The sequence below is a fragment of the Bartonella sp. CL435QHHD genome (genome assembly GCF_042195095.1).
Taxonomy (GTDB): Bacteria; Pseudomonadota; Alphaproteobacteria; order Rhizobiales; family Rhizobiaceae; genus Bartonella.
This window is the reverse complement of record NZ_JBHINS010000054.1, coordinates 56,284-113,954: the sequence shown is the minus strand read 5'-3', so window position 1 is coordinate 113,954 and position 57,671 is coordinate 56,284. Positions and strand designations below refer to the sequence as shown.

General features: G+C 38.6%; 38 protein-coding genes and 8 pseudogenes (1 of these 46 running past the window's edge). 26 read left to right on the top strand and 20 right to left on the bottom strand.

All coding sequences use genetic code 11. The features are described from left to right. The 3 genes in view from atpC to ACFILH_RS03165 are tightly spaced (at most 31 nt apart) and all read left to right on the top strand, a layout consistent with a single transcriptional unit that may run on beyond the window. Positions 1-118 carry the final stretch of an ATP synthase F1 subunit epsilon gene (gene atpC / locus ACFILH_RS03175; RefSeq protein ID WP_375667344.1) on the top strand. Its footprint begins 299 nt before the window's first position, so only the last 118 of its 417 coding nucleotides appear in the window; its start codon lies beyond the left edge, outside the window; its stop codon occupies positions 116-118. 23 nt (positions 119-141) lie between these two features. Next, a complete protein-coding gene (locus tag ACFILH_RS03170; protein WP_375630912.1) occupies positions 142-1,770 on the top strand; it encodes an MFS transporter in 1,629 nt (542 codons plus the stop codon). A 31-nt stretch (positions 1,771-1,801) separates the two neighbouring features. Next, the gene (locus tag ACFILH_RS03165; RefSeq protein WP_273790508.1) at positions 1,802-2,809 is read left to right on the top strand and encodes an HlyD family secretion protein; all 1,008 of its coding nucleotides are present in this window, start codon (positions 1,802-1,804) and stop codon (positions 2,807-2,809) included. A gap of 2,028 nt (positions 2,810-4,837) precedes the next feature. On the opposite strand, the gene ACFILH_RS03160 is transcribed toward ACFILH_RS03165, so the two are convergent. Next, on the bottom strand, positions 4,838-5,122 hold the full coding sequence (locus ACFILH_RS03160) for a hypothetical protein (protein WP_273790507.1): 285 nt from the start codon (positions 5,120-5,122) through the stop codon (positions 4,838-4,840). An 848-nt stretch (positions 5,123-5,970) separates the two neighbouring features. Between ACFILH_RS03160 and ispG the strand changes: the two genes are divergently transcribed. From ispG to ACFILH_RS03145, 3 genes are all read left to right on the top strand, one after another. After that, positions 5,971-7,212, top strand: coding sequence for a flavodoxin-dependent (E)-4-hydroxy-3-methylbut-2-enyl-diphosphate synthase (ispG, locus tag ACFILH_RS03155; RefSeq protein ID WP_273790506.1), 1,242 nt, complete (start codon positions 5,971-5,973; stop codon positions 7,210-7,212). A gap of 499 nt (positions 7,213-7,711) precedes the next feature. Beyond that, complete coding sequence (locus tag ACFILH_RS03150; protein WP_375630914.1) at positions 7,712-8,863, top strand: MFS transporter; 1,152 nt, start codon at positions 7,712-7,714, stop codon at positions 8,861-8,863. A gap of 868 nt (positions 8,864-9,731) precedes the next feature. Then, positions 9,732-10,274, top strand: coding sequence for a hypothetical protein (locus ACFILH_RS03145; protein ID WP_375667342.1), 543 nt, complete (start codon positions 9,732-9,734; stop codon positions 10,272-10,274). A gap of 1,680 nt (positions 10,275-11,954) precedes the next feature. Here the strand turns inward: ACFILH_RS03145 and ACFILH_RS03140 are convergent. Further along, complete coding sequence (locus ACFILH_RS03140) at positions 11,955-12,857, bottom strand: polyprenyl synthetase family protein (protein WP_273790503.1); 903 nt, start codon at positions 12,855-12,857, stop codon at positions 11,955-11,957. Between the two features lie 425 nt (positions 12,858-13,282). On the opposite strand from ACFILH_RS03140, the pseudogene rpmF reads away from it, so the two are divergent. Both rpmF and ACFILH_RS03130 read left to right on the top strand, forming a co-directional pair. Beyond that, a pseudogene (gene rpmF / locus ACFILH_RS03135) lies at positions 13,283-13,459 on the top strand (50S ribosomal protein L32); the annotation flags it as partial. 1,458 nt (positions 13,460-14,917) lie between these two features. Beyond that, positions 14,918-15,640, top strand: a pseudogene (locus ACFILH_RS03130) (tyrosine-type recombinase/integrase); the annotation flags it as partial. 907 nt (positions 15,641-16,547) lie between these two features. On the opposite strand, the gene ACFILH_RS03125 reads toward ACFILH_RS03130, so the two are convergent. From ACFILH_RS03125 to ACFILH_RS03115, 3 genes are all read right to left on the bottom strand, one after another. Then, the gene (locus ACFILH_RS03125; protein WP_273790499.1) at positions 16,548-17,132 is read right to left on the bottom strand and encodes a CarD family transcriptional regulator; all 585 of its coding nucleotides are present in this window, start codon (positions 17,130-17,132) and stop codon (positions 16,548-16,550) included. A 304-nt stretch (positions 17,133-17,436) separates the two neighbouring features. After that, positions 17,437-17,778: a ferredoxin FdxA gene (gene fdxA, locus ACFILH_RS03120; RefSeq protein WP_273790498.1), complete on the bottom strand. Its 342-nt coding sequence runs from the start codon at positions 17,776-17,778 to the stop codon at positions 17,437-17,439. Between the two features lie 21 nt (positions 17,779-17,799). Continuing rightward, complete coding sequence (locus ACFILH_RS03115) at positions 17,800-19,380, bottom strand: hypothetical protein (RefSeq protein ID WP_273790497.1); 1,581 nt, start codon at positions 19,378-19,380, stop codon at positions 17,800-17,802. A gap of 577 nt (positions 19,381-19,957) precedes the next feature. Here ACFILH_RS03115 and ACFILH_RS03110 point away from each other — a divergent pair. Then, complete coding sequence (locus ACFILH_RS03110; RefSeq protein WP_015856975.1) at positions 19,958-20,869, top strand: RNA polymerase factor sigma-32; 912 nt, start codon at positions 19,958-19,960, stop codon at positions 20,867-20,869. A gap of 309 nt (positions 20,870-21,178) precedes the next feature. Here ACFILH_RS03110 and ACFILH_RS03105 read toward each other — a convergent pair whose 3' ends face one another. Then, positions 21,179-22,756, bottom strand: a complete 1,578-nt coding sequence (locus tag ACFILH_RS03105) for a M48 family metalloprotease (protein WP_375630917.1) — start codon at positions 22,754-22,756, stop codon at positions 21,179-21,181. A 147-nt stretch (positions 22,757-22,903) separates the two neighbouring features. Between ACFILH_RS03105 and ACFILH_RS03100 the strand changes: the two genes are divergently transcribed. The 4 genes from ACFILH_RS03100 (at position 22,904) to rimJ (ending at position 27,024) form a co-directional block, all read left to right on the top strand. Further along, the gene (locus tag ACFILH_RS03100; RefSeq protein ID WP_273790494.1) at positions 22,904-23,539 is read left to right on the top strand and encodes a thiamine diphosphokinase; all 636 of its coding nucleotides are present in this window, start codon (positions 22,904-22,906) and stop codon (positions 23,537-23,539) included. A 100-nt stretch (positions 23,540-23,639) separates the two neighbouring features. Then, positions 23,640-24,026 carry a hypothetical protein gene (locus ACFILH_RS03095; protein ID WP_273790493.1) on the top strand — a complete coding sequence of 129 codons (387 nt, stop codon included), beginning with the start codon at positions 23,640-23,642 and terminating at the stop codon, positions 24,024-24,026. Beyond that, positions 24,026-25,888, top strand: coding sequence for an ABC-F family ATP-binding cassette domain-containing protein (locus ACFILH_RS03090; RefSeq protein WP_273790552.1), 1,863 nt, complete (start codon positions 24,026-24,028; stop codon positions 25,886-25,888). Before ACFILH_RS03095 ends, ACFILH_RS03090 begins: the two co-directional genes overlap by 1 nt. Positions 25,889-26,460: 572 nt before the next feature. Beyond that, positions 26,461-27,024 carry a ribosomal protein S5-alanine N-acetyltransferase gene (rimJ, locus tag ACFILH_RS03085; protein ID WP_375667360.1) on the top strand — a complete coding sequence of 188 codons (564 nt, stop codon included), beginning with the start codon at positions 26,461-26,463 and terminating at the stop codon, positions 27,022-27,024. A 538-nt stretch (positions 27,025-27,562) separates the two neighbouring features. Here rimJ and ACFILH_RS03080 read toward each other — a convergent pair. Then, positions 27,563-27,823 carry a DUF2312 domain-containing protein gene (locus tag ACFILH_RS03080; RefSeq protein ID WP_005774567.1) on the bottom strand — a complete coding sequence of 87 codons (261 nt, stop codon included), beginning with the start codon at positions 27,821-27,823 and terminating at the stop codon, positions 27,563-27,565. Positions 27,824-28,085: 262 nt separating this feature from the next. Here ACFILH_RS03080 and ACFILH_RS03075 point away from each other — a divergent pair, with 262 nt between their 5' ends. From ACFILH_RS03075 to ACFILH_RS03065, 3 genes and pseudogenes are all read left to right on the top strand, one after another. Next, positions 28,086-28,574, top strand: coding sequence for a DUF1036 domain-containing protein (locus tag ACFILH_RS03075; protein WP_273790491.1), 489 nt, complete (start codon positions 28,086-28,088; stop codon positions 28,572-28,574). Beyond that, positions 28,571-30,008, top strand: a pseudogene (gene pyk, locus ACFILH_RS03070) (pyruvate kinase). The gene ACFILH_RS03075 and the pseudogene pyk overlap by 4 nt, the downstream one beginning before the upstream one ends. 56 nt (positions 30,009-30,064) lie before the next feature. Further along, positions 30,065-30,353: pseudogene (locus ACFILH_RS03065) on the top strand (pyruvate kinase alpha/beta domain-containing protein); the annotation flags it as partial. Between the two features lie 1,473 nt (positions 30,354-31,826). On the opposite strand, the gene ACFILH_RS03060 reads toward ACFILH_RS03065, so the two are convergent. Further along, positions 31,827-32,210, bottom strand: coding sequence for a cell division protein ZapA (locus ACFILH_RS03060; RefSeq protein WP_273790489.1), 384 nt, complete (start codon positions 32,208-32,210; stop codon positions 31,827-31,829). A gap of 12 nt (positions 32,211-32,222) precedes the next feature. Continuing rightward, the gene (locus ACFILH_RS03055; protein WP_005774573.1) at positions 32,223-32,498 is read right to left on the bottom strand and encodes a DUF4164 domain-containing protein; all 276 of its coding nucleotides are present in this window, start codon (positions 32,496-32,498) and stop codon (positions 32,223-32,225) included. A gap of 334 nt (positions 32,499-32,832) precedes the next feature. Between ACFILH_RS03055 and tkt the strand changes: the two genes are divergently transcribed. From tkt to ACFILH_RS03030, 5 genes are all read left to right on the top strand, one after another. After that, positions 32,833-34,839, top strand: coding sequence for a transketolase (tkt, locus tag ACFILH_RS03050; RefSeq protein WP_375667340.1), 2,007 nt, complete (start codon positions 32,833-32,835; stop codon positions 34,837-34,839). 203 nt (positions 34,840-35,042) lie between these two features. After that, positions 35,043-36,050 (top strand): type I glyceraldehyde-3-phosphate dehydrogenase, encoded by a 1,008-nt coding sequence (gene gap / locus ACFILH_RS03045; RefSeq protein ID WP_375611739.1) that lies wholly within the window; start codon positions 35,043-35,045, stop codon positions 36,048-36,050. A gap of 515 nt (positions 36,051-36,565) precedes the next feature. Then, positions 36,566-37,759 carry a phosphoglycerate kinase gene (locus ACFILH_RS03040; RefSeq protein ID WP_375630978.1) on the top strand — a complete coding sequence of 398 codons (1,194 nt, stop codon included), beginning with the start codon at positions 36,566-36,568 and terminating at the stop codon, positions 37,757-37,759. Positions 37,760-37,868: 109 nt separating this feature from the next. After that, positions 37,869-38,900: a class I fructose-bisphosphate aldolase gene (locus ACFILH_RS03035; RefSeq protein WP_375667339.1), complete on the top strand. Its 1,032-nt coding sequence runs from the start codon at positions 37,869-37,871 to the stop codon at positions 38,898-38,900. A gap of 756 nt (positions 38,901-39,656) precedes the next feature. Then, positions 39,657-39,998: a hypothetical protein gene (locus tag ACFILH_RS03030; RefSeq protein ID WP_375630921.1), complete on the top strand. Its 342-nt coding sequence runs from the start codon at positions 39,657-39,659 to the stop codon at positions 39,996-39,998. A gap of 1,987 nt (positions 39,999-41,985) precedes the next feature. Here the strand turns inward: ACFILH_RS03030 and ACFILH_RS03025 are convergent. Continuing rightward, positions 41,986-43,776 (bottom strand): ABC transporter transmembrane domain-containing protein, encoded by a 1,791-nt coding sequence (locus ACFILH_RS03025; protein WP_375660663.1) that lies wholly within the window; start codon positions 43,774-43,776, stop codon positions 41,986-41,988. 186 nt (positions 43,777-43,962) lie between these two features. Between ACFILH_RS03025 and rpmE the strand changes: the two genes are divergently transcribed. From rpmE to ACFILH_RS03010, 3 genes and pseudogenes are all read left to right on the top strand, one after another. After that, the gene (gene rpmE / locus ACFILH_RS03020; protein ID WP_005774581.1) at positions 43,963-44,184 is read left to right on the top strand and encodes a 50S ribosomal protein L31; all 222 of its coding nucleotides are present in this window, start codon (positions 43,963-43,965) and stop codon (positions 44,182-44,184) included. Between the two features lie 691 nt (positions 44,185-44,875). Beyond that, positions 44,876-45,122 (top strand): annotated as a pseudogene (locus ACFILH_RS03015) (ABC transporter); the annotation flags it as partial. An 854-nt stretch (positions 45,123-45,976) separates the two neighbouring features. Continuing rightward, a complete protein-coding gene (locus tag ACFILH_RS03010; protein WP_375667338.1) occupies positions 45,977-47,362 on the top strand; it encodes a hypothetical protein in 1,386 nt (461 codons plus the stop codon). 479 nt (positions 47,363-47,841) lie between these two features. Here the strand turns inward: ACFILH_RS03010 and ACFILH_RS03005 are convergent. From ACFILH_RS03005 to ACFILH_RS02965, 9 genes and pseudogenes are all read right to left on the bottom strand, one after another. Beyond that, positions 47,842-48,546: pseudogene (locus tag ACFILH_RS03005) on the bottom strand (inositol monophosphatase family protein); the annotation flags it as partial. Positions 48,547-48,554: 8 nt separating this feature from the next. Next, positions 48,555-49,346, bottom strand: coding sequence for an inositol monophosphatase family protein (locus tag ACFILH_RS03000; protein ID WP_273790481.1), 792 nt, complete (start codon positions 49,344-49,346; stop codon positions 48,555-48,557). Between the two features lie 11 nt (positions 49,347-49,357). Continuing rightward, positions 49,358-49,933, bottom strand: coding sequence for an elongation factor P (gene efp, locus ACFILH_RS02995; RefSeq protein WP_015856958.1), 576 nt, complete (start codon positions 49,931-49,933; stop codon positions 49,358-49,360). Positions 49,934-50,381: 448 nt separating this feature from the next. Further along, entirely contained in the window at positions 50,382-50,765 is a 384-nt protein-coding gene (locus ACFILH_RS02990) for a helix-turn-helix domain-containing protein (protein ID WP_375667359.1), read from the bottom strand. A gap of 352 nt (positions 50,766-51,117) precedes the next feature. Continuing rightward, entirely contained in the window at positions 51,118-51,516 is a 399-nt protein-coding gene (locus ACFILH_RS02985) for a hypothetical protein (protein ID WP_375643256.1), read from the bottom strand. A 614-nt stretch (positions 51,517-52,130) separates the two neighbouring features. Then, positions 52,131-52,499: pseudogene (locus ACFILH_RS02980) on the bottom strand (helix-turn-helix domain-containing protein). A gap of 606 nt (positions 52,500-53,105) precedes the next feature. Next, the gene (locus ACFILH_RS02975; RefSeq protein ID WP_375630927.1) at positions 53,106-54,149 is read right to left on the bottom strand and encodes a tetratricopeptide repeat protein; all 1,044 of its coding nucleotides are present in this window, start codon (positions 54,147-54,149) and stop codon (positions 53,106-53,108) included. A gap of 364 nt (positions 54,150-54,513) precedes the next feature. Beyond that, positions 54,514-54,904 (bottom strand): annotated as a pseudogene (locus tag ACFILH_RS02970) (helix-turn-helix domain-containing protein). 371 nt (positions 54,905-55,275) lie between these two features. Then, entirely contained in the window at positions 55,276-55,641 is a 366-nt protein-coding gene (locus ACFILH_RS02965; protein WP_375641837.1) for a helix-turn-helix domain-containing protein, read from the bottom strand. 500 nt (positions 55,642-56,141) lie between these two features. On the opposite strand from ACFILH_RS02965, the gene ACFILH_RS02960 reads away from it, so the two are divergent. Both ACFILH_RS02960 and ACFILH_RS02955 read left to right on the top strand, forming a co-directional pair. Continuing rightward, positions 56,142-56,330 carry an antitoxin gene (locus ACFILH_RS02960; protein ID WP_375667337.1) on the top strand — a complete coding sequence of 63 codons (189 nt, stop codon included), beginning with the start codon at positions 56,142-56,144 and terminating at the stop codon, positions 56,328-56,330. Next, positions 56,330-56,620 carry a type II toxin-antitoxin system RelE/ParE family toxin gene (locus tag ACFILH_RS02955; protein WP_375667336.1) on the top strand — a complete coding sequence of 97 codons (291 nt, stop codon included), beginning with the start codon at positions 56,330-56,332 and terminating at the stop codon, positions 56,618-56,620. Before ACFILH_RS02960 ends, ACFILH_RS02955 begins: the two co-directional genes overlap by 1 nt. 272 nt (positions 56,621-56,892) lie before the next feature. Here ACFILH_RS02955 and ACFILH_RS02950 read toward each other — a convergent pair whose 3' ends face one another. Then, the gene (locus tag ACFILH_RS02950) at positions 56,893-57,630 is read right to left on the bottom strand and encodes a TIR domain-containing protein (RefSeq protein WP_375664413.1); all 738 of its coding nucleotides are present in this window, start codon (positions 57,628-57,630) and stop codon (positions 56,893-56,895) included. Between the last annotated feature and the right edge of the window lie 41 nt (positions 57,631-57,671).

The window sequence follows — 57,671 nt, the reverse complement described above, 5'->3', positions numbered from 1 at the left end:
GCAGATTTTGCAGATTCAAGCGACGTTAGAAGGAGGGACAAGTGATGAGGACAATCATAAAATAGAGTCTTTTTTCCAGCAGTTGTCAGCTGATGGTGCTGTATTGATAGAAGCGTAGCAGAGTATACAGGAAAAGGTGACATGAGCGGAAAAAAGAGTACGGTTGTGTCTGCTAAAAGGAGCGCAAAGCCCTTTCCTCGTCCTGGTCGTGTCTTTGCGGGACCTTTGCCAAAGTGCTTTGTTTATATTTTGGCTTCTCTTATTTTGCAATGGGCTTATGGTTTAGGGGCTAATATTGTTCAGTCTAATATTGTCCATCTTACGGGTGATTTTCATGCAACTTTGGCCGAGACGACATGGCTGGTAGCGGCCTATATGGCGCCAAATGTGAGTGTAGCGATTATGTTGATCAAAATCCGCTATCAATTTGGGCTACGCGCTTTTGCTGAATTATCAATTCTTGGCTTTGTTTTGGTTTGCGTGTTGCAGCTCTTTGTTACGGATTTGCGTTCTGCATTGATTATTCGCTTTTTTGCTGGGATTGCTGCTGCTCCTTTGGCTTCGCTTGCGCTGCTTTATATGATGGAGGCTTTTGCTCCAGCAAAGAAGTTTACTATTGGTCTTAGTTTGAATTATATGAATGCGGCTTTAGCGGCACCTTTATCACGTTTGATTTCTCCTGATTTGCTGGAAAATGGTGGTTTTTCCAGTCTTTCCGCTCTGGAAATGGGGTTGGTTCTTATCAGCTTGGTCTGTATCTATACTTTGCCTCTTACTCCTGTTGTGCGTAGTAAGGTTATTCAAAAATTAGATTGGATAAGCTATGGTTTGATTGCTCTTGGTCTTGGATTAAATGCTGTGATCATGTCTGTTGGCATATTGTATTGGTGGTATGAAGCACCATGGATTGGTTGGGGGCTCGCACTTGCTATTTTCTCGTTGGCTATTGCTATTATTATTGAGCTTAATAGAGAAAAACCGTTGATTGATTTACGTTGGATTTTCAGTAAAGAAATGATCCAATCTGTTTTTATTTTATTGATCTTTCATGTTTTTTTATTGGAGCGGTCAAATTTGCCCGTAGGGTTTTTTAATCTTTTTGGTTTGCTCAATCGTGAGATGGCGCCCATGTATCTTGCGGTGACATTAGGGATTCTGTTAGGGGGGGCTGTTTGTGTCTTTTTTTTACGGGCGGGGCGTGAGGATTATTTTTATTTGTTATCTTTAGGTTGTTTGGCGTTGGGAGCTTATTTAGACAGTCATGTAAACTATTTAACGCGTCCGAAAGATATGATGTTGAGCCAAGGGTTGGTGAGTTTTAGTTATGCACTTTTTTTGCCTCCTGCTCTTTTCAAAGGGTTTGTGATCGCTGGTGAGCGAGGACCGCGTTACGTTTTAAGTTTTATTGCTGTTTTTTTGTTAACGCAAGTGACAGGGGGATTGATGGGGTCGGCTTTTTTTGGCAGCCTACAGTTTTATTTTGCCCATAAAAACTTTGAGTCCTTAACACAAAATATTATTATTACTGATCCGCTTATTTCTGGTGAGATGAATACTTTATTTTCGCCTTCTTATGGTGTTTCTGTTCCCAATGGCTTGAGAAGTGAGCAAGGTACTTCTATGTTGATAGAGAAATTTAAGTTAACAGCAAATATTTTTGCTTATGATGACGTTTTTCGGCTTTATTTTTATATTTCAATGGTTGTATTCGTTATTTTTCTTGTCACAATGATTGTTAAGTCATGCTCTTTGCGCGCATTAGAAAAGTAGAGTAATGTCATAGAAAGAGGGGTGCAAAAAAATGATAAAAACATTACGGTCAAAAGCTACGATTGTTGCATTCCTATCGGGTATTACGGGTGTTTTGCTGATTTTGTGGGCTTGGAGACTTCCTCCTTTTGTGAGTAACATTCAAATAACCGATAATGCTTCCATTAAGGGCAATGTTACTCTGGTTAGTTCACAGATCTCTGGGGTGATTGCACGGATTTATGTGCAAGATTATCAACGCGTTGAAAAGGGAATGCTGCTCTTTGAGCTCGATGATTCTCTTTTTCGCCAGCAGCTTGCACGGGCACAGGCTGTTCTCGATTCAAAAAATGCAAAACTGGCAAGTATTGAATTACAAGCACAGCTTTTGCAGGGCGAGATTAATACAGCAGAGGTGGAGTTGGCGCGTTCACGAGCATTTTCAAATGTTGTTCCAGATAGTAAAAAGTTAGGTTTTGGTGATGCGGCAAGTTCTGTTTCTCGTCCTCTTTCACAACTCTTGACAGCTCTCGAAACAAAACGCCAATTGCAAAAACAATTGGATCTTGAACGGCAAAGTTTACAGTCAGAAATTTCTGGAGCGAAGGTGAGTGTTGAGTTGGCAAAACTTAATCTCGATCATACAAAGATTTTATCTCCTCGAACAGGCTATATTGGATTAGTTGGAGCGCGGGTAGGGCAATATGTTATGCCGGGGACACAATTGGTCTCTGTTATTTCTGATGATATTTGGATTATTGCTAATTATAAGGAAACGCAACTTTCTCAGATGCGTGTGGGACAACCGGTTGTTTTTTCTGTTGATGCATTGAACAACAAAAAGTTAACAGGGCGTGTGGTTCGTTTTGCACCTGCTACAGGCTCAGAGTTTTCATTGTTAAAAACGGATACGACAATTGGTAATTTTATCAAAATTGCGCAACGTATTTCAGTACGGATTGCTTTAGATCCTGGACAGGAAGGGATTGAAAAGCTCATTCCTGGCATGTCCGTGGTTACCTATGTAGATACTTCGCAGCGAGTCGATTCTGGAGGATAAAATTTTGGGTTTTTTCAGTTTAATTTTTGCGTCATTTACTTATAGCAAATGGATATTCACGTTAGAAGATTTCGTTTGGTTTGCTATACTACATCTTTTAAAGCTCTTAAGCTTCTTATTATTCTATTTCATGATGTAAAATAATGTGCCTTAGAATATTAAAGCGCATGCATCTTTACTCACTTCCATTTCTTTTGAAATAACTCAGTAGGGGGGGATGGAGTATTGGAAGCTTTGCCTGTCGTTTCTAGCAACATCATCTTTTGAGGTGTGGAAAGGAGGCTCTTCTTTTTATCTGAGTGTACTCTTTATGTGATATTTGCATGATGTGAGGCAGATCATTGAAAAATCTATCTCTGATAGATGTGTTGTTATTATCAATCTGTATTGTGTGTATAACAATGATGCTAAGTTTGAAAACTGTCGCAATAATCTAGCTAAAAAACGCTTATACATAATATTGTACTTTATGGGGACACACTATAGAGCGTATAAAATGTAGTTACCGGAGCAGATATAGCCGATGAAAGATGTGTAATGGTGTTGTCTATTTGTCTTTGTAAGGGACTAAATCGTTATCTATCTAGGTCAATATGCCTTCGTTTTCTTTTTGTTTTTCAGTTCCAAACATTTTACGAATATTCTCTTGTTATGTTCACTGTAATTCTTAAAGTTTAGCTCGTCCTCTAACTTCACTTTCAGCTCTCCGTTTTTCAGCTTCAGCTTCCCATTTTCATATTCGGCTTTTCGTTTAGCTTCCTCTTCAGCTTTTTTCTGACGTTCTATGGCAAGTTCATGATCAGCTACTCGTACGTTTTCACAATTTTTTTTAGTTTAATGACTATAGAGTGGTTGGGTATAATCTTTGTGTCGTTTTCTAATTTTCTTTGTTGGGTTATTGCCGAGGCTTTCATTTGTAGAACTCGTATTCGTGAATCTGTAGGGCTGCGTAGAGTGTTTGAATGGGCTGAATTTGATCAGTATCTTTAGGACTTTTAAGTTGATCAATAAGCTGTTTTATGGTTTTTTTGTTTTTCACGCGCTTTTTCGTAAATAGCTTGTTCTATGTTGTGTTTTGGCTTTTTGTTCATCAAAAATATCAACTGCGGCTGTTGATTTTGCGTTTTTTAATGGCTCTTTAGTATAAGAATTTTTCTTTCCTCTTTTCAGTATTTTTGCTGCTGCTGATACCTGTCAATTTTTGAAAGTGACTAAAATTAGAGCGATGGAGGCCATGACTCTTTTGCTTTTTGAATGTTCTTTGTAGAGCTGCGGATGTTTTATTTAAGAAACCATGTCGTTTTTTTATTTCATCGAGTGGATTTTTAAAATGTGCAAGCTGTTGTTTTTCTTGTTTAATCTGTTCTATATTTTGGCAAAATGAGTTGGAAAAAAATAGAAGAATTATTGCAAATACGCTCGTGTGAAATTCAAAGGAAAATGCAATGATTGTTGTTGAGAAACATTTCTTTTGTCTAAAGGTATTTTTTATAAAAAATACCTGGTAGTGAGAGGAGTGTGGGTTTTCAATATCAAAATATCCTCCCCTTTCCCCAATTAAAATGACAATCGGGGGCGTATAGAGTAAAAGTGTAAGCTTTTCCAGTATTAATTCTTTATTTTTAGTCTATATACATAATGAAGTTTTGGGAAGGCTGGGAAATTGGGGGAAGTTTTGGATTGAATATTTGAGTTGTTATCTTATTGTCCCGTGAATATCCTCATTTTAGGTGTGGTATCAGGCATCTTTTTGATGCGTTAAGTGTTTGTGTGGGGAGCACATTCGTTGTAGGGCTTGTTTGTTGCCTTTAGAAATGTTTTCCTTTGAGGGGTGGTGATGTGAATCGCATGCGTTGATAGGTTTCCGATAGACAAAAGCTGGATTATAGACTGGCTGGATGGCTGGAAAACTTATCCTTTTGGGAGAGGGCGTAAAGTTAGGAGAAAGACGTAAAGTTTATATTTTGTAAACCATAAAAATGCCCGCTTTGAATCGGGCATTAAAAGGGAAGGTTATTGATTGTGTTATTAATGTTTACGGATTAGCAAGAAGCTTACTAAAACAATTCCTGCTGCTAATGCGAGGGTTTTTTTAGGATTTTCTTTCGCTTTTTTCTTTAATTCTGTAGCATGTTCGTTGAGGTGATAAAGTGCGTGACGGCCTTTTTGTTTCCATGTGTTAAACAGCTCAGAAATGTTTTCAAAGCTATCATTTTGAAAACTCCAATGATTTACGGGGACCAGCTCTCTTTTTAATTGTGCTATACGTTTTTTAATTTTAGCATTTTTTCTATGGGGTGAAAATAGACACATTTATTGACTCCTTCATGTGTTAAATTGTTGCGTGACAGTTGGAATTGTGTTTGGGGTTTTGCTATAACGGCTTGAAAATTGAAAAGTTGCATTGATAATGCCGCGCGTGGGTGAGATGAAAATTAAGAGTTTGAGTTTAATGAGGCATTTTTTAATGTGTCCGAGTTCATTTCATGATGGTTTTTGTTAAGGATGTAAGGTAAAAATTTTTACAAAATGGTGTAAGATTCATCATAAAGATGGTGGGCGATGTCTTCATTTTTTTGTTTGTTTAAAGTGTTGGGATATCTTTTGGCACTTGAAATAGTTTATAAGGAGTTTTTATCTACATATTCTCTTGTGGCTGTAGGGAGTGGTATTGATTGATTCAATTAAGAAGATTTAAAATGAGGAAATCTTACGATATTTGGGTTTAGCATTCAAATTTGTAAAAAATAGATTATTATAAATCAATATGTTGGATTAATTTGGCGATGTCTTTCATGCATTTTAAAAATGGTGTTTTGTTAGGCGTTATCTGTTGTGTTGTAAAACACTGTTTTGTGATGACGTTGATGTAAGGTATCGGCATGCAACTAAAAATACAGTATTGTCTCTGTTTGGTTTCAGTTTCTTTTTGAATCAACCAAGTGTAGAAGTATAAACTTGAACAGAAGTAGTAGAACTTATCCGGTGCGTCTATAGAATGAATCCACCTATGAGTTGAATTGCATCAGTGTTAGTAGGTAGAACCTTTTGAGAGCAATCTGTTAAGATTGGTGGGCGGTGTAATTTTCGTCCTTTGAAGCGCGGAGGAAGTCAATGTAAGTAATGATTGATAGCGCAGGTTTTAAAAATTTGAGGACTTGATGAATACGACCTATTTTTTATCTAAACCACTTGAGCGTCGTCGATCTGTTGGTGTTGCTGTTGGTGATGTGATCATTGGGGGGCAGAGCCCGATAGTTGTACAGTCAATGACCAATACAGATACCGCTGATGTTGATGCAACTGTTGCTCAAGTGGCTGCTCTTTGGCAAGCTGGTTCACAATTGGTTCGAATTACTGTTGATCGCGATGAAGCGGCGGCTGCTGTACCAAAAATACGGGAGCGATTGGAGAGGTTAGGATTTTTTGTACCATTGGTTGGGGATTTTCATTATATTGGTCATAAGCTTTTATCTGAGCATCCTGCGTGTGCTGAGGCGCTTGCAAAATATCGCATCAATCCTGGAAATGTTGGTTTTGGCGCAAAAAAAGATCGTCAATTTGCAGAAATTATTGAGATTGCTTGTCGGTATCATAAACCTATTCGCATTGGCGTGAATTGGGGCTCTCTTGATAATGCATTGTTAACACGGCTTATGGATGAAAATGCACAGCAAGAAAATCCTTTATCGGTTGCTGAAGTGATGCGGGAAACTGTTGTGCAGTCGGCTTTGCAATCGGCTCTTTGCGCTGAAGAGATGGGGTTGGGACGTGATAAAATTATTCTTTCTGCTAAAGTGAGTGACGTCCAAGATCTTATTGCTGTTTATACCACCTTAGCGGCGCGTTGTGATTATGCTCTTCATTTGGGATTAACGGAAGCTGGGATGGGAACAAAGGGCGTTGTTGCTTCTTCGGTGGCTTTGGGCATTTTATTACAGCAAGGGATTGGCGATACGATACGAATTTCCTTAACGCCAAAACCTGGTGGTGATCGGACACGAGAAGTAAAGGTGGGGCAAGAACTTTTGCAAGTGATGGGTTTTCGGCAATTTTTGCCTGTTGTTGCGGCTTGTCCTGGTTGTGGGCGCACAACCTCAACGGTCTTTCAACAATTGGCGCAAAAAATTGAAGCAGATTTATACAAAAATATGCCTATTTGGCGTGAAAAATACCCTGGCGTTGAAAGCTTGAAGGTTGCTGTGATGGGATGTATCGTCAATGGACCGGGGGAGTCAAAGCATGCGGATATTGGAATCTCTTTGCCTGGAGTGGGGGAAAGTCCTGCGGCACCTGTTTTCATTGAGGGACAAAAGGTAAAAACTTTGCGGGGTGATCACATTGCTGAAGAATTTGAAGCACTTTTGAGTGATTATATTCATACACGCTTTGGGCAAGGTTGAGGTAAAAATCGCATAAGGCTGAAGTAAAAATGGTGTGTCGTTTTTTAAAACAAGCTGTCTTCAATGTGAAGAGGGTGCTGTTGTATGCTGCTTTAGCTATGGTCAATACTGTTGTTGGTTGCTTATTATTTTAGGTAAAACCAGATGATATGCCTGTTTTAGAATCAGAAGCTTATGAAGGATATTAATGAGTTTGAGTGTGTTAAGACTATTAAGCAAAACGATATGAATACTTTAATAGATCCGTAAATGTTGTTGCTGGTTTTTGGGCTGCTCTTGAGACAGTAAAATATTTAACGGATTCTTCAAATATCAAATTATAGAAAGAACATTGTTTATTGATTTTTCAGGCATTTTCCCAGCATTTTTTGGGGTATCAAATTGATAGGATTGGAAATCCTTATAGCGATTATAGTCCTATTTGTCGTAAAATGTAAGCTTTTATATTGATATAAAATGATGTATACGGGTGCCTTTTTGGGCGTTATTGGGGGAATGCATGACAAGTATATTAGCGTTTGGCTTTTTATTTAATGGTATAAGGATTTTAACTGGCGCCTTTATTGTCTTTTATATGCTTGAAAAAGGCTTAACGCTTATTGATATAGGTGTCATTAAGTCGTTTCAGGCTTTTATTATGATGGTTACCGATATTCCTCTGGGATATTTTGCTGATCGAAAAAGTTATAAAATATCGATCGTTTTGGCAGCTGCTTTTGCTGCTACATGGCTCTTTCTCATGGGATTTTCTACAAGCTTTTATGGTTTTCTTTTGGCAGAAACTTTTAATGCCTTATCGCTAACATTAATTGCTGGGGCTTATAATGCTTTACTTGTTCAATATGCAAAAGCAAAAGTGACATCCACTAAAAAAGTGCTTGGTTCCAGCTCTCAATATAATTACATCGGCATGTTTATATTCAGTTTAATCGGGGCATATTTTGCTGATTATTCTAGCCAATATATATGGTATATCGCGGCGTTTTTAATGTTGATGACAACACTATTTGGTTTGTTTTTTCTTGATGACTTGAAGGGGGAGAAAAAACCAAATAAAGCGAATTCTCTCATTTGTGAAGCTAAGGAGATGTTATCTATTTTTATTAAAGTTCCTTATATCTCTTTATGCTTTTATTTTTCATTGATTTTTTTCAATATATTCTCGCAGTATTGGCAGTGGATATTTAAAGATTATGATATTAATGTCACTTATTTTGATCTTGGTGTGACATTTTCATTGATATTGCTCTCTCAGCTCTTGGCTAGTTTTCTCTTTACAAAACTAAGTGAAAGAGTGAATTTTATTTTACTGTTGTTTCTTTCGGCTTCACTGATTTTTACCATTGCTTTCTTTGAACCAAGAAAAGAAATTGCTGTCATTTTAGTCTGTATGATTTTTTATCTCATTAAGTATACGTATCTTCGTGTAGAAGTTGTTTTGCATGATAGTATTAGTGATCATTTCAGGGCTACATATGAATCTTTCTTGTCAACCGTTGGGAGATTTAGCTTATTGGTATTTTTTTACATGAGTGCGTATATGGTCAATATATTTGGCTTTTTCTCACTCGTTTATATTTTTGCTATTTATTTATTGATTTACTTGTTGGCGGTATTTTTTTTAGAAGGAACTCTCAAAAAAGTTCAGTGAAAATATTAATTTATTACGATACGTGTTTTATAGGGTTTCATAGTGGGGCAAGGCTTTGATTTATTAAGGCGCATCGTTGTTTTTGTATGTTGAATGAGAAAGCTGAATAGTGTCAGTTACTCTTATTTAAAATCTATGTATGTTGAAGCAATCAAAGTCATCCGCTTGTCGTTATAAGTGGGCTTGGCATAATAATCGTTAAAAGGGAAATAAAAATGCTGCTCATGAATATTGCGCCAAGAGTTTCTGATAAGATTGGACGCTGATAAAGAAAATGATTGTGCTGGATTATATGCTTATTAAGGAATAGTGATGGAGCAGTTTTCCCATTTTCATTGGTTCCTTGCTGGTAACACTTTATCTCATTAGAGCTAATTTAAACAGTCGGACAATTTATAGCCTGTCCTCATCAGAATTCCCTTATGATCGATTTTGATATTTTGATGATCTATTTTATTGTTGGTATATTTAGCGGATTTTACCATTGCCTCCTTTAAAATATCAATCATCTTGTTGAGATATTTTCTTACATTTTTCATTCTCATTATAGCTCATTTTTGAGTATTTTCTCTTTGGTTGTGGCGTTAGCTTTGTATTTTCTGATGTTAGAAAATACTCTTAATCTAGATAATAAACTTATCTATGGAAACTTTGAATGACAGCCCCCTCTTTGAGAGGGAATAAAATCAAGTACAGAAATATTGTTGAGTACAATTTGCTATAAATAAGCTACAAGAAACCAGCACATATTGATATATTTGATAGGAATCTGTTAGGCTGTACAAATTGTAGTTATTAAAAGATAAAGCGGTGAAATCGTTATCCATAACGCATATTGTAACATTTATAACTCTTTTTTTTTGTATCCGTGTTGTTGGGATGTACGCGCGTAGATAGTCTAGAGCAGTACAATAACCTTTACGAAGAATATATAAGTGAAAAATACGAGGCTTTTGAACATTTTCAAAAGCAGGAACAAGCAAGAAATTTCGTCTATAGCCGTGGCTATCAGAATATAGCGCCCAAATTTGATATTATATGGCATCGTCACATACTGATTGTTTTATGTGGACGTTTTGTTAATTTATTGCGCGGTGATTATAATGAGGAGATGTCATGGGCAATGCTACCCAATGTCATAAGCAGTTTGCGTAATGACTATAATTGGAGAGAAAGCGATTTTATTTGGGCCTATAATATGTCTATGAATTCTACCGACCCCATGATTGATTACGCGAAAAAGTTTCTTAATTCTTCAAGTGAAAATGGCATGAGTTTCAAAACACAAATGATTGATCTCGTGTCGAGTATGAGGACCGGTGATGATGAAAATGTTAAACAAATAGCGCGTTTTTGCATAGAGCTAAACACGATATATGACATGATGAAACCAAGAAGAATTTACAAATGATATTGAATGGGTAGTGAGAAAAATTCTCTCGAAGGATATTAAATGGCTATAATACTCTTGATAATCGCGGCATTTTCTTGGCCATGTTGCATGTTTTTTTATTATGGCTTCAAAAGGTGGACATATTTTCCAGCTTTTACAACAGGTATAGGCTCACTTACAATGATGCTCTTCATTTTAATAAGAAAATTTCACTTGAAGGAGGAAATTTACACTTGGATTGAAAAAATTACTTATCATAAATTAAATTGCGCTATTATATATAATAATAAGGATTTTCTTTATCTTTCTGTTTCAATGATCATTCTCTGTTTAATCTTATCAATTCTCTTTTTATGCGATGAATTGAATAAACGAGATAAAGAGTGTGACGAATTAAAGTTGTACAGTGATCGTGATTATTATTAAATTGAAGTTATTACACAATTTTGTAAATAAAAATGTTTCTGCTTTTGAAGGAGCATGCCGACACAATCATTCACTTTTCTCGCCCCTAATGTTGCGGACAGCCCTTGGCTTTTAAGACGGTTCATAAGAGGCATTTTTTTAGTCTTTTCTTTGATGTTTTGCCCCACACGGCTTTTCCCGCTTGTGACGTGCAAGCAAGTGATTTTGATTGATTTAACATACACAGATTTGAAATGAGAGAATCTTATGATATTCAGGGTTCTTATTCAAGTTGAACAACCACGAATTATCATTATAAATCAATGTGTTATATCTTTCTTGCTAAGAAAAGAGAGATCGGTAATAATACTGCTTTGGTTTTTCGTTCTATTGAAATTAGTGGTTTTATTTATCCTGTTATGCCGTAACATACTGTCATTTGAGGGGTGGTGAAGGTGTCCTGTTTGATATATTAAGTATTTTAAGAAGTGCATGGTGAATATTCTTAAGTCTTGTTTATTGTGTCTTTAGTTTAAGTGAATCGCATGCGTGGAAAGCGAGAGAAACCTACTCGGTAGGAAACTAGACTGTTTACAGAGTAGATTGGGTTAAAAGACTTTGTTCTTTGAGGGTGGCATAAAAATCAAAATAGCCATTGTGTTCATTTTTTCTGATATTTTAAATACGAGCTTCAAAAAAATGATGCTTGAACTAAACAATGAGAACTTTTGTAAAAGTGTTTTTAGAGAGCAAGCAATACACGAGTGAATTTACAGAATATAACCATATTTGATCTTCTACAACAAGATAGCGTGGAAAGGCATAAAAATTACGATTCTCTACTGAGGGCATTTACTTAGAGCATTGTACTTCTTTTATTGTTTTTTACGGGTTTATAAAATGCCTTGTTTTATACTTATTCTGTTTATTTTTTGCCTTATCGTTAGAAGATTAAAGACATAAAGGAGAAAACGAGTTTTCCTCTTTCGGTCGTTTTTTATTTGGCTTTAAAGCATCTACGGTAATATCTTTTAAAGCATAGTGATTGCGCATTGTTTCACATTTTCTTTCATTCTTTAATGGAAGGCATTTTTCATGCAAAATAGGATACCCAGAATGCATTTGTGTTATAAATTCACGCGGCTTGTTTTAATGAAATTCTTCTTAAGATTTGTCGCACCCATTTCATGATAAGGACTATAATGGAGATTAATGGTAACGTTTCTTTGAAAAGTCTATTATGCATTCAATAAATATGATGGTGTACACTATGTACAATATGGCGGATGAAGTTTAATTTTGGCGTATTGCACTAAAGTGTGCTGCTTGTTGGAGGGGGAGTGCTTTAGCGCCAAAAGGATGTAAGAATGCTTCTGCTTTACTGATGAGTGTATCTCGCTTTTTTTGGGTTTCTTTAATGCCGTAAAGATGAACAAAAGTGGCTTTTTGTGCCGTTTCATCTTTCCCAGCCGTTTTTCCTAGGGTTTGCGTGTTGGCGGTGACATCAAGAAGGTCATCGGTTAATTGAAAGGCTAAACCAAGATAGGTACCAAAATCAGTAAGCTTTTCAGTTAATTCTTTAGATGCATTGCCAATGATGGCACCTGCTTGGCAAGCAAAGCTTATCAGGGCTGCTGTTTTCATGTGTTGTAGAGTGATAATGTCAGTACTTTCTTGCGGTCTTTTTTCAGCTTCAAGGTCCAGCATTTGTCCACCTAACATACCGCCAAGCCCTGCCGATTGTGCAAGAGACGTGATCAGCTTGATTCTAATATCTGTAGATAAAATACTAGCTTTATGAGCAATAATTTCAAAGGCAAATGTTAAGAGGGCATTGCCTGCTAGAATTGCTGTTGCTTCATCAAATGCTACATGGACAGTGGGTTTTCCACGCCGGAGTATATCGTTATCCATAGCGGGAAGATCATCATGAATGAGCGAATAACAATGGATACATTCTAAGGCACATGCAACATCAAGAGAATGTTCTACAGGGACATCAAAAAGTGCAGCACTTTGAATTACAAGAAAAGGACGCAAGCGTTTTCCACCGTTCAGCACACCATAACGCATGGCTTTGATTAAGTTTTTAGGGCGTGAAATTTCACCATTTTGGATTTGATCACTTAACAGGGTATCAAGCCGCTTTTCAACGGTGTCTCTATGTTTTGCAAGAAGGGTGGTAAATTCGTGCATTCTTGCTTCCTTTGTTTTTACAAAAATGAAATTATGAAGTTTAAAGAGAAAGGTTGTCGCTTTTTCTTGTTTTCATAAATTGGCGTCGTTTTTTATTAAAAATCAACTTCTCTTTTTATCCGTATCTCTACTGTATGCGCAAATCCCTTTTTAAACCAAATAAAAATTGAATGAAGGTCTTATAAAAAAGCTTTCATTGGTGTATAAAATTCTCAAATTTTGCAGTGTTTTTGATATTCCTTTGATTATTGTGACACCATTTTTGATAACAAGAAGGTCATTTTTAGTAAGAGGAGGATCATTTTGACATTGCCTCTTCTTTTTTATCAGTGTATAATATCTTAAAATTTTATGGTGTTTTTAAATGAAGCATTGTCATTTTTGACATTGCTTTTTCTGTTTTAATGGATTTGGAGTGTCTTTTTATGGCTGTACCTAAACGAAAAACCTCTCCAGCGAAGAGGGGCATGCGCCGTTCGGCTGATGCTCTGAAGGCGCCGACTTATATCGAAGATAAAAATTCTGGTGAATTACGTCGTCCTCATCACATTGATTTGAAAACGGGAATGTATCGTGGGCGTTCCGTTTTAGTGGTTAAAGACTTAGCGTTTTCTTTCTTTTCCAGTGGTGAACTTCTTTTATTTCATCGATCAATGCACGCTTGGGGCGTGCATTTTCGCTTTAAGGTGAATGTTGAGGTTCTCTTGCATCGTCTTCTATCGATGTGGAACAGGGAATGTATCGTGGACGTTCTGTTTTAGTGGTTAAAACTTTAGCGTTTTATCTCTTTCAGTGGTAAGTTTCTCTTGATTCATTAGTGAATGCATTGGGTAAGATGCGTTTTTCGCTTTTTCTTGGGAACATATGTGGGATAAAGTTTTGCCGTAGAGAAATGATTCTATTGTGGGAGATGATTTTCTTGTTTTCTTGAGAGGCTATAAAGGGCTACTTGTATCAGTGTCTTTTATGATGACTTCGTTAAGAGCTTGGGTATTGATATAAGTTAGCTCAGTAATAGAATCATTTTGTATCGCACTTAATCTTTATTGATTATAGAGAGAATCCTATTAGACCGTAAAATATCATCGTTTAAGGCAGTTGATCTATGTAAGGCTTTAAGCATATCGGTGTTTTTTATGAGAATATTTAAGGCAATGGTTGTCTATAGGCTTATATTGTGACATGTGATTCTCCTTAAAAAAATAGAGATCGACATCACATTGATTTATAAAGATCATTTGTTGTTTTGCGCCTTGAATGGAAGGTCTATCGTAGGATTTTCTCATTTCAAATTTCTCTCATGTTGAATCAATGACAATCACTTGCTTTTCGGTCACAAGTGGGGATGGTATGTGAGTAAAAACTCTATAAAAAAGGAAAAAATGTCTATAATGAATACTTTCAAATGTAAGAATTGTTGTAACATTGGGATTAAGTGTATGCTGATGCCAGCGTGCTTTCTTATGAGCAGAAAAGAGACAACCGTTACAAGACAGAAGGTGTACACATTCAATGATCTTTAGTGCTTTTGATTGATAAAGGTACATGAGACTTTTCTATGAATATCACGCTGTCTTTTCATATTTTTGAACTAAGAATTGTCCATATATTTTTCTTATTTTTGTGAATATAAGGGATTTGTTGCGAACAGCTTGTAAAAATAAGTAAACTTAAAACCAAATGTGTTGTGTATGGGGATGAGCAAAGTATTTTATCAAAGCCGGTACGACTCTCCAGTTCATAGCTGGTTTATGAGTGATTTTATGGTGGTGCTTACCTAAGTTTATGATTTTTTTTGTTATCTGTTCATTACTAGACAATATATTGATTTATATATATAATTCACTGTTTTCATATTGAATTAGAACCCCGAATAACGTAAGATTCACTCATTTCAAATCTCTCTATCTAGAATCAATCAAAACCACTCGCTTGCACGTCACAAGCGGGATGAGTGTGTGGATAAAATTTGTATAAGAAAGGACTCTTATGAATTGTCTTAAGAGCCAAGGGCTGTAGCACAACACCCACGAGCTGACAAATATAACGATGGTGCCGGCTTGCTTCTTCACAAACGTAAGAGATGGGGGTGGTGTCAATGGATTTACCGTTATACCTTTCCGGGGGCTGCGAAATGGGCTTGGGTGCCTTGAGAGATGTTTCTTTAAAACAAGCCCGTGAATTGGCAACTGGGTGGCGGGCTGTTTTACGTGAGGGGAGTGATCCCATTAAAGAACGTGAGAAACAAAAGCGTGAGGCAATGCGCAATCTCCATTATTTAAAAAATATTGCTTTAGATGCTTTTGAAAGCCGTAAAGCTGAATTAAAAAATGATGGTGAGGCTTGTGATTGGTCTTTACACTTACGCCTTTATATTCTCCCTAAATTAGGCTGTCTGCCCGTTTCAGAGATTACGCAAACTGAGATACGCAATACGCTTTCTCCCATTTGGCATGCAAAAGCTGGAACAGCTCAGACAGCACTGAAGCGTCTTAATCTTTGTCTTAAACATGCGGTTGCATTAGGGTTTGGATGTTGATTTACAAGCAACGATAAAAGCACGCGCGCTCTTAGGGAAACAACGTCATAAAACGTAAAATAGACCAGCTATGGATTGGAGAGATGTGCCGGTTTTTTATCAGTTACTCTGTAAAACACAAAACATAACACAACTGGCTTTGCGTTTGCTTATCCTGACAGGCGTTCATACTAATCCTTTGCGTCATATTCGTGAAGATCAGATTGAAGATGATATCTGGACAATTCCTGCTGAGAATATCCAATCTTTAGCGGTTTGTTTGAAACAGAGATTGAGACTTTTAAGAGTTCTATGAATCATTCTAGATTTTATGTGTCCGATTGGAGTAAGAATATTGCGTATATCTCGTAATCTCTGAAATGAGAATATAACCTCATTTGGGAAAAATATAAAATTGAAAGGGCAATGCCAACGTTCATTTTTATTGTTATTTTTTAAGTGAGCGTTACTGCTTTCAAAAGTATTTGGCATGCCTTTTACAGAATGGAGATGATGGTTTTAGTTCATGTTTTTTTTATCGCGTTCTTTAATGAGGAGGAATGCTTCTCATACAAAATAGAGCGCCCACGACAAAATATGCTTATGTTGTACCGTCACGCGTTTTTTAAAAGGAATATTTTTCAATATTTGTGCTATCCATTTTATGACGGCGTTTTTGAATGTTATAATGGTTTTGTAGAAGGGTAAATGGTAAAATCTCGGTGTAGTGTATAAACGGCACTATGATCTTTACGCTTAATAAAAAATCAAGTCCCGCCCCCTTACACATCTTGCCAGATTCCAATGTCGGTATATCCTTTGGTGCTTGAGACAGTGTCTTGCTCTTTTTGTACAGTTTTTACCCACAGATCAGCCTCGCTTGTGATTGACAAGCAAGTGATTTGATTAATTCAACATGAGAGCAATTTGAAATGAGTAATCTTACCATATTCAAGATTCTAATTTAATATGAATAATGCTAGATTATGATGATTAATCAGTTTGTTATCTATGAAGAAAGAAAATAAGGAGGAATTTGTCGAAAAGTTAGATTGTTTATAGATTGGCGCTGGTTAAGAAACTTTGTCCTTAAGGGCAGAGAGGATGTTAAAAAATAAAACCAGCTTTTCGCTGGTTTTATCGAAATATCATCATTATGATGAGAGAGTGTATTATGCAGCGTAGACAGCTTTACTGTTTTCATCTGTTTCTTCTCTCTCAGTTTTAAACTCGCGTTCCGGCTTGTTGGAGAGATGCATCTCTATGAGATTGATAGCTTCTGTTTCAGAAAGACTATTAATAACCGCAATTTCGCGGGCCATTCTTTCAAGAGCAGCTGTATAAAGTTGGCGCTCAGAGTAAGATTGTTCAGGTTGTAGATTAGAGCGGAAAAGATCACGGACCACTTCGGCGATACAAATAAGATCTCCTGAGTTGATTTTGGCATCATATTCTTGTGCACGACGTGACCACATGGTCCGTTTAACACGTGCTTTTCCACGTAAAACTTTTAAGGCACGTTCGACAGAGTCACTAGCAGATAATTTACGCATTCCAACGGAAAGGGCTTTTGCAATGGGGACTTTGACATCCATCTTATCTTTCGCGAAATGAATGACAAAAAGTTTCAATTTATGTCCTGCAACTTCTTGATCTTCAATCGCTATAATTTGTCCTACTCCATGTGTAGGGTAGACGATATATTCAGAGGTTGCAAATTCTTTGGTCTTGGAAGACGTTCCATGTTGGGATGCCATATTTTAGTTTACTCCCTTATGATCAACAAATGTATCGGAAAACAGGTTATAAACCTGAGGGTTGAGTTTTCTTTAACCAAGTATATTGTACCAATTAAGTGAGCATAAAAGCCGAGTACTTTTAAATCCAAAAAAAATACATTGCTTTACTGTAAAAAGCAAAGAAAAATACTTAGAAAGATGATCATGTTAAAATAACACTAACATCAAACTTTAAAAGAATCAATCATTTCGCTTAAGGATTTTTTTATTTTTACAAGAGAAGTCTTTCAGTCGTTGAAGGAGGAGGGTGTACACTGTATCATTACTCTTCGCCACTTCCTGGATTTTCTGAAAAATACTTTTCTAATTTATTTGGAACGCCATCCATTTCTTTTGCTTGAGAAAGGGGATCTTTTCGGGTGGTTAGATTAGGCCATTTGTTTGCATAATGAAGATTAAGTTCTAACCACTTTTCTAATCCTGGTTCTGTATCAGGTAAAATCGCTTCTGCTGGGCATTCTGGCACACAAACACCACAATCGATGCATTCATCGGGGTGAATAACAAGCATATTTTCCCCTTCATAAAAACAATCAACAGGGCAGACTTCAACGCAATCCGTATATTTGCAGTGAATGCAGTTGTCGGTTACTACGTGGGTCAAGATCAAACTCCATTTGTTACTTTAATTCTCTTTAGAGGAAAGTGGGTGCGTGTTTTTATGATTGGTGAGTTGATCGCGTAGTACAGCTAGTTTCGCAAAAGGTGAATCAGGATTAAGGCGCTTTTCTTTGTGAAAAGGCTTATGATTTGCATGTTTTCCTTGGGATTTGTGGAACTTATGAGAGCGTTTTGCTTGTGATAGTGCTTCTTGAGGGGAATTTTCATTTGTGTGTTCCGCTTTTTTTACAGCGTTCTTCGATTTATTTTGCCACTTATTTCCTAATTTATCATGTTTTTTTTGTGCGTGGTGGTGAAATTGATGCTTATAATGCCATAATAAAATAACTTTACCTTCTTCTGTAGAGCGAGGGGATTTGGCAAAATTCCCAACAGGTTCAGCTGCTGGTAAGCGATTGGTTTTATGGAGATGTTTTTCAATACCAGAGGATAAAGTGTTTGGGTATGAGGTATTTTTTTCTTCTCGTGTTGTTTTTAAATCGCTTATTGTTTGCCATTGACTTCCAACGCATTCTGCTGCAGGAACATCTTGTATTGTCCTATTGACAGGGGAAGAGGCTTGGTGTGCAAAGAGATTTTGTTCAAAAACAGTATTGCTTATGCTGTACGATTGATAACCAAGTCCTTTGAGGATTTCTTCCATATCATTTCCATTGGCCCCAAGAATGGACATCATGGCTGGTGTAACAAAAAAACTTTTGCCATCATAGGCTCCATCGGGTCTGGGATCACTTCCTTGTTTCCAATGAAGTGCGGGGCGGATGAGATTGGCAAGACGTTCTAAAATATCAATCCGTACAGCACGTTGTCCTAAGATTCGGTAGCCGGCTAATTGATAAAATTGGCGGTTATAGGTAGGGTCAACAATCAAAGAGGTTCGACCAGCAGATAATGCTGAAAAAATTTCACCCAAACCAGTTTGATCTTGTCCCGCATTTTGAAGATTCCACAGGAGAGTAATGGCTTGAACCGGAGCAGGTTTAAGCATTCCGGCAACATAGATGTGAAAAGCGCCAAAACGCACGCCTAGACGCCGAAGCACGGCACGTGATTCTTGCGCAAGTTTTTTGACAATGTCTAAAACTTCACGGCGTGGTAAAATCCCTAAAGAGTTAAAAAGTTGTAAAGCAAGACTGTTTGTTGAATCCGTTAAATTATCAGCATTGCGCAAATCAAACAGGGGTTTTAAAGTCGTTTCAAAATGAAAGGTGACAAAGCGTTCTAATCGCTTCACAACGTTATTGCGGGATTCTCCCGTGAGTTGTTCATCTGCTAAAACAATCAGTTTTGGTTTGAAAAAATCTTCTGTTGCTACAAGTTGTCCTACGGGTTGACCAATCCAGCGCACAATTCCATCAGAACTGAGGGTAAAATCTCCATTTGCACAAGCACAAAAACGTGTCGCGCGTTTGGAAAAAGCAAGAATCAAATTCTCATTCTCTGTTGAAATTTGCTTCTCAGCTATTTGATCGGTACTGTTTTTGTTGGCATAAAAACGAAAACCTTCAAATTTACCCCTTCCGTGTTTTTCAATGAGAATATCATCTTGAAGAATCTCATTCTGTTGAACAATCTTGCTATCCATGATCATTTTCTTTCTCAGTGTGACACTGGTCAAAAGCTTTTTGCGACAATTTCATAATGGTGCTCTTTCTTTAACACGTTTGTTGCGTTTGCTTCAATCACTCTTGTCATTTTTTGCTGTTTCTTTGCGCCTTTAAAACTTGAATGATTCTTTTTTTATTCAGTTTTCATTCAGTTTAGATGCTTTATATTTGCAAATTACACTTATTAGTTGTATTGTAAAGCTGAAAGCATGAATAAATTCTTCAATTTAAAAGGAAACGGAATTGGTTATCAAAAAACAGCATTTGTTTTGCGTGATCACTTTATTTTTTTTGCTGTTTTGTCATGAAAAGTGGAGAGAAAGTTTTTTCAAATATTTCATAGGCTAAAAGGCATGTTGTAAAGGCATTTTGCAGGTGAAATTGTGTCTTATGACAAGAAGTTTTACCATGACAGTAAAAAAAACAATTGCGATTATAAAATTACACGTTAAAGTAGTAGGTACAGAAGTTAACAACTTTTGCGTTCTTTTTAAGCAAAGAACAATGATGTCGTTGCCAAATCAATTTTGATAATTTTAATCGCAAGGGGTTATTATGGGTAATCTTTCAAATGCTGTTTATAAAAGCAGCAAAAATTATAGCGATGCAGACAAAAGCTTAGGACGTAATATGATGCGTTCTGCTATGCAAGCACCTTATCTTGAACGACAAAAAGAGCATGATTTGGCTCTGCGGTGGAAAGACAAACGTGATGATGATGCCATGCATCAAATTGCAGCGGCTCATATGCGTTTAGTGATTGCTATTGCTAATCGCTTTAAACGTTTCAAAATGCCATTGGGAGATTTGGTCCAAGAAGGGTATGTGGGACTATTGGAAGCAGCTGCACGTTTTGAACCTGATCGGGAAGTGCGTTTTTCAACGTATGCAACGTGGTGGATACGCGCTTCTATTCAAGATTATATTTTGCGAAATTGGTCAATCGTTCGAGGGGGAACGAGTTCTTCGCAAAAAGCACTTTTCTTTAATCTTCGGCGTTTGCGTGCAAAACTGATACAAGATGATAGTGCTTTGTCAAAACAGGATATTTTTCGCACAATCGCTGAAAAGCTTGGCGTTTCCGTGCGCGATGTTGAAACGATGGATTTTCGTTTTTCCAGTTCTGATAATTCCTTGAGTGTTTCTGTTTCTGAGAACAGTGATAATCCCATTGCTAAGATGGATGTTTTGGTGGATGATAGTCCTCTTCCTGATGCTTTAATTGAGCAAGTCATTGATGGTCAACGGCGTACACAGTGGCTTTACGATGCGTTGCAAATTCTCAACGAACGGGAGTTGGAAATTATTCGCTTTCGTCGCTTAAATGAAGAGGGGGCGACTCTCGAAGTTTTGGGTGAAAAGTTAGGAATCTCGAAAGAGCGCGTGCGTCAAATTGAAGCTAGGGCTTTGCAAAAATTGCGTTCTGCTCTCCTTACGGTTCATTCAGAAGACGCTTACGATATATAAGCAGTGAAATGCTTTGGGGGGGAGGAGGAAAGAGAATATATTAAGTGGGGGCATATGAGAATATGATGAAGTCAGTTTTAGGGGGTGTTCATATTTGTTTAGGAATATGCCTCCTTGGGGGCGCTACTGGTAAACAGAGGAAGACAGGGGGCAGAGTTAGTTGGAGGAAATATGTATCACACGGAGGCCTATAGAGGCATGATGAAATTGGATTTTAAAGTGTTCCTCCTTATTTTCGAATATGCTTTAAGGGGGAGGGCGTGATACAGATAGAAAAGAATTAAAACTGTAGCAGATGAGAAAAAGGGCTTATTCTGTAATAATTTTCACTTTGGTACCTGCGGGTAAAGTTTGCGTTGGTGAGAGGGCGTTGAGGATGCGAAAGAGTTTTTCTTTATATGGTGTGTATTGCATTTTATCTGCAAGATTTGCAACGGTTTCTCCTTGTTTAACACGAACAACACGGATTTTTAAGGGCTGCAATTTTTTTAACTGTGAAGATGAAAGAGAATGAAAGCTTTGTAGCGTTTTTTTGGCAACCTCTGCAAAATTTCGAGAATTATGTGGAGCGGCCGTCAAAAAACGAAAGATGTGGTTGTTGAATGGAATGGCAACCACATCAAATTGCCATTGATCATTGGTAGCATAGGCCTGTGCTCCAAGTAAACTTTGGCTTTGGAATCCTTGACGCGTAAATTCTTGATTGGGGAGCCCTTGAATTGTGATGGGGCGGATAGATGATTGGTCTAGCCCGAGAATCCAGCCGCTTTTCAAATAATCACTCGCAGATATTTCAGCAGGATGTGGAATAGCGTCAAAACGAATCGCAATTTTATCTGGTCCACTGGCCCAAACAGTGTGTGCTGAATGTTCTATTGTAAAATTATTTGGAACAGAAAAAGCTATGCGCAATTGTGGGTGAATAAATTGGTTGCCTCGTACAAAACCTGTATAAAAGCCTCCTCCAAAAATCATGCCATCAATGCTTTTGAGAAAAGAATCATGATCGGATATTGTACTATTCCCTTTACTGATTTTACGCGCTTTTTCTATCGCAAGCCGAATGCGTTGAGGGGTGGTTGGGTGAGAAGCTAGAAAATCTAGAGAGGCATTTTGGGTGCCGGAGATATTACGAAAAGCACTATAGGCTTCCATTGTTTGAAGAAAGCGCGGTGAAGCAAATGGATCATATCCTGATTGTTGGAGCATTTCGAGTGCAAGGGAATCAGCTTCCAGCTCTTGATTGCGGGAAAATTGCGCGAGTTGTTGCTTGTTTTGCATAGGGTTATGAAGTTTTTTGCCAATAGAAGAAAGAAGACGTGAAGACATGTGATTGGTCATCTTTAATTGGGCTTCTTTTTGCAGGCGTAAAATGCCATGATTGGCTCTGATATGTGCTATCTCATGGGCTAAAATGGCTGCAACTTCTGAAGAATCATTGGCTAATGCCAGCATACCACGAGTGATGTAGATCGAGCCATTGGGGAGCGCAAAGGCATTGACAGTTTCTGAGTTTAAAATTGTTACAGAATAGCTTTGATGAGAACTATGTGATGCAACTGCCAGTTTACGGACAATCTTTGCTAAAAGGTGTTCAAGTTTTGCATCATGATAAGCGCCACCATACATTTGCAGAATACGTGGGTGTTGCAGAGCGCTTAATGTGACATAGATATTGTGGTTGTTGGTACGTTTGATCGTTTTAGAAGAAGTGGAAGAAAGCCTATCATTTTGAGAAAGTGGTGTATGACAAGCCGAAAGGAGAAACGTTAAACTTATGAGAGTGGCTTTATACAGGCACGAGCGAAAAAGAAAATTGCGGTGAAAAATGGGGTGCGTTGGACCATGGTGCACATTATTTCTGCGGAGTAATTTGGCAAATTGCATTTGTATCTTTGTATCGTATGTTTCTTTAAGAAAGGCATTAGAGATAAGGATTCGTTTGGCTATATCATGCTTTTTGTTTATAAAAAATGACTCTCACTTATAAAAAGATGCACTGTAAAGAAAATTTTGTGAAAGGCAAAGTATGGCATGACAACATTTACGATATTATTAAATGGGGATGTTCATATCACTGATCGTTTGCTTAATCAAATTCAAAACAGTCGGGTAATTGCTGCTGATGGTGGTATGCGTCATGCGGCAGCGCTTAATGCGACGCCTGAGTTGTGGTTAGGGGATTTTGATTCATCAGATGAGAATTTAATACGTCAATATAGTCATGTTCCGCGTGAAGTTTTTCCCTCTGATAAAGATATGACAGATAGTGCTCTGGCATGTGAAAGAGCGCTGCAAAATGGCGCTAAAAAGCTTATTTTGTGCGGTGCTTTGGGAGGGGAGCGAAGTGATCACAGCCTTTCTCATATAACGCAAGCGTTGATGATGGCTGAAAGGGGTATTTCAGTGTTGTTGACAAGCGGTTTGGAAGAAGGTTGGCCAGTTTTGTCAAAACCTTGTTCGTATGATTTGCCTAAGGGATGTTTGTTTAGTATTATCGGTTTTTCTGATTTAAAAGGTTTAACTCTTAAAGGGGTAAAATGGCCAATTTGTGACAAAAATGTGTCATTTGGCTCTTCTTTAACACTTTCTAACCGTATTTGTGGAACCTTTTCTTGCCATTTAGGTTCTGGAAAAGCTATATTGTTAGTGTCTGTACCTATTCCATAAAGCTCTTCCAATATATTTTGAATAAGGCAGGGGGGGGCCTAGTGATGAAGTGCCGACATAAACGATATATGTATTGATCTTGAGAAGGAAAGGTTTTGATATGTTAAAATCAATTTTTAAAGTGGCCGTTGTTTCAGCCATTGGTTTCAGTTCAGTCGCTTGTACTACAAACGATGAACGCGTTGCACGTTACGGCGTAGGAGGAGCAGCAATCGGTGCTTTGGCTGGAACTGCTATTGCTGGAAGTACGCCTGGAGCAGCACTGACCGGTGCAGCATTTGGTGCTTTGGCTGGAACAGTAACAGGTGCAGCTGCAAATCAAAGAAAACAACAAAGACAGGTATCACAATTGTGCACGTATCGTGGTCGTAGAGGGCATGTTTACCAAGCACCTTGTGGACAGAGAGTTCCTGTACGACAATTATGTGCTTACCGTGATGCAAGAGGGGTGATGTATAAAGCACCTTGTCCGCGCCGCGTTCGTTAATGGCGGTGCCGCTTCTGCGGCTTGACCGCATTTTCTTAAATTTTGGAAAAACGCCTTTGCTCAATCAAGCTTGTTTATCGGTTGAGCAGGGGGCGCGTATTGCGCTGGTCGGCCGTAATGGTTGTGGAAAATCGACCCTATTAAAAATTGCCGCAGGAATATTAGAACCTCATGGTGGCGAAATTTTTCGCCACCCGCGAGTAACGCTCCGTTATGTCTCACAAAATCCGGATTGTTCAGGATTTGAAGATATTAATGCTTATATGGAAGCGGGGCTGGACGATACATCTGATGTCCAGTGGATCAATACGCTTCGCACAAATTTAGGGTTTTCTGGGGCGGAAAAATTGGAAACGCTTTCGGGAGGCGAAAAGCGGCGTGTTTCACTGTTACGGGCCATTGCTGCAAAACCCGATATTTTGTTCTTAGATGAACCAACCAATCATCTTGATTTACCAACCATTGAATGGCTGGAAGCTGTTTTGGCTTCTTTGCGTTCAGCGATTGTGGTGATTTCCCATGATCGGCGATTTTTAGAAAATGTTACGCGGTCAACGGTATGGCTTGATCGTGGCACAACCAAAAGACTGGAAAAGCGTTTTTCTGAGTTTGAAAATTGGCGTGATAAAGCACTGGAAGAAGAAGCCATCGAACAGCATAAATTGGGGCGCCAAATTGCTCGTGAAGAGCAATGGTTGCGTTATGGCGTGAGCGCACGGCGTAAGCGTAATGTACGGCGCTTAGGCGAATTAAAAGACTTAAGACAGCGTCATCAAACCTATAAAGGGCAGCCGGGAAATGCACTTTTGACAGCAGCAAAAAGTCATGATTCTGGGCAATTGGTGCTTGAAGCAAAGAAAATTTCAAAATCCTATGGTGATCGCATTATTGTGAAAGATTTCTCTTTGCGCATTCAGCGGGGTGATCGAATCGGGTTGGTAGGACCCAATGGAATCGGAAAGACAACGCTCCTTTCTGCATTAATTGGGCAAGAAGCCGTGGATAGTGGAACGGTGAGGCATGGCTATAACCTCTCTATGGCATTGCTTGATCAGCAACGTATTTTAAATGAAGAAGAAACTTTAGCGCATTATTTAACGGGAGGAAGAGGTGATACTCTTGTGATCAATGGGCTGGAGCGGCATGTGGTTTCTTATATGAAAGACTTTTTATTTTCACCGGAACAAGCACGCACTCCCCTTAAAGAATTTTCCGGGGGAGAAAGAGCACGCCTCATGCTTGCACGACTTCTTTCTCGTCCTGCAAATTTTTTGATTCTTGATGAACCGACCAATGATTTGGATATGGAAACTTTGGATTTGTTGCAAGAATTTATTGCTGATTTTGCGGGAACTGTATTGTTGGTCAGCCATGACAGAGACTTTTTAGATCGTACTGTAACGCATATGTTGGCACCTCAAGGTGATGGTCATTGGGTTTTGTATGCGGGCGGCTACAGTGATATGATGGCGCAAAACCAGCATGCTCTTCGTTTACAACGCAAAAAAACAGAATTATCGCAGCGTAAAGCACCTTCAAAATCTCATGCGGGAGAGCTTTCAAAGCAGGACACATCAACAGATCATGGCTTGATAGGGCGGGAGAAAAAAACACGAAGTAAATTGTCTTATAAGCAGGTTTATGCATTGGAAAAATTGCCTGAAGAAATTGCTGTTTTGCAGGACGAAATCAAAAAAATTGAGCAAGAACTCTCTGATCCAGCTCTCTATCGCAGTGATAAAGAGCGTTTTGAGCGTTTATCAACAACGTTGGAAAAAAAGAAAAATACTTGCACACAAAAAGAAGAAGAATGGTTAGAGCTTGAAATTTTACGCGAAGAAATGGAAGCGTGTTCACGGTAATGTTTTAGATATTAATATCTAAGCATTTTAATTCGTATTGCATCATCGCTTTTCTTTGATTTGTTACAAGATCTTATGGCTGATTTTGCGCGAACAGTGTTGTTGACGAGTTATGGCAGAGACTTTTTAGATCGCACTGTAACATATAGCACCTCAAGGTGATGGTCATTGGGATTTGTATACGGGGGGACAGTGAGATGATAGCGCAAAACAAGCATGCTCTGAGCTTACAAGGCAAAGAAACAAAACTATCTTTGCCGTGAGTTTTTTCAAAATTTCGTATATGGAAGTATGCCAGTTCCATTGCATACTTTGCCAGTCCCCAATGTTGCTACAGCGCCCCTTGGAACTTGAGAGCATTCATAAGAAATATTCCCTTGTCTTTACCTTATGCTTTAAACATACCACCTCCGCTTATGATGGAAAAGCAAATGATCCTCATTGATTCTAACGTAAGAAGTATTGTGATGAGGAAAGCTTACTGTATTCGACATTATGATTTGAGTTTAAAAATGATGATTTGTTAAGATAAATCAACGTGTTATTGTTACATTGTCTAGGAGGAGAAAATGATGGCAATTAAAACAAAGCGAACAATTTCTACATTGATCGGTTTAGAAGATGCAGCTGAACTGTCTTCTTATTACCTCCGTAATGCGAATCATCTGCATCCTTTTGAACCTGTTAGATCTGATGATTACCATACCCTAACAGCTTGGGAAACACGAGCCAATGCATTTGCTTGTGAAAGTGCACAGGGACAAGCATATCGATATGCTGTACGATTAAAAAATGAAAACACAGTCATCGGTGTTGTGAATTTTACAAATGTGGTTCGGGGTGTTTTTCAAGCCTGTCATCTTGGTTTTTCTCTTGATGAAAAACAACAAGGCAAAGGTCTCATGTTTGAGAGTTTATCGGCTCTAATACGCCATATCTTTCATGTTTATCATCTGCATGGAGTGATGGCAAATTATAGACCTGAGAACATAAAAAGCGAACGTTTATTAAAACGCCTTCATTTTGAAAAAGAGGGCTATGCCAAAGACTATTTGATGATTTCTGGAAAATGGAGAGATCACATTCTAACCTCTCGAATCAATGATCTTTATGAGTCCGTTAATAGATTCCAATAAAGTTTTGTTAAGGGTCTTTTTATCAAATGTGTAAATATGCTGAATTTCTCCCTATCCTCAAAGATTAAGATCTTTAACCACCTCTTCTTTTATAAATAGTTTAGAATCTCGTTTAGCGGATTTCAACTGCTGACTATTTTTATATGTTTCTTTTCGTAGATAATAAATTGATTTATCATCATAATTCATTTTTTTCAATTTGAAGAGAGTCCTCAATATCGGAAGACTTTCTCACTTCAAATTTATTGATGTTTAATCATAAAAAACACCTCTCTTGCACATCACAAACTGGGTTGGCATACAAGTGAGGGTTTATGTGGATAAACAATGATTGAAGAATAAGAATAAAAATTCTCTGTATAAATCCTTTTAAATGTGAGGGCTGTTGCAATATTGTGTATTCTGTGACCGATAGTCTCGTTACAAGTTACACAAACGGCTTATTGTTTGGGTGAAATTTTTATACATTCATTTATTTTTTGCCATTTGTTTTTTGTATTTTCTTTTCTTAAGAAAATTTCCAATGTTATCAATGGTTTTAATTCATACCAAGCGCATTTTTATAAAGTTCAATGATTGCTTCTTCTTCCATTCTTTCATGCTCTTCTTTTTTACGCAGCCGTATAATGCTTCGAACAGCTTTACTATCAAAGCCAGAGCCTTTAAGTTCAGTGTAAACGTCTTTAATATCATCAGAAATGGTTTTTTTCTCTTCTTCTAGTCGTTCAATACGTTCGATAAAAGAGCGTAATTGGTTTACGGATATAGCGTGTGTTTGATCGGTTACTGTATCGTTCATTGTATTTTTCTCCAAGTTATATATTTTAAGTTGTTTTTCGACGACGAATTTATGTTAAAAAAGCTTGAAAATAAAAAGTAAATCAAGCTACACAGCTTTTTTACAAATTGACTTTAAATATTTTGTAAAATTTTTAAGATATATGCATTGATAAAAGGGCTATAAAAAGAAAAATATGAAAATATACGTTTTAGACTTGAAAAGCTTTTAAAAAAGAAATGTGTAATTTGTTTTGAGAATTTGACATTATAGAGGAAGTTTTGTGATTTTAAAAAAACGATATTGGGTGTTTCAGAAAGGATTAAAAGTTTTTCTCTTGAGTATTTTGCTCTTGTTTCCCCTCGTTGTTTTTGCAAAAGCTGACTTTAGAGTTTGTAATACAACCCAACAGTCTGTAGGGGTTGCTCTTGGATATCGTACATTTTCAGGGTGGGTGAGCGAAGGCTGGTGGACGGTACCAGTGACGGAATGTAAAACTTTAATTGAGGGGCCTCTTGCTTCACGGTTTTATTATTTTTATGCGGAAGGAGCACAAAAAAAAGGGAACTGGGCAGGCTCTGTGACCATGTGTGTACAAGATAGCCAATTTACCATTCAAGGGGTTCATGATTGTTTCCCTCGAGGATATCAAAAGGCTGAATTTAAAGAGATCGATACCGGAAATCAAACCAGTTGGATGGTACAGTTGACGGATGAGTCTTTGTTAAACAATTCAGTTATACCTTCTCTTTCAGGAAATTCTCCACCGTGAAACGTGCACGTAAAGTAAAAATTATTGCGACTCTTGGTCCTTCTTCTTTTTCTCGTTTGATGATTGAGAAGCTTTTTAGGGCAGGGGCAGACGTTTTTCGTCTTAATATGAGCCATACTGATCGTGATATGCTGGGTGATTTGGTCAAGTCTATACGAGAAGTTGAAAAAACAGTTCGACGCCCCATTGGTATTTTAGTGGATCTTCAGGGGCCAAAACTGCGTGTGGGGCGTTTTGCTAAGGGGCAAGAAGATTTGCGTGTTGGGCAAAGCTTTACATTAGATAATCGCGATGTTCTTGGTGATGCACAGCGTGTTTTTTTCCCTCATGAGGATGTATTTTCGGCTGTTAAACCAGGGGATCGGTTGTTGATTGATGATGGAAGGGTGGAACTGCGTGCGCAAGTTTGTGATGGTCATTCTGTACAGTGTCGCGTGGTTGCTGGAACCCGTATTTCTGATCGAAAAGGTGTCAGTTTTCCCGATACAATTTTGCCTTTTGATTCGATGACGTCAAAAGATAAGGAGGATCTTCAGGCTCTTTTACAGCAGCCTGTTGATTGGGTTGCTCTTTCTTTTATTCAACGTCCAGAAGATATTATAGCGGTGCGTCAGTTGACGAAAAGCAAGGTGTCTTTGATGGCTAAAATCGAAAAACCTCAAGCCTTGGAGCATATAGAGAAAATTATTGAGGTATCCGATGGTATTATGATTGCACGGGGTGATCTTGGAGTGGAAATGCCCTTGGAAAAGGTCCCTGCACTTCAGATGGAGCTCATAAAAGCTTGTCGTTTAGCAGGAAAGCCTGTTGTGGTGGCAACACAAATGCTCGAATCAATGATTACATCTCCTGTTCCCACACGCGCAGAAGTGTCGGATGTTGCTACAGCAGTTTATGCAGGAACAGATGCGGTGATGTTGTCTGCTGAATCTGCTTCTGGTCGCTATCCTGAAGAAGCTGTGCTTATGATGGACCGAATCGCGCGGCAAATCGAACAGGATCACACTTATGCCGCTCAGGTTGGAGCACAACATCCAGCACCAGAATCAACAGGAACGGATGCGATTTCTCTTGCTGCACGTCAGATTGCTGAAACACTTGCTCTATCCGCTATCGTTGCCTATACGGCTTCAGGAACAACGGGGGTGCGCGCCTCTCGTGAACGCCCTAATAGACCGATTATTGCTTTATCGCCCATTGTGGAAACAGCACGGCGTTTGGCTTTAGTTTGGGGGCTTCATTGTGTGGTTACGCAAGATGCACGGAGTTTAGAGGATATGGTTGATCGTGCAGCAGCTATTGCATTTCAGGAAGGCTTTTGCAAAGGAGGAGATCGCTTCCTTGTGACAGCTGGGGTTCCCCCTTGGAACGCCCGGTGCGACAAATCTCTTGCGTATTGCTTCTGTCTCTCAAGATGGAACGAAAGGGATTTGAGCCGTTTACGCATGGTGTTTTTTCATGCGCCTTTGAACAGGCTTTAAAAACAACGGGTGCGCGCCTCTCGTGAACGCCCTAATAGACCGATTATTGCTTTATCGCCCATTGTGGAAACAGCACGGCGTTTGGCTTTAGTTTGGGGGCTTCATTGTGTGGTCACGCAAGATGCACGGAGTTTAGAGGATATGGTTGATCGTGCAGCAGCTATTGCATTTCAGGAAGGTTTTTGCAAAGGGGGAGATCGCTTCCTTGTGACAGCTGGGGTTCCCCCTTGGAACGCCCGGTGCGACAAATCTCTTGCGTATTGCTTCTGTCTCTCAAGATGGAACGAAAGGGATTTGAGCCGTTTACGCATGGTGTTTTTTCATGCGCCTTTGAACAGGCTTTAAAAACAACGGGTGCGCGCCTCTTGTGAATGCCTCCATAGAACCCATTATTCTTTTATCTCTTATCGTAAGATAGAAAGGTGTTGCATTAGGTTGTCCAGTTTGGGGATGGGAGCAGATGCGGTGATGTTGTCTGTTGATTTTGTTTTAGTTCTGAGGAAGCTGCTTTTACGGTAGGGCATTTAATGGGAGCCCCCCTTTTATTTCATTAAGGCATATTGGGGATTGCTTTATTGAGTTTATACGAGCGAGATGTTCATTGATAATGAGAATTTATTCTTTTTCTTTTTGAATGAGAGCCTTGAAATTGTTCTCATTTTAAACTTTTGCAGACAGAATTGAATAAAATTAAAATTATGTGCCTAAAAAATCGTACTGGTATGTTATGAGAAAAAGTGATGGGTGAATGTGTTTTTAAAATATGCTTTGTCTGATCATTTGCAACATATTGATTTATAATGATAATTTATCGTTATTAAACTTGAATTAGAACCCCGAATTCCGTAAAATTCTCTTCAATTTATTTATGTTTTGTTAATTATAACTCTTTGCTTGTACGTCACAAGCGGGTGGGACATGTGGGTAAAAATTGTACAAGAAAGGCATAATTCTTATGAACCGTTTTAAGAGCCAAGGGGGCTGTCGCAATATTGAGGGCTGGTTATAATGATGGTGCCGACTTGCTCTTTTATTAAGCTTGGAGATTTTGGGGGGTGGGGAGAGGAATATGGATTATTTGTTATAAGGATAAAAATAGCGGTAGAGGATGTTTTCAAGAGCTATTATTGTTGTTTATGATGTTTGAGGTTGTATGAGATTAACATACTCTTCGGTTTTGACTTTTTTCCTGCTCTAAAGGATGAAAATACTTAATTCACGCTGGTTTATAAATGATACGGTTCTTTTCGGTGGGTTTCATCGGATGGACATTCTAGGTGCAAAGACTCCATGGTGCTTATATTATCAAATAGCGGTGTTTTACGGTATAATAGATAAGGTTATTTTTTTAATATATTGAATCTGCTTGATATTATCTAGGGGCAAGGATTTTGGACATGCATTCATAGGGAACATGAATATAGTTCTTTTTTTCGAAGGGTGCTTTATTTGTTTGTTGCTGTTGTCATTTATATGATTTTTTACAATGATGTTGGTTTTGTTATCTTATTGCGCTGTTAAAAGACATCTCATTTGAAATGTGGTGATATAAGGCAGCCTCCTTGATATAGGAAGCGTTTGTGCGGAGGTGAAATATTCAGGGTAGGGCTTTCTTGTTGAGGTTTAAGTTAATCCCATAAGTTGTGAGTAGCTGGAATCCTTCCTATAAGAAACCAGACTGTTTACAGACTGGTGTGGGTTTAAGAATTTTTATCCTGTGAGATGTGGCGGACAAGTCAAGTCTCTGGTTTATTATGCGCTGATGTACTTTTTAGAAATCTTCCTGTTCTTGTTCTTGAATGTTTGTGTGGTTTTGATCATCTTTGAGCAATTGGTTGGTGAGATTTTCAATGCGTTGTGTGGTGTCACGCATAATTTTCCCCATGGTGCGGTCTCTTTCGTTGTGGAGTCGTAAAAGAGCATTGTAGTCTTCTTGTAATTTTTTATTTTCTCGTTTTATTTCTTCCATTTCATCGATAATCATTATGCCAGCCATAACCGATAAACGATGGTCGCCAATTTCACCAAAATTGTTCTTTAAATGTGTGATATATTGATCTAATTGAGCAGCAAGCGCAATAAGACGACGTTCTTGTCCTTTGTCACAAGCCATGCGATAAATTTTACCATCAATGGTAACGGAAACAGTTTCCATACATTCAAACCTTTATCTATCAATGACAACACGAATTGTTTCCATTGCTTTAATAAGACGTTTGGAAACTTCTTTGTTTACGGACTCTAAGCGTTCAATTTGGGCTTCAGCTTTGTCAAGCGCTTGGGCAAGATGGCTGCGGTCAGCATTCATTCGTTGGATTTCTTCTTCCCATTCGTTATTTTTATCAATAACGGCATTACGGTTTATTATGGTGATCTCTAAAGTTCTAAGTGCCTTTTCTAGGTGCTCTAAAGCATCTTGTAGAACTGTAGTCTCTTGGTTCATTGCTTTTATCCTTTGGGTAATTGTATCCTTTATCAATGTGTTATGCAAAAACGAATCACTTTCACTCTTGTGTTGTGTGCATTTTATTTTTAAGTATGTAAGATATTTTAGCAAGCAAAGCAGGGGATAGATATAAATTAAAAGCTGGATTTTTTGCGCGTATTGGCATAAATGACATGGATATACAGGACGCGTGAGGGGAATGTTATTAATGTTATTGAAGTGGTGGCAAAAAGTCTCACGCTAATGGTTAGAAAATAGTATTTCTTGAGAATTTTAAGAGAATACGGAAAAAGCAACAGAATAACGTATTTAACGAAATGGTCGATTATTCATGACAAACACCCACCAACAGAATCAGATGGCCAATGCTATCCGTTTTCTTGCTATTGATGCGATTGAAAAAGCAAATTCTGGTCATCCAGGCTTGCCAATGGGAGCCGCCGATATTGCTACGGTTCTTTATACAAGATTCCTTGCTCATGACCCCAAAAAACCTCGCTGGCCTAACCGTGATCGTTTTGTGTTATCAGCAGGACATGGGTCTATGTTGCTTTATGCTCTCTTGTATCTTTCTGGTTATGAAGATATTGGCATTGAAGATCTCAAAAATTTTCGTCAATTAGGAGCAAAGCTTGCTGGGCATCCAGAATATGGGCATGTGGCGGGAATCGAAACAACGACTGGTCCTCTCGGACAAGGGTTGGCGAATGCCGTGGGGATGGCTCTTGGAGAGCGTTTGCAAAATGCCCGTTTTGGTGATCTTATCAACCATTACACCTATGCGTTGGTGGGCGATGGATGCCTTATGGAAGGGATATCTCAAGAAGCACTTTCCCTTGCCGGTCATTTGAAACTCAATAAGCTTATTGTGTTGTGGGACGATAATAATATTTCTATCGATGGAGAGATTTCCCTTGCTGATAGTACAGATCAGATTGCGCGTTTTAAAGCTTCTGGTTGGGAGACACATAAAGTCAATGGGCATGATCAAGCAGCAATTGCGCGGGCTATTGAGGCGGCACAAAATTCCGATAAACCAACTTTGATCGCTTGTAAAACAACAATTGGTTTTGGAGCGCCGAATAAAGCGGGGACCAATAAAGTTCATGGAGCCCCTTTGGGCGCACGAGAAATCGCTGAAACCCGTATCGCTTTAGGGTGGGATGCTGAGCCTTTCGTTATTCCAGCCGATATTCTCGATAATTGGCGCTTGGCAGGGCTTAATGCTGCTAAAAGGCGGCAAAAGTGGGAAGAAAAATTTGCTGATCTTCCTATCTCAGAGCGTGTGGAGTTTGAAAGATTGATGCGGGGCGATCTCGTGGGCGGATTTGATGGCGCTATTGATACTTATAAACAGAAATTGGTTGAAGAGCGCCCCGTTGTTGCTACGCGTAAAGCTTCGGAAATGGCTCTTGAAGTGATCAATGAGGTCGTTGTTGAGACTATTGGTGGTTCGGCTGATCTAACCGGATCTAATAATACAAAAAGTAGCCAGATGAAAAGTATCTCTGCTGAAGATTTTTCAGGGCGCTATCTGCATTATGGAATTCGCGAACATGCAATGGGAGCTGTGATGAATGGTCTTGCCCTTTATGGCGGCTTTATTCCTTATGGGGGAACCTTTTTATGCTTTTCTGACTATATGCGTCCTGCTATGCGTTTGTCTTCTCTCATGGGGTTGCGGGTGATTTATGTCATGACTCATGATTCTATTGGTCTTGGTGAGGATGGTCCGACCCATCAACCCGTGGAGCATTTGGCTTGCCTGCGTGCAATGCCTAATCATTTTGTGTTCCGTCCTGCCGATGCTATGGAGACAGTCGAGTGTTGGCAATTGGCTTTGAAAGCACGCGGGACGCCTTCTACCTTGGCTTTAAGTCGACAAAATCTACCGCTTTTGCGTCAAGAGTATGAAGAAGAAAATCTCTGTATGCTTGGTGCTTATGAATTCCTAACAGCTAGCGATGATGCACAAGTGACGCTGTTTGCTTCTGGTTCAGAATTGCAAATTGCAGTGGAGGCACATGCGGTGTTAGAAGAAAAAGGCATCCCAACGCGTGTGGTTTCTGTGCCTTGTTTTGAACTTTTTTCTCAACAATCTCTCTCCTATCAGCGTGCTCTCATTGGAGATGCACCGATTAAAATTGCCATTGAAGCTGCTGTCGCCCAAGGATGGGACCGTTTTATTGGCTGTGGTGGTGTGTTTATTGGTATGGAGGGCTTTGGGGCAAGTGGAACAATTGATGCCCTTTATGCGCATTTTGGTATTACTTGGGAAAATGTTGTTGCCACCGTTGAAAAAGAGCTGGAAAAGATTAAAGAGGAAAAGACAAAGTGACAGCTTATGTTGTCATGAATGGGGTGATTGTAGGGCATCATATTTTGTGCAGTATTGTGGATGATCTTGTGCATTATTGTGGATAAGTGAGTGAGTGATCAAGATATTGACATTGTGGGAATTAATGATTTTGGATTGGTGAAATACCCATTTATTGTGTTTTAAATGTTGTGCTTTTAAAAATTGATGAGGAAACATGTGAAATGACAGTTCGTGTTGCAATTAATGGGTTTGGTCGTATTGGTCGCAATATTTTACGTGCACTTGTGGAAAGTGGACGACAAGATGTTGAAGTGGTTGCAATTAATGATTTGGGATCGGTGGAAACAAATGCCCATTTATTACGCTATGATTCAGTTCATGGGCGTTTTCCTGGGATCGTTAAGGTGGTAGGGGATGCTATTGATGTGGGAGGTGGTTTAATAAAGGTATGCGCAGAGCGTGATCCTGCTCAATTGCCTTGGAAAGATTTGGATATCGATATTGCTTTGGAATGTACGGGTATTTTTACTGCGCGTGATAAAGCAAGTGCTCATTTAGATGCGGGGGCAAAGCGTGTTCTTATTTCTGCGCCTTCTGAAGGAGCAGATCTTACGGTCGTCTATGGGGTTAATCATCAATCTTTAAGCAGCGAGCATCGCGTTGTTTCAAATGCTTCTTGTACAACCAATTGTTTGGCGCCTGTTGCACAAGTTTTACACAATACGGTCGGCATTGAAAAGGGCTTTATGACAACAATCCATTCTTATACGGGTGATCAACCTGTATTGGATACAATGCATCGGGACCTTTATCGTGCACGTGCGGCAGCTCTTTCTATGATTCCTACCTCAACAGGAGCGGCAAAAGCTGTGGGATTGGTCTTGCCAGAATTAAAGGGATTGCTTGATGGTGTATCGATTCGTGTTCCGACCCCTAATGTTTCTGTGGTTGATTTGACATTTATCGCTAAGCGTTCCACAACAATCGAAGAAATTAATACAGCTATTGCTACTGCTGCACAGGGTTCTTTGAAGGGCGTTTTGGACACTACAGAAGAGAAACTCGTGAGTTGTGATTTTAATCATAATCCTCATTCAGCTATTTTCCACAATGATCAAACCAAAGTGATTGATGGTAAGCTCTGTCGCGTTCTGGTTTGGTATGATAATGAATGGGGCTTTTCTAACCGTATGAGTGATACGGCAGTGGCTTTTGCTAAGACAATATAAGAGGACCTCAGGGTCCTCTTTTTATAGGGAAAAGTCTCATTTTTGTGCAATTTTGAGAAAAACAGATAGAGGCTGTTGTTCTCATGCGCTAGAGAGAAGAGGCTATTGAAAAATTGATGATGTGTTTTGTTTTAATACTGTGTCAATACGTGCTTTTAAAAGATGCATGAAAGAGTAAACTTTTAAAAAGTAAGATCTGAACGAGATACCTTTTGAGAAAACGTTAGAAAACAGGAGATGTAAACTCTTTTTCCTAGAAGTAAAAGGAAGCTTTAATGGAGATCAAGTTGAGCCAATGCATTTGTTTGCCACAATGGAATATGAAGATTAAGAGCAATGGTGGGCTTTTGTACATTTGACGATAAAAGCTTTGGATTTTTATTAAGCAAAGGGTGAGAGATAGGCTGTCGTGGATCTCTTGTAAAAGCAAAGAGGGGGATAAGTGGAAAGAAAAGTGGGCAGGGTTGTTGGATGCGTTTTTATTTGAAACAATGGAAAGTGAAGAGGAAGCAGTGATGGGGTTTCGTACACTTGATGATGTTGATGTTTTGGGCAAACGTGTTCTGGTGCGCGTAGATTTTAATGTTCCTATGGCACAGGGCAAAGTTTGTGACGAGACGCGTCTTGTACGGCATAAAGAGACACTCATTGAGCTACAAAAGTGTGGTGCTAAACTTATTCTGCTTTCTCATTGTGGTCGCCCCAAAGGAAAGGTAGAGCAAGAGTTTTCACTCCGTCCTGTTGTGCAAGTGCTGGAAAAGATCATTAATCAGCCGGTTGCTTTTGCTCCGGACTGTATCGGTTCGGCGGTGCAGGTTGCAGTTGAGTCATTACAAAATGGTGGTGTTTTACTGCTTGAAAATGTTCGTTTTTATGCTGGTGAAGAAAAGAATGATTGTTCTTTTGCAGAAGCTTTGGCTCATAATGGAGATCTCTATGTTAATGATGCTTTTTCAGTTTCTCATCGTGCCCATGCTTCGGTGGAGGGAATAACGCATTTGTTGCCTTCTTATGCAGGACGCTCTTTGCAAGGTGAATTGCAGGCATTAGAAAAAGGACTTGGCAATCCAGCACGTCCTGTGGTTGCCCTTGTGGGAGGAGCAAAGGTTTCTAGTAAGCTTTTTGTGCTCAATCATTTGGTGGAAAAAGTTGACTCCTTAATTATTGGTGGGGGGATGGCTAACAGTTTTTTAGCTGCACAAGGTATCCATGTAGGAAAATCACTGTGTGAACATGCATTGATGGAAACGATAAAAAAAATCATTAAAAAAGCGCAAGAGTGTCACTGTACGCTTCTGCTCCCTCAGGATGCTGTCGTTGGATTTCGTTTTGAAAAAGATGCACCGCATCGTCTTTATGACATTGAAGATATTCCACAAGATGGCATGATATTGGATATTGGGACGCGCTCTATTGCGCATATCAATGCTGCGATAGATGAAGCTGCTACTCTTGTGTGGAATGGACCCCTTGGTGTTTTTGAGATGTCTCCCTTTGATAAGGGAACCATTGCCGTTGCACGCCATGCAGCAGAACGTAGTTTGACGGGAAAGTTGGTTTCAATTGCGGGAGGGGGCGATACGGTTTTTGCCCTTAATCATGCCGGTGTTGCCAATGATTTTACTTATCTCTCAACTGCTGGAGGAGCTTTTTTGGAATGGATGGAAGGAAAGACTCTTCCTGGTATTCTTGCCCTCATGCAGGCTTAAAGGGCTTCTTTGAAGGGAAGGTTAAAGAAAAACTATACAGTCGTGTAGAGTGTTTTTTGATAGTGTTGCGCATTTTTAGAAATTAAGACAAAATAAAGAGGAATTTTTTATGAATGAACGGCTTGAAGATATTGCACTTGCTTTGGTGCATGCAGGTAAAGGTATTTTGGCGGCAGATGAAAGTACGGCGACCATTGGAAAGCGTTTTGAAAGCATTGGTGTTGAATCCAATGAAGATAAGCGCCGTGCTTATCGTGAAATGCTTTTTAGTACAAAAGAAGCGATGGAAAACGCCATCTCTGGGGTTATTTTATTTGATGAAACCATTCGGCAAAAAGCATCAACTGGGAAAATGTTGACGGATCTTATTCTGGATTCAGGCGCTTTGCCAGGGATTAAAGTTGATACCGGTGCAAAACCCTTGGCTGCTTTTCCCCAAGAAACAATTACCGAAGGGTTGGATGGTCTTCGTGAGCGGCTAAAAGATTATTATGCTTTGGGAGCACGTTTTGCTAAATGGCGTGCGGTAATTGCTATTGATGAACACACTTTGCCAACAAGAGGCGCCATAAGACAAAATGCACAAGCTCTTGCACGCTATGCTGCCTTATGTCAGGAGTTCAATATTGTGCCCATTGTTGAGCCGGAAGTGTTGATGGATGGATCATCGTGTGGGCATTCAATTACACGCTGCTTTGAGGTGACACGCACTGTTTTGCAGGCTGTCTTTAAAGAATTGTTTGAAGCTCGTGTTCTTTTGGAGGGGATGATTTTAAAGCCCAATATGGTGATTGATGGAAAGGATGCTCGCAAGGCTTCTGTTGAAGAAGTTGCTGAAAAGACTGTCCAAGTGCTTAAACAGACTGTTCCTGCCGCTGTTCCCGGAATTGCTTTTCTTTCTGGAGGGCAGTCTGATCAGGAAGCAACGGCGCATTTATCTGCTATGAATTCTTTGGGCGTATTGCCTTGGAAATTGACCTTTTCCTATGGACGAGCACTGCAAGCAGCTGCCTTAAAAGCATGGGCGGGAAAAGATGAAAATATTGCTGTTGCACAGAAGGCATTTCGTCATCGGGCTCGGATGAACCATCTTGCGGCTTTGGGACAATGGACAAAAGAACAAGAAAAAGCGTGCGATTGAAGCACAAGCCCTGTTTTTAAATGCGGAGAGATTTTGCATGTTTCTGCGTGATTTTTTGTGCCCTCATCATGATAAAAATGGCGGGGGCGTTTTAGACTTGAAAGCTTTCTCAGAGAGTTTTTTCCTTGGACCTTTTAAAAGTCTTTAATGGGTGCTATCGAGAGATAAGATTGCGGGAGAGGTGCAATTTCGAGAAGGGGAGATAATGCTAGGAAATTTGTGAATGCACAGCACTTTAGTATGGTGTCGTTCATGGGTGGGCACTTGCTTTTTGAGTGAAAATCAGAAAGCTCATACTGTATTGAAGAGTTTGATATTGTGATATTTTTTCTTTTTCATGTTATCATTACTTGTCATCAGCAGAATTTATTTGATTGCAGTTTTAAAGGTGGATTAAGCGGGTAGATTAGAGAGTTTTGATGTATGAGTGGATTGGAATACAGCTTATGAAGCTTTTCTGCGTCAGGATAGCTTCCTCTTCAATGGGGGTAGTTTTTCTATTGGCGAACGAATTGAATAACTCTTGCGAAAGAAAATAGATTTGTACCTCAATAAAACACCTATTTTTTCGTTAAAATGGATAAATTTTTCTTGTATTTTTTGATGATATAATTAAAGATAACTAACTTCATAGCATCTTGGCTTAAAACGGGGGGAGTTGTGGACGGTATATCTTCTAAAAATAACAGCATATCTTCTAAGAATACAAGCATCAAAAGAAAAAATCGATACGCAGAACAGAGCTTTTCTGCAATTATGATGCGAAAATTGTGCAATATGGTGCGTGGGGTATTCGAAGGGATCTTTACAGTATTTACTTTCATAATTTTTATTATCTTGCTCAGCATACGTGGACCGGTTCATACCGCATTAAAAGTTTTTGGGTCGGTGAGTGGAATAGGGTGCTTTTTCTTTTTTGTCGGATACTACTTAGAACGCCGTGACGCAACAGCAGATGAAGCCGGTATATCGTTCGCATTACTCATGGCAATTGCTGAAGGCGTTTCTTCTATTTGCTGCCTGTCTGCTGCGTGGGGTTACGACGCTCTCTTATTCCGTTTAGCACCTCCTGGGTATGTTCTTATTCTCCCTGAATAAATAGGGTGCAATTCGTTTGCATACAAATCAAAATGAGAGGCTGTCTGCCTCTCAAATTCTTAATAATCGCTCTCCAAAATAATGACATCAGACCCGCTTTTAATGAAGGGGCTAACAAGCTTTGGTCCTTAAGCCTCAAGGCAACCCTTTACAAGTTGCGCCTAACGGCATCCTTGACCTTAAGACAGAAAAACGGTTTATGAACAAACTCTCTTATTAAGCCACATCATCTTTTATTCTTCTCATGCGGTTCTGAAATCATGATATAAAGGGCAAGCTTCTCATCGTGCCTAAATGGTAACTTATCGTGTGTTAAATGGAAAAATGAGAAAAAGCATCTTTATGCAATATAATCCAATTATGATTTTTTGATTTGAAGATAAAGGGTTTAAAGTTCTACAAGACTGATACAATAAAAGGGGGAAAATCGCCTATTCTTAGAAACTAAGGCGTATTTTAGGTGCTCTTGATATAGCTATCTCACCAAATGGTTTTGAAGACTTATCCTTTTAGCTCTATTTATTAAAAGGTCATTTTGAGGGGGCTTGGCTAATGAATGTAAAGGAAAATTAGCACGTAATATTTCGCTTTGCTGGTATAGATGCTGAATGAAGTTAATTATCTAGAGGATCACTGAAGAGGGAGCGCTAAAAAATGATGAAAATCCTCCGTACTTCGGTGAATTCGTGGTTGAAGATATAATCGTAGAACTTGGCTTATCTGTTCCTGAAACAGCTGAATGGTTTGAAATGGTTAGGGTGTCAGTTCTGCATATGCTTGACTCGCTATACAAAAAAATTACGATTTCGTGCAAGCTTTAAAACATAAATACCCTAAAGATATATCCTCTTTGTACATGTTCTTATCATCGTTAAAATGCCTTCTTAAAGCACGACAGGGGGTGGCTATAAAGTTGAGAGCTGTAAATATAAATGATGGCGTTGGTGGTGGTGTGAGAAGATGGTGTTCAATCGAAGTACTCTATCCTTATTTTTATGGGCTATGCCTGAAAGAGAGAGCTGGAGAGACGATTTGTGAGCAAAGAGAAAGTGTTTTGAGGTTGCGTGTCTGCAAGAGCAGAACAGTAGTCGTGGTGATATTTAAAAACAATAAATTTGATAAAATTTTACAATTTTGCCAAAAGCCAGTTTATTATAAAAGCTGTTGCTTATACGCGCTCATACAAAAGTTATAAGAAGCCCAAAAGTGCTAAAAAAGTCTTTGCTCTTTTTCAATAAGACGGATCTGCAAACAATATTCAAAAAGTGTTCGTGTTTTTGAAAGAGCATAAAAGGATACTCTTGCAATAGAGAGAAGCGTATTTGTGAGTTACAATTTGTCATGATTTTCGGTAAACACTATTGTTTAGAGCGGTGAGAGAGGGCATGAAAAAATTTTAATATTCAGTTTTTTAAAGAGTGTGGTCAGTCTTTAGGATAGAGCTTGTGTCCCTAGAGCCTATCAAATGAGCCGCATAAAGGCTTCAAGAAAGCGAGCACCTATTATACTTTTTGCCAGCGCCCCAATATTTTGACAGCCCTTAGAACGTAAAGGGGCAAGGGAGGTATTTTACCTCTTTCTTGTACCGTTTTACTCCACACACCAACTCTGCTTGTGATGAGCAAGCCAAGAGATTTTGTTTGACTCACTATGAGGGTTTGACATGAGAAAATCCTATGGTATTCATGATCTTTCATGAAAAACAATGAATTATCCTTATAAATCAACGTGACAGTGCTGTTATGAAGAGAACTCCTTGCACATCTTAATAGCCCATAGAGATTAACTTGGTAACATTTTACATTCTGTACACAGAAGTGTCTTTATAAAATGCTCCATCTTGCGCATAAAAAAGAACCACCCGTTAAAAAAGAAAAACATCTCAATGCTTGCTTTTCTTTTTTCCATGAGAGATTTAAATTGATAAGCCTGTCTGAAAAGAGTGCTGTTTATGCCCTTAAAGATACTGCTCTTGTATCAAGATCACTTACTCAGGCGAAAATTGGAGTTTTGCGAGGTAAGCATAAACGCCATTTTTTGCCACAAGTTCGGCATGGGTTCCTTCTTCCACAAGGGCGCCTTTATCCATCACAAGAATACGATCAGCTTTTAAAATTGTTGCCAAACGATGCGCAATGACCAATGTTGTTCGATTTTGCATCAATCCTTCTAAAGCGTCTTGCACCAACTTTTCACTGTTTGCATCTAAAGCAGATGTTGCTTCGTCAAGTAGTAACAGGGGTGCATTTCTTAAAATTGCCCGTGCAATACCAATGCGTTGTTTTTGACCCCCAGAAAGCATGGTACCACGTTCTCCTACTTGCGTATCCAAGCCATCTGGTAAAGCTTGAATAAATTCAAGTGCATTAGCCGCTTTAGCGGCAGCAAGGATTTCCTCTTCATGGGTAGTTTCAGTTCCAAAAATAATATTATCACGCAATGTTCCATCAAAAATGGCGACATCTTGTGGAACATAGGAAATTGCACTGCGTAAATCTTGTAAAGAAAGGCGATTAATTTCCATGCCATCCAACCGAATTGTTCCATTTGTCGGATCATAAAAACGAAGGATCAAAGAAAAAATGCTGCTTTTTCCTGCTCCAGAAGCCCCAACAAAAGCAACCGTTTCGCCTGCTTTTACAGAAAATGAAAGCGAGCGTAAAACCTTCTCTTGTGGTCTAGAAGGATAAGTAAAATCAACCTGATCAAAAACAAGTTCACCTCGAACAGGTTGCTCTAATGATAAAGGATTTTTAGGTGCTACAATAGTAGGTTGCTCTTGTAACAATTCGGCAAGCCGTTCAGCAGCGCCTGCTGCTTGGATTAATTCTGCTCCCAGTTCCGATAATTGCGCAAAAGTAGAAGCTCCAAAAACCGCATAAAGGACAAATTGCCCTAATGTTCCTCCTGTCATCGTTCCATTCAAAACATCGCGCGATCCAATCCATAAAACAGCAACCACACTGCTAAAAACCAAAAAAATTGCAAACCCCGTAAAAAAGGAGCGCAAGATTACAGAAGCACGTGCTGTTTGAAAAGCACGTTCTATCAATTGTGAAAAACGTATTGTAACGAGTTTTTCAGCGGTAAAAGCTTGCACAGTGCGAATAGCGCTTACCTGCTCTGTAGCAACAGCATTGGCATCTGCAAGACGATCTTGCGCCGCGCGGGTACGAGAGCGAACTTTACGTCCAAAGACTACCAAGGGAATGGCCACAACAGGAATAGCCGCTAAAACCAACAAAGACAATTTAGCATTGGTGATCACCATCATCACGACGGCTCCGATCACGATAATCAGCTGACGTAAAGCGGTAGAGGCGGTAGAGCCCACAGCTAATTTTATTTGTGTGGTATCTGTGAGAAGCCTTGAAACAATCTCTCCTGAATGTGACCGATCAAAAAAAGCAGGAGAAAGTTTCATAATATGGACAAACACATCACGCCGTAAATCGGCAACAATCCGTTCTCCCAAGGTGATAACACAGTAATAACGGGCTGCTGAAGCAAATGCGAGAAACAAGGCTAAGATAAACAAAATTCCAAAGTAAAAATTGATATGTCCATGGCTTGAAGTAGAAAACCCATGATCAAACATTTGGCGGATAGCCACAGGCAAAGCTAATGTGACAAGAGCAGCAACAGATAACGCTAGAAAAGCAAAGATAAACAACCAACGATAGCGCAAAAGATAAGGAACAAAAATTGCAAGCGAAGAGAATGAAGATTTCTTAGGGGAAGGCTTTGTCGATTTTTCTGAACGAGAACGTAATGTCATAAAATTTTGCTCACTGTATTGGATTTGTAACACTTGATACAATGATGTATCTTGAACACTTGTTTTTTGATGCGTGCTCAGTTATAGGAATAAATACTTTAATCAATGTATCAAAAAGACAAAGGAAGTGCACTTAAAAAAACAAGCAAGTGCTATTTCACTCTATAAACGCAAAAGGTTTGACGCATGAAAGCGAATATTCACCCCAACTATCACAAAATTACCGTTGTTATGACGGATGGAACCCAATATACGACGCGCTCTACTTGGGGAAAAGAAGGCGATACTCTTAATCTAGATATTGATCCAAGAACGCATCCGGCATGGACAGGTGGCTCCCAAACGCTCGTAGATCGTGGTGGTCGTCTTTCTAAATTCAAAAATCGTTTTGGTAATATTGGCATGTAAAAGCCTCCTCTTTATGGGGTACAAGGGTTTTAAACAAAACGATTGCAAATGGATGGATTTTTTATCCTATCAAAGAGTGCACTTTAAATATTAATTCAAAAACGCATCCGACATAAACAGATGGGTCTATAAATCATTGTGGTTGCGTTTTTTAAATTCAAAAATCATTTTGAAATACACGCAAAAATCCTTTCTTCCCTAGAGTATAAAGACTTGAAATAAAATAATTGCAAACTTTTCTTCTTTTTTGGAACTGAACATATCCATGGAGAGGAAGTATTTTCCGCTTCTAAAGCTGCCAATGCATTTGAATTTATTCAAGCTTTACCAGATGGCTTGGATACGCAAGTAGAAGAACGTGGTACTATGCTTTCTGGGGGCAAAAACAACGCATCGGTATTGCACGGGCGATTTTAAGAAATGCACCCCTCTTGCTGCAATCGGGAACCATCATTATATTTGCCAACTCGTCGATGTTGCTACAGCCTTTGGCACTTGAGACGATTTACTATAGGCATTTTAAGTCCTTTCTTAATAGTTTTTTTATTCACGCGGGCTCTCTCCGCTTGTAACGTGCAAAAGACATGGTTTTGATTGGTTCACCATGGAACAGGTTTGAAATGAGAGAATCTTACGGTATTCGGAATTCTCATTCAACATACAAGACAATGAATTATTATTATAAATCAAAATTTTGCTACTTGATGAAGCAAGATTTGCTTTAGATGCAAACAGTGAAAAGTTGGTGCAAAATGCCTTAGAAGGATTGATACAAAATCCTAAATCCTGGTCATTGCACATCGTTTGGCAACAGTTTTAAAAGCTGATCGTATTCTCGTGATGGATAAAGGCGCTTTTGTGGAAGAAGGAACACACAACTCATTATAAAAAATAATGTTTATGCGCATTTGGCTAAACTGCAATTCTCATCTGAGTAAGTGATCTTGATACAAGAGCAGTATTTTTAAGGGCATAAACAGCACTCTTTTCAGACAGGCTTATCAATTTGAAACTCTCATGGAAAAAAGAAAGGCAAGTATTGAGATGTTTTTCTTTTTTAATAGGCTGTTCTTTTTTTTTGCCTGAGATGAAGTATTTTTATAAAGACACTTCTGTGTATAGAATATAAAACGATATCCAGTTAAATCGCTATGGACTATTAAGATGAGCGAGGAGTTCTCTTTATAACAGCACTGTCACGTTGATTTATAATGATAACTCATTGTTTTTCATGAAAGATCTTACATGGAATTTCTCGTTTCAAATTTGATTATGTTGCATTAGTCAAAACCATGTCTCTTGCATATACCAAGCAGAGAGAGCTCGCGTGAAGTAAAAATACTTAAAGAAAGAATAAGTCTTCTTCATGAAGCGTCTCAAGTTTTAGGGGCTGTAGTAATATTGAGGGGATTAGGAAAGTGTATGATGATGTCGCTTTACTAAAAAAGAGCCGATAAATGAGTAGAAAGATGCTTTTTATCAATTTTATAAAACAAGGTGAGCACGCAGCCATGTTTTGCTGTGTTAGGCTTTTGAGTACTTTGAACCAATATTGTGGGAGTGCATTTTAAGAATTATAAAGCTCTTCTTAAAAGTGCATAAATCATTAGAGCAGTACAATTAAATACAAATTGTTTTATTTTACCAGAAAAAATATCTATATTTTGTGTATTGTTTTTATTAAAATATAATATGTAGTGATTTTCAAATCAGATGTACACACAATGATACAATATCGAGGGATCGATAAAAGAGCTGCGTTAAATATTGGTGGGAATAAAAGAGAGCAAGAATGGAAGAAGACATAAAATTGGCAATAGCTTTCATAATAGCTATAATTAAGGTCATTTGGAAATGGGGGAAAAAATGTGGGAGTGTAAGATGCGGCGTTATGATTTTCTGCATCATATGGATGGGGAAGTCGTGGTATTCGGGATACTCAGTGGATTTTTTGTTCGGTTTGGCAATGATAGTGTGTTGTGGGGGAAGCTTAATGCTTGCATTGGCAATTTATCAGAACAAGCATTTAACTAAACAACTTGAGCAAAAAGAGCAAGAGTGCGCTGGATATCAAGATATTATTGCTCAAGGGGAACAAAGGCTTGTTAAAAAAACTCAAAAAATATCGCAGGAATGGTTGAAACAATGGGATGAGGGAGTAAGGCTATGGGAAAGAGACGTACTGGGGATAAAAAATCCTAGGGAAGATATGAAATTCAGTGGAGATCGGCTTCCATTTGTAAAGGATATTTGTGTTCGAGGGGAGCACGAAGTGCGTTTATTGTACAAACAAGCACTCGAAAAAAAACTTACTTATGAACATTACAAAAAAATATGTAGTCTCTTGGATACCTCGTATTTTAGGAAATTTTTTATAAAAGCAGTGCGATTAATGAGAAAGAATGGAATAACTCTGCAAAAGTTTGTAGATCCTCTTACGAAAAAAAAACGGAGTCAACCTACGATGTTATTACTTCATTGGTGGTTATATGTTCTTGATGATATGATTACAGCTGAATGCAAACAGCACCAAAAGGAAAACTTTACAGGGGAGGATGAAAAGAAAAAATTTACAGATACTTTGTGGGACAACATATCTATAAGTATAGAACACAAAGAGATAGAGAAAATGCTAAAGCTTTCGGAATCTTGGTCTGGTGAGTGTACTTTATTATTATATTGTAAAAAGAATGTGTTGTTGTTGTTGTGTGATATTTCCAGTGATTATAAGGCGGCAAGAGAAACTTTCATTTACTATAAGAAGCTTATTAAAACAGTGAAAAAAGGCTATGTTGCCTTTGATAATGGTTGCCATTCTGTCACAGTTAGAGATGTAATCAATACTTGTAAAGAGAATGACACAAATAGAGCAAAAAAGCTTTCCATAGCTGAGGGGAATCCAACATTTGAAGAAGCTTACAAATTAGGAGCCAGAGAATGGATAAAAGCAGCAAATGAGACATGTGATAACCGATTGATCTTTTGGGAGAAGCTTGTTGAGGAAAAAAAATTAAAAGAAAAATTAAAAATTATCTTCGGTAATGAGAAGGTAAAGGCGCTGAAAGAGGCTGTTGAAAAAGATAAAGAGCAGCTTGCAAGTGAAATGCAGAAAGCAATTTTGGAAAACAAAGATTTTCATTATTATAAATGTCGTCGGCATTTGATAAACTATTTGTAAAACGGTTGAATAAAGGGGTAGAGAACAGCCCACTGAATCAGTGGTTTTTCTGAAATTTCTGCTATTATGTAGTGGTGGAAAAGAGTGAAAACTCTTAAACATATGCGGCAGCTTTTATGAGAGAGGAGATTTTCGATCAATGGATAGCGCACTGTAAAGAGCATATATTGAGGAGTAAATAGACTGTGTTCTTGCTTTGGGGACGATAATTGCTTCTTGTGGCGTTTTGTTATGATGGGATTTGTGTTTATTGCCTTTTTCAGTTTGTTTGCAGGGGGATTGAGAAAAACATCAGCTTTAATAACATTGGCTAAGCTATAATTGCATCTTTAGGGGGGATGGGGGCTTGATGATTGGTGATGGTGTTTCATTCATCATTTTCTATTGTGTCTGTAAAGAAAGTTGAAAATCCTTTCTCTACATTGCTTTTTTCGGATTTTATAAAATTCTAAGGAGGGGGACTGATTTTAAGGGGCTTTTTAAAAGACTATAAAGTTTAAGCCTTTTTTGAGGGTTTTTTCTAATTTTAGGCGAATGTGTTCATTGCCGGCAATGATATTTTTTTTGCGAAATATATCGCTACCGCTTTCTTTATCAGTGACAAAACCACCGGTTTTGCGAAGCATCAGTATGCTGGTAGTTTTATCAAAAATGTGCAGGTTATCTCCCCAAAAACCATCGGTTTTTTCTGCGGCGACATAAGCTAAATTCGAGAGCAGCAGCACCAAAACGGCGAAGTTTGGCAACTTCCATCATTATATTGCGTAATTCAATAAGATAGGTTCCATGATTTGGACGACCAAAATGAGGCATTTCCCGTGGCAATGACACAATCTTCTAGTCTACGCCGTGCAGAAACGCGACAGCGTCGGTTATTGAAAAAAGCACCACACCCGCGTTCTGCGGTGAAGAGTTCATCATTCACGGGATTGTAAATGACACCACCAACGATTTTCCCTTGGCTTTCTAAGGCAATGGAAACAGCAAAAAAGGGAATGCCATGGAGAAAATTTGTGGTGCCATCTCAAAGGGTCAATAATAAAACGGTGTTGTGAATCTTCTCCAATGATTTCTTCTGACTCTTCCATCAGAAAACAAAATTTGAGGCGCGCTTTGCTTAATTCATTGAAAATAATTTTTTCCGCTTTGCGATCTGCTTGGCAGACATAATCTGCTAGATCTTTTCTGAGGTTTAAATGCCTTTTTTGAGGGTTTTTTCTAATTTTAGGCGAATGTGTTCATTGCCGGCAATGATATTTTTTTTGCGGAATATATCGCTACCACCTTCTTTATCGGTGACAAAACCACCTGCTTCACGAACCATCAGTATTCCAGCAGCCATATCCCAAATTTGCAGGTTATCTTCCCAAAAGCCATCGGTTCTTCCAGCAGCAACATAAGCTAAATCAAGCGCAGCAGCACCAAAACGGCGAAGTCCGGCAACCTCTGCCATCACATTACGTAATTCAATAAGATAGGCTCCATGATTTGGGCGACCAAAATGAGGCATGCCTGTGGCAATGACACAATCTTCTAGTCTGCGCCGTGCAGAAACGCGACAGCGGCGGTCATTGAAAAAAGCACCACACCCGCGTTCTGCGGTGAAGAGTTCATCATTCACGGGATTGTAAATGACACCACCAACGATTTTCCCTTGGCTTTCTAAGGCAATGGAAACAGCAAAAAAAGGAATGCCATGGAGAAAATTTGTGGTGCCATCTAAAGGGTCAACAATAAAACGGTGTTGTGAATCTTCTCCAATGATTTCTTCTGACTCTTCCATCAGAAAACCAAATTTGGGGCGCGCTTTGCTTAATTCATTGAAAATAATTTTTTCCGCTTTGCGATCTGCTTGGCTGACATAATCTGCTGGTCCTTTCAAAGACACTTGCAAATTTTGCACTTCACCGTAATCACGTACCAACGAGCGTCCTGCTTTCATTGCAGCTTGCACCATGACATTCATGACTGCAGAATGGGCCATTTTTTATTCCTTTATTTATCTTTTTCATTTGCACGACGCAAATAAATCAACTCATTGGTGTCTACAATGATACGTTCACCAGCATTCATAAAGGGGGGAACAAGAATACGAATCCCGTTTTCAAGAATGGCGGGTTTATAAGAGGAGGTAACCGTTTGTCCTTTGATGGCAGGATCGGCTTCCGCAATCGTGACAGCAACTTGATCAGGAAGTGAGATGCCAATAGGCTTTTCTTGATAAAGTTCAACTGTGACAGTCATCCCATCTTGGAGAAACGCAGCACGTTCACCAACAAAATCCTTTTGGAGTTCAAGTTGTTCATAAGATTCTGAATCCATAAAGACCAAAGCATCCCCTTGTTGATAAAGAAATGTGAAATCCTTTTGTTCAAGGCGCACGCGTTCAACGGTCTCAGCAGCGCGAAATCGTTCATTAAGTTTTGTACCATCAATCAAATTTTTCATTTCAACTTGGTTAAATGCACCACCTTTTCCTGGTTTTACAGCGTTGCATTTAACAGCAACCCATAAACTTCCTTGATGTTCGATCACATTACCAGGGCGAATTTCATTGCCATTAATTTTCATCGTTTCTATCCAATTCTATTCTTGCAAAAAGAACTCTCTTGTTGTCTTTATGGCGCTTTTCTTTGCTGCCTTTAACAGTCAAGCTCTTTTGTTATTTTCGGGCTAAAATCCCTTTGATTAACCTTGCGGCTCTCTCATGGTCCTGTGTGCTCTTTATGGGCTTTCTCCTGCTTTTTGCAAAGAGAAAAGCTTAAGTAAAAAAGGACCTTTATGTATTTTTGCTTTTCAGTTCTTTGCAAGACCATAAAAAGCGCTCAGACGCAAGCTTTTTAAAAATTTGCACAAAAATTTTTTAGAATTTTTGGGGAAATTTATCCCGTTGTGTCGTAAAATATCATCATTGATGGCAATGATATAATTGATGGCAATGATATAATTGATGGTAATGATATAAGTTCCCTAAAACCATGAGGTGTTTTTAATTAAGAATATGTGAATACGGAGTTTATTATGAGTGTCTCATGGGATAGAGCGTGGTGTGTGTTATCGCGGGGTGTTCGTTTGTATTCTTATCAGAGATCAGCTGTAAAAAGGCTTTCTGTTTTATCGAGATTAGGACTCTAAATTTTTTTAAAAGCAGGTATTTTTCTGTACTTGATGCGATTTCATCATGAGAGTACGGGGGCTGTTGTTTTGTTAAGATATCAGCATAGAAAAAGGAAAGTAGAACATTTGAGATATCGGCCATTTCTTTTAAACGCCCTACGCTGACACAATTTAAGCCGTTTTCATATTTCTGGATTTGTTGGAAAGTGACACCTAAAGCGTGTCCTAAAGTTGTTTGAGACATTTTTAGCATTTTTCGTCTCAAACGAATTTTTTGCCAATGAATTTGCCACTGAAAATGTCGTTATAAGGATTTTACCAAGACCCTAGAAAATGCTACACGGGATATAGAAAACTCTTCAGCTGCTTCAATCACAGATAGTCCAAGTTTTGCATTTACATCTTCGCGTAACAATTCACTAGGGTGTGGGGCATTTTCATTATTTTTAGTATTCTTCTTTTCTTAAATCTTAAAGCTATAATTTACACTATTTTGTATTGTCACAATCTATAATAAAATTTATCCACTCTGGCTAAAAATGAGGTTTTTTATTGAGGTGCAAATCTCTTTGCCTTTCGCAAGAGCTTTTAAGTCTTTACGTGTAAAATATAGAGAATGTTTACATTAAATAGCGGGTTCATTTGGGCTGAGTACTTATATGAGCACGTGGTTCTCCGTTCACACTATACTGAAGAAGAGACACTATAGTGCTACTATTTAATCTTATTCTATAACTCAAATTCACACCCATGTTTTGCTGCTTTTGAGGTTGATCTGTATAGATCACATTATATCCATTCCGTCGCAACAGATTGATAAATAAAGGAGTAAAGCTGTCTGCTGTATTATTTTTCTTTATAAGAAGTGTGGTTGTAGCTGGTGGTAGAGATCTCTTGATATCGCTAATAAATTTGTTAGCGACTAATTGTGCCTGACGCTTTGTAAGACTTTGATCAACATAATTTGATGAATAATTGCCTACAGATGCGCAACCAGCCACCAACACAACCGGTGACAGCAATAAATATTTTAACATCTTTAATTCCCCTTACTTATTGTTGCTCTTTATTTGCAAAGCTCCTCTTCCAGAAATAAGAGCAACTTTACGCATAGCACATTAACAACATATCGGTATCTAATCAATGAATAATGGTTTCAGCTGTAAAGGCTGTTTGAAGTGCTTCTGGTGGCGTATATTTTAATAAACAGCTGCTTTTAGTGATTATGGTAAAAAAGCAATTTTTTGCGTTTGCATGTTAAGATCATGTCCTCTATCACCATTATAAAATGATGTGTTAAGTGTTATTCCAGATTGATCAAAAAAATTTTCAAGCATTGCTTTTTGAGGGATGTCTTTTTTTAAATACGTATGAATGCTTATCCTGTTTGCTGTAAAATACTATCGTTTGAGGTGTGGTGCTATAAGGTATCAAATTTTGCACATGTGATGTTTTTATGAGAGTGTGTGGTGAATATTTGAGGGAGCTTGTCCGGATAATCTTGTGAAATGAACCACATAAAATGGGAAGCTAAAAGAGTTCTGTTCTGAGAAGACGGATTGTTTCCCAACCGGATAGGGAAGGGGCTTCTGTCCTTTGAGGGATGGGAGGCAAGTTAAGAACAGAGAGTGTAGTGCTCTATGTCATGATGTTAAAAGCTTTCATTTTGATCAGAGAGTAATTGTAAAATGGCTCTTTGTTTTATCGAGGTTAGAACTCTAAATCTTTTGAGCAGCAGGTATTCTTCTGTACTTGATGCGATTTCATCATGAGGGTATGGGGGCTGTTGTTTTGCTGAGGTGTCCGCATAGAAAAAAACAAGTGGAACATTTAAGATATCGGCAATTTCTTTTAAACGCCCTGCGCTGACACGATTTAAGCCGTTTTCATATTTCTGGATTTGTTGGAAAGTGGCACCTAAATGTTAACCTAATGTTTTTTGAGACATTTTTAGCATTTTTCGTCTCAAACGAATTTTTTTGCCAATGAAAATGTCGTTATCAAGATTTCTGGCTCGCATTTTAAAGCCCCCGCCGGTTGCGAGCGCCCTCGCGTTGGTATTCCGGGAGTCTAAAAACACTGAACTCAAATCAGCATTTTGCTTTTAGTGCTGAAAGCACTTGGACATAGCAAAATCTCCCGGAATCCCGGGATACCCGCAAAGCGGGGTCAATTCATGTTTGAGTTTTCGGGTTTTTAGATCCCTATTGGTCGTTGCGTATGCGACCAAGACACTTTTCAAGTCATAAAGTAATTTTAGGAAATTTACAATAAAAAATAGCTTTTTACTGAGAGGCGGCGTGTTTTTCGTCCAAGAAAAAAGAATGAAAAAATAGAGCTTTCGGAATTTTCGGGATAGCCTAGCTCTTTTGCTTATTGGATATTGTTTGCTTAAGCAAATGATACCAGTGCGTTTTCTTTACCAATGAAAATGTCGTTATCAAGATTTTTGGCTCGCATTTTAAAGCCCCCGCCGGTTGCGAGCGCCCTCGCGTTGGTATTCCGGGAGTCTAAAAACACTGACCTCAAATCAGCCTTTTTGCTTTTAGTGCTTAAAGCACCTGGACAGAGCAAAATCTCCCGGAATTTCTATAAATTTTATCTTTTTGATGCAGAGAGGAGTATTTTAAAAAACAGGAAGGAGCTTTATTGCTTCTTTGTGCGCTTTTTCTAGTTGTGCCTTATCCATGCCTTGGAGCATTATTTCAAGATCAGGAGCTTGCATTTTTGCCTCCTTTGCGAGCATATACCATGCCGCTGCCATTATTATATCGCCTTTTGTTCCTGTGCCATCTCGATAAAGCCTTGCAAGGGAAATCTGTGCTGGTGCTACCATGTTGATCGCATTTCTTTGAAGTAAATGAAAAGCACGCTGAAAATCTGTTTCTCCTCCACGCCCCTGTACAAGCCATTGTGCTAAATGAAGTTGAGCTTTTAAGTGATTGTTTTGAGCCGCTACCTCCATGAGCTTGCGGGCATTGCGATCATCTTTTGGTCGCTTTAACGTGCCTAAGGAAAGAATTTTTGCAGCAGAAAAAGCAGCATCAGCATCCCCAAGAGCAGCACCTTTTAAGTACCATTTTAAGGCTTGCTCTATTGCTTCATTTTCACGACTTTGGGAAGAAACACCAGGGAGAGCTTGTTTTTCCTGTGAGGCTTTATAAAGAAGCAGTTGTCCATAATAAAAATAGGCTTCCTTGACGCCTGCTTTGACAGCTTTTTGAATGAATTGCTCACCAAGTCCTTGATTTTGTTTTATAAAGTTACCATCAAACAACATAAGTCCATAGCGTAGTTGTGCTTGGGGTTCCCCCTGTTTTGCAGCGCGTTCAAACCATAAAGCAGCACGCGCACCGTCAATAGGAACAGCACATCCTTCCATATAAATTCGGGCAAGAAGAGTTTGTGCAAAAGGATCATTTTTTTCAGCACGTCGGAGTGCTTCACGAAAAGCTTTTAAATAATAACCTTGGATGTAATAGTCATAGGCTTGGTCATAGTCTCCAGCTTTTAAGGGCTGAAAGGGTTCTTGAGTGTTTGAAGCTTCTTGAATCGTATTGAAAGAGCTTTCAGAATTTGAGATTTCTTCAGTGTTTCCCGCTGAAATTACAGCAGAACTTGCAAGCCCAATCACGCCTAAGATAAGCAGCTTCACGCTTCTCTTGATCATGGTGTTTTCTCCTCATTACCGATCAGAATTTTCACATTTTTTTTTTATCATTACAAGCCGTATAAGAATCTCATTTCTATATTACTTTTTATCTCTCAGTTTTTCGTCTTGGTTCAAGGTAGGGTTGGGTAAGTTAAAAAAGTAGCATAAATGTCGACGAGAGACAGACTGTTTAAAACAGTTCTGTTAAAAATAATACAGTCCTGTTAAAAATAATAATGATGAGGGGTTATCGTATGTAAAGATGCTTATCTTCTATTATATCAATGGCTTATCCCCCTAAAATGAAAAAATGCTTACAATGGAGGTTGCTTTTTAAAATACGTATGAATGCTTATGAATAGCGCACGCTATCCGTGTGATGTTAGCTTGCATTCTCATCAGAGATCAGCTGTAAAAAGGCTTTCTTTTTTACCGTTGTTAGAATTCTAAATCTTTTGAGCAGCAGGTATTCCTCTGTGCTTGATGCGATTTCATCATGGTGGTATGGGGACTGCTGTTTTGTAATGATATCCGCGTAAAAAAAGGCAATGGGAACATTCAAAATATCAGAAATTTCCATTAAACGCCCTGCGCTGACACGATTTAAGCCTTTTTCATATTTTTGAATTTGTTGGAAAGTGACACCTAAAGCGTGTCCTAAAGTTGTTTGAGACATTTTTAGCATTTTTCGTCTCAAACGAATTTTTTTGCCAATAACTCAAACGAATTTTTTTGCCAATAAAAAGATCAATATTAAGATTTTGAGATTGCATTTTTCCCCGCCGGTTGCGAGCGCCCTCGCATGAGTATTCCGGGAGCTTGAAAGTACTGAAATCTAATCAGCTTTTTTTGCTTTTAGTGCTTAAAGCACCTGGACATAGCAAAAACTCCCGGAATTCCGGGATACCCACAAAGTGGGGTAAATTCATGTTTAGATTTTCGGGCTTTCAAGACCCTCTTGGTCGTTGCGTATGCGACCAAAACACCGTTTAATTCATAAAGTAATTTTAGGAAATTTACAATAAAAATTAAAATAGTGTCTCTTAACGTGTCGTTTCTTAAAATGGAGGGGTGGCATGTTTTGCATTCAAGCAATAAAGTGTTCACAAAGGGGACTTTGAATAGCACACACTATCGCGTTATGTTAGCTTGCATTCTCATCAGAGATCAGCTGTAAAAAGGCTTTCTTTTTTACCGTTGTTAGAATTCTAAATCTTTTGAGCAGCAGGTATTCCTCTGTGCTTGATGCGATTTCATCATGGTGGTATGGGGACTGCTGTTTTGTTAAGATATCGGCATAAAAAAAGGAAAGTGGAACATTCAAGATATCGGAAATTTTCTTTAATCGCCCTGCGCTGACACGATTTAAGCCTTTTTCATATTTTTGAATTTGTTGGAAGCTTACGCCTAAAGCGTGCCCTAAAGTTGTTTGAGACATTTTTAGCATTTTTCGTCTCAAACGAATTTTTTTGCCAATGAAAATATCATTATCAAGATCTTTGGTTCGCATTTTAAAGCCCCCGCCGGTCGCGAGCGCCCTCGCATGAGTATTCCGGGAGCTTGAAAATACTGAGTTCTAGTCAGCCTTTTTGCTTTTAGTGCTTAAAGCACCTGGACATAGCAAAAACTCCCGGAATTCCGGGATACCCACAAAGTGGGCTCATCTTTACGCTAGAACTTAGGGTTTTCAAGGCCCCTTTTGGTCGTTGCGTATGCGACCAAAACATCTTTTAATTCATAAAGTAATTTCAGGAAATTTACAATAAAAATAGTTTTTTACTTACAAAATTTGTTTTTTATGAGAGGCTATCCGCTTCTTAAATCTCTCTGGAATGATTGTCAAAATCATGACATCAGCCCCCGTGTTTTTTGAGAGGGTTAAAAAGCCTTAAGTTTTAAGATCAAAAGAACTTTGGACGCTTAAAAGTTAAACATTTTCAATTCGCTAATATTGACAACATAGACAAGAGTAATTATCTCCAATATTCTGGAATAGAAAGGACATATATTATGAAGACCACCCTTTCTCCGCTAATTTCAGAGTTCGAAACCGTTGAACAGGAAAGCAGCTACACTGCATGGCTGCGCGATAAGGTAGCGAGAAGTCTTGCAAATCCATATCCTCCTATTCCGCATGATGAGGTTATGGCTGAAATGGAAGTTATAATCAGTCAGCTTGAAGCTGAACAGGACAAGTGATGCTTCCGGTTGTTTGGTTGTCTTCGGCACGTGACGATTTGCGTCAGATGTTACCTATATTGCTCGCGAAAATCCATCTGCTGCGCGCGCGCCGAATGAAAAGGTTTTTGGAAGCATCCGTACTGCCATTGGCTGAACATCCATATTTATACAGACAGAGTGAGAAGGTATTAGGATTACGAGAAATTGTAGCACATCCAAATTACCTTATATTGTATCGAGTAGCTGCACATCAAATCGAAATTGTAGCTGTAGTACATGCCCGACGTGAATTTCCTATTTTTCTTTAATCTAATGAGAGACTGCCTCTTAAACCTTTCTGGAACAATTACCAAAATCATGACATCAGCCCCGCGTTTATCAAAGAGACTAAAATGATTTCTTCCACGGTAATGAATTCACGCGCGGTCTCTTCATTAAAATTTGCACAATCGCTTGCTGTTTGAAGAAGGGGGGGGTGATCGTTTCTCTGTGCTATAGGATGTGTGTCTGTGGAATGTGGTGGGGTGGCATGTGGTTTTGGGCGTGCGCTTTAAAAAATAAACATAAGCATTATTCAAATTTACTTTAATGCATGAATTGTATCTGTATTAAAAGAGAAATCAGCTTTTTGTAAGCGCTTAATAAGTTTGGGAAATGTTTCGTTTACGTGTTCTTTAAAAGAAAGGTAGTAAACTCCACCAACATCTGAAAGCATTTCAATGCCTTCTTTTTGTAGAATAGCAATCCTCTCAAGAGGAAGTGTGGCAGCTAACATGCCCATTTCGAAAATAACGTTTTGTCGTGCACGGGGTTGAATTTTTTCTGCACCTTGAGATATAGCATAACCCATGTCATCATGCGTGAGGAGTACAATACCAAAACTTATAGAACTGTCACAAATTTCTTTTTTCAAAGTTTGAATGATGGGTAAACCATTACCACTCGTGTTTTGTAAGATGTATGGTTCGAGACCAAGCTTGAGAAGAACATTTTCAAGCTCCGTTAAGGCATAACAATCATGACCATGAACGATAAAAATTTTTTTATTTGAAGGATTGGAGGCAGTTTTTGAGGAAGGAATCGTTGATGTTTCTTCTATATGCTTTGCTAAATCTTCTATTAACTTTTGTTTTATGTTTTCTTTGCCTTGAACGTTGATTGTTCCTGTGCTTTCATACCAATTAATAACGCCTCCTTCGGAGGTTTTGATCTGATATCCTTTAGAAGAATTAAGTGATAGAAACTTAGTTTCTATGATTTTATATCCAGCTGTTTTAACTATATCTTTAAGGTCTTCGAAGGTGCCGCTATATTTCACTGTTTATATTCTTTCAATATCGCTGGTTATTAATATAAAAT

Coding starts and splice junctions, on each gene's coding strand:
- ACFILH_RS03170 (WP_375630912.1), top strand. CDS start 142: ATGAGCGGAAAAAAGAGTACGGTTGTGTCTGCTAAAAGGAGCGCAAAG.
- ACFILH_RS03165 (WP_273790508.1), top strand. CDS start 1,802: ATGATAAAAACATTACGGTCAAAAGCTACGATTGTTGCATTCCTATCG.
- ACFILH_RS03160 (WP_273790507.1), bottom strand. CDS start 5,122: ATGTGTCTATTTTCACCCCATAGAAAAAATGCTAAAATTAAAAAACGT.
- ispG (WP_273790506.1), top strand. CDS start 5,971: ATGAATACGACCTATTTTTTATCTAAACCACTTGAGCGTCGTCGATCT.
- ACFILH_RS03150 (WP_375630914.1), top strand. CDS start 7,712: ATGACAAGTATATTAGCGTTTGGCTTTTTATTTAATGGTATAAGGATT.
- ACFILH_RS03140 (WP_273790503.1), bottom strand. CDS start 12,857: ATGCACGAATTTACCACCCTTCTTGCAAAACATAGAGACACCGTTGAA.
- ACFILH_RS03125 (WP_273790499.1), bottom strand. CDS start 17,132: ATGGCATCCCAACATGGAACGTCTTCCAAGACCAAAGAATTTGCAACC.
- ACFILH_RS03115 (WP_273790497.1), bottom strand. CDS start 19,380: ATGGATAGCAAGATTGTTCAACAGAATGAGATTCTTCAAGATGATATT.
- ACFILH_RS03110 (WP_015856975.1), top strand. CDS start 19,958: ATGGGTAATCTTTCAAATGCTGTTTATAAAAGCAGCAAAAATTATAGC.
- ACFILH_RS03105 (WP_375630917.1), bottom strand. CDS start 22,756: ATGCAATTTGCCAAATTACTCCGCAGAAATAATGTGCACCATGGTCCA.
- ACFILH_RS03100 (WP_273790494.1), top strand. CDS start 22,904: ATGACAACATTTACGATATTATTAAATGGGGATGTTCATATCACTGAT.
- ACFILH_RS03095 (WP_273790493.1), top strand. CDS start 23,640: ATGTTAAAATCAATTTTTAAAGTGGCCGTTGTTTCAGCCATTGGTTTC.
- ACFILH_RS03090 (WP_273790552.1), top strand. CDS start 24,026: ATGGCGGTGCCGCTTCTGCGGCTTGACCGCATTTTCTTAAATTTTGGA.
- rimJ (WP_375667360.1), top strand. CDS start 26,461: ATGGCAATTAAAACAAAGCGAACAATTTCTACATTGATCGGTTTAGAA.
- ACFILH_RS03080 (WP_005774567.1), bottom strand. CDS start 27,823: ATGAACGATACAGTAACCGATCAAACACACGCTATATCCGTAAACCAA.
- ACFILH_RS03060 (WP_273790489.1), bottom strand. CDS start 32,210: ATGGAAACTGTTTCCGTTACCATTGATGGTAAAATTTATCGCATGGCT.
- ACFILH_RS03055 (WP_005774573.1), bottom strand. CDS start 32,498: ATGAACCAAGAGACTACAGTTCTACAAGATGCTTTAGAGCACCTAGAA.
- tkt (WP_375667340.1), top strand. CDS start 32,833: ATGACAAACACCCACCAACAGAATCAGATGGCCAATGCTATCCGTTTT.
- gap (WP_375611739.1), top strand. CDS start 35,043: ATGACAGTTCGTGTTGCAATTAATGGGTTTGGTCGTATTGGTCGCAAT.
- ACFILH_RS03040 (WP_375630978.1), top strand. CDS start 36,566: ATGGGGTTTCGTACACTTGATGATGTTGATGTTTTGGGCAAACGTGTT.
- ACFILH_RS03035 (WP_375667339.1), top strand. CDS start 37,869: ATGAATGAACGGCTTGAAGATATTGCACTTGCTTTGGTGCATGCAGGT.
- ACFILH_RS03030 (WP_375630921.1), top strand. CDS start 39,657: ATGATGCGAAAATTGTGCAATATGGTGCGTGGGGTATTCGAAGGGATC.
- ACFILH_RS03025 (WP_375660663.1), bottom strand. CDS start 43,776: ATGACATTACGTTCTCGTTCAGAAAAATCGACAAAGCCTTCCCCTAAG.
- rpmE (WP_005774581.1), top strand. CDS start 43,963: ATGAAAGCGAATATTCACCCCAACTATCACAAAATTACCGTTGTTATG.
- ACFILH_RS03010 (WP_375667338.1), top strand. CDS start 45,977: ATGGAAGAAGACATAAAATTGGCAATAGCTTTCATAATAGCTATAATT.
- ACFILH_RS03000 (WP_273790481.1), bottom strand. CDS start 49,346: ATGGCCCATTCTGCAGTCATGAATGTCATGGTGCAAGCTGCAATGAAA.
- efp (WP_015856958.1), bottom strand. CDS start 49,933: ATGAAAATTAATGGCAATGAAATTCGCCCTGGTAATGTGATCGAACAT.
- ACFILH_RS02985 (WP_375643256.1), bottom strand. CDS start 51,516: ATGTTAAAATATTTATTGCTGTCACCGGTTGTGTTGGTGGCTGGTTGC.
- ACFILH_RS02975 (WP_375630927.1), bottom strand. CDS start 54,149: ATGATCAAGAGAAGCGTGAAGCTGCTTATCTTAGGCGTGATTGGGCTT.
- ACFILH_RS02965 (WP_375641837.1), bottom strand. CDS start 55,641: ATGCGAACCAAAGATCTTGATAATGATATTTTCATTGGCAAAAAAATT.
- ACFILH_RS02960 (WP_375667337.1), top strand. CDS start 56,142: ATGAAGACCACCCTTTCTCCGCTAATTTCAGAGTTCGAAACCGTTGAA.
- ACFILH_RS02955 (WP_375667336.1), top strand. CDS start 56,330: ATGCTTCCGGTTGTTTGGTTGTCTTCGGCACGTGACGATTTGCGTCAG.